This window comes from Bacillus sp. 205(2023) (genome assembly GCF_037027485.1).
Classification (GTDB): domain Bacteria; phylum Bacillota; class Bacilli; order Bacillales; family Bacillaceae; genus Bacillus; species Bacillus halotolerans.
On sequence record NZ_JAXCHF010000009.1, the window covers coordinates 1 to 57,350 of the forward strand.

56 protein-coding genes, 7 tRNA genes, 7 pseudogenes and 1 riboswitch (1 of these 71 running past the window's edge) are annotated in these 57,350 nt (G+C 42.6%); of the genes and pseudogenes, 16 read left to right on the plus strand and 54 right to left on the minus strand.

The features are described from left to right. Positions 1 to 137: 137 nt before the first annotated feature. From WA325_RS17835 to WA325_RS17855, 5 genes and pseudogenes are all read right to left on the minus strand, one after another. Positions 138 to 284 (minus strand): annotated as a pseudogene (locus WA325_RS17835) (lipoprotein); the annotation flags it as partial. Between the two features lie 49 nt (positions 285 to 333). Then, positions 334 to 748, minus strand: a pseudogene (locus WA325_RS17840) (lysozyme family protein); the annotation flags it as partial. Beyond that, a pseudogene (locus WA325_RS17845) lies at positions 745 to 1,080 on the minus strand (hypothetical protein); the annotation flags it as partial. The pseudogenes WA325_RS17845 and WA325_RS17840, both read right to left, overlap by 4 nt. 488 nt (positions 1,081 to 1,568) lie before the next feature. Continuing rightward, complete coding sequence (locus WA325_RS17850; RefSeq protein ID WP_024572641.1) at positions 1,569 to 2,141, minus strand: class D sortase; 573 nt, start codon at positions 2,139 to 2,141, stop codon at positions 1,569 to 1,571. A 6-nt stretch (positions 2,142 to 2,147) separates the two neighbouring features. Next, a complete protein-coding gene (locus WA325_RS17855) occupies positions 2,148 to 6,914 on the minus strand; it encodes an isopeptide-forming domain-containing fimbrial protein (RefSeq protein ID WP_336184031.1) in 4,767 nt (1,588 codons plus the stop codon). A 731-nt stretch (positions 6,915 to 7,645) separates the two neighbouring features. On the opposite strand from WA325_RS17855, the gene WA325_RS17860 reads away from it, so the two are divergent. Together WA325_RS17860 and WA325_RS17865 are read left to right on the plus strand one after the other, a co-directional pair. Next, positions 7,646 to 8,656, plus strand: coding sequence for a ketoacyl-ACP synthase III (locus tag WA325_RS17860; RefSeq protein WP_336184032.1), 1,011 nt, complete (start codon positions 7,646 to 7,648; stop codon positions 8,654 to 8,656). 317 nt (positions 8,657 to 8,973) lie between these two features. Beyond that, positions 8,974 to 9,348 (plus strand): annotated as a pseudogene (locus WA325_RS17865) (tyrosine-type recombinase/integrase); the annotation flags it as partial. Between the two features lie 507 nt (positions 9,349 to 9,855). On the opposite strand, the gene WA325_RS17870 reads toward WA325_RS17865, so the two are convergent. Further along, positions 9,856 to 10,227, minus strand: coding sequence for a DUF1304 domain-containing protein (locus WA325_RS17870; protein WP_336184033.1), 372 nt, complete (start codon positions 10,225 to 10,227; stop codon positions 9,856 to 9,858). 666 nt (positions 10,228 to 10,893) lie between these two features. Here WA325_RS17870 and WA325_RS17875 point away from each other — a divergent pair. Then, a complete protein-coding gene (locus tag WA325_RS17875; RefSeq protein WP_336184034.1) occupies positions 10,894 to 11,208 on the plus strand; it encodes a YfzA family protein in 315 nt (104 codons plus the stop codon). Between the two features lie 231 nt (positions 11,209 to 11,439). On the opposite strand, the gene phrI is transcribed toward WA325_RS17875, so the two are convergent. From phrI to lrpA, 5 genes and pseudogenes are all read right to left on the minus strand, one after another. Beyond that, a complete protein-coding gene (gene phrI / locus WA325_RS17880; RefSeq protein WP_010886415.1) occupies positions 11,440 to 11,559 on the minus strand; it encodes a phosphatase RapI inhibitor PhrI in 120 nt (39 codons plus the stop codon). Continuing rightward, positions 11,516 to 11,653: pseudogene (locus WA325_RS17885) on the minus strand (tetratricopeptide repeat protein); the annotation flags it as partial. The pseudogene WA325_RS17885 and the gene phrI, both read right to left, overlap by 44 nt. Before the next feature lie 81 nt (positions 11,654 to 11,734). Further along, entirely contained in the window at positions 11,735 to 13,045 is a 1,311-nt protein-coding gene (locus tag WA325_RS17890; RefSeq protein ID WP_336184035.1) for an MFS transporter, read from the minus strand. Positions 13,046 to 13,246: 201 nt separating this feature from the next. After that, positions 13,247 to 14,011 (minus strand): MBL fold metallo-hydrolase, encoded by a 765-nt coding sequence (locus WA325_RS17895; protein ID WP_336184036.1) that lies wholly within the window; start codon positions 14,009 to 14,011, stop codon positions 13,247 to 13,249. A gap of 346 nt (positions 14,012 to 14,357) precedes the next feature. Continuing rightward, positions 14,358 to 14,768 carry a transcriptional regulator LrpA gene (gene lrpA / locus WA325_RS17900; RefSeq protein ID WP_041521128.1) on the minus strand — a complete coding sequence of 137 codons (411 nt, stop codon included), beginning with the start codon at positions 14,766 to 14,768 and terminating at the stop codon, positions 14,358 to 14,360. Between the two features lie 262 nt (positions 14,769 to 15,030). Here lrpA and WA325_RS17905 point away from each other — a divergent pair, with 262 nt between their 5' ends. Further along, positions 15,031 to 16,032, plus strand: a complete 1,002-nt coding sequence (locus WA325_RS17905; RefSeq protein ID WP_336184037.1) for an LLM class flavin-dependent oxidoreductase — start codon at positions 15,031 to 15,033, stop codon at positions 16,030 to 16,032. 135 nt (positions 16,033 to 16,167) lie between these two features. Continuing rightward, positions 16,168 to 16,275: pseudogene (locus tag WA325_RS17910) on the plus strand (hypothetical protein); the annotation flags it as partial. Positions 16,276 to 16,370: 95 nt separating this feature from the next. On the opposite strand, the gene WA325_RS17915 reads toward WA325_RS17910, so the two are convergent. The 8 genes from WA325_RS17915 to WA325_RS17950 form a co-directional block, all read right to left on the minus strand. Beyond that, positions 16,371 to 16,454 (minus strand) — tRNA-Leu (locus tag WA325_RS17915). A 79-nt stretch (positions 16,455 to 16,533) separates the two neighbouring features. Then, positions 16,534 to 16,615: transfer RNA gene (locus WA325_RS17920), tRNA-Leu, on the minus strand. A gap of 11 nt (positions 16,616 to 16,626) precedes the next feature. Continuing rightward, a tRNA-Lys gene (locus WA325_RS17925) sits at positions 16,627 to 16,702 on the minus strand. A gap of 27 nt (positions 16,703 to 16,729) precedes the next feature. Further along, a tRNA-Gln gene (locus WA325_RS17930) sits at positions 16,730 to 16,804 on the minus strand. A 12-nt stretch (positions 16,805 to 16,816) separates the two neighbouring features. Continuing rightward, positions 16,817 to 16,888, minus strand: a tRNA-Glu gene (locus tag WA325_RS17935). Positions 16,889 to 16,917: 29 nt separating this feature from the next. Continuing rightward, positions 16,918 to 17,008: transfer RNA gene (locus WA325_RS17940), tRNA-Ser, on the minus strand. Between the two features lie 5 nt (positions 17,009 to 17,013). Beyond that, positions 17,014 to 17,088, minus strand: a tRNA-Asn gene (locus WA325_RS17945). A 123-nt stretch (positions 17,089 to 17,211) separates the two neighbouring features. Then, positions 17,212 to 17,664 (minus strand): SprT family protein, encoded by a 453-nt coding sequence (locus tag WA325_RS17950; RefSeq protein WP_059291906.1) that lies wholly within the window; start codon positions 17,662 to 17,664, stop codon positions 17,212 to 17,214. Between the two features lie 102 nt (positions 17,665 to 17,766). Here WA325_RS17950 and cmpA point away from each other — a divergent pair, with 102 nt between their 5' ends. After that, positions 17,767 to 17,880: a cortex morphogenetic protein CmpA gene (cmpA, locus tag WA325_RS17955; protein ID WP_003225207.1), complete on the plus strand. Its 114-nt coding sequence runs from the start codon at positions 17,767 to 17,769 to the stop codon at positions 17,878 to 17,880. A gap of 9 nt (positions 17,881 to 17,889) precedes the next feature. On the opposite strand, the gene WA325_RS17960 is transcribed toward cmpA, so the two are convergent. The 14 genes from WA325_RS17960 to acpS form a co-directional block, all read right to left on the minus strand. Further along, entirely contained in the window at positions 17,890 to 20,049 is a 2,160-nt protein-coding gene (locus WA325_RS17960) for a Tex family protein (RefSeq protein ID WP_336184038.1), read from the minus strand. Between the two features lie 105 nt (positions 20,050 to 20,154). Further along, a complete protein-coding gene (gene rsbX, locus WA325_RS17965) occupies positions 20,155 to 20,754 on the minus strand; it encodes a phosphoserine phosphatase RsbX (RefSeq protein WP_044161719.1) in 600 nt (199 codons plus the stop codon). Beyond that, positions 20,754 to 21,542 carry an RNA polymerase sigma factor SigB gene (sigB, locus tag WA325_RS17970; RefSeq protein WP_024120303.1) on the minus strand — a complete coding sequence of 263 codons (789 nt, stop codon included), beginning with the start codon at positions 21,540 to 21,542 and terminating at the stop codon, positions 20,754 to 20,756. The genes rsbX and sigB overlap by 1 nt, the downstream gene beginning before the upstream one ends. Further along, on the minus strand, positions 21,508 to 21,990 hold the full coding sequence (gene rsbW, locus WA325_RS17975) for an anti-sigma B factor RsbW (RefSeq protein ID WP_024120302.1): 483 nt from the start codon (positions 21,988 to 21,990) through the stop codon (positions 21,508 to 21,510). The genes sigB and rsbW overlap by 35 nt, the downstream gene beginning before the upstream one ends. Continuing rightward, positions 21,987 to 22,316: an anti-sigma factor antagonist RsbV gene (rsbV, locus tag WA325_RS17980; RefSeq protein ID WP_103671961.1), complete on the minus strand. Its 330-nt coding sequence runs from the start codon at positions 22,314 to 22,316 to the stop codon at positions 21,987 to 21,989. The genes rsbW and rsbV overlap by 4 nt, the downstream gene beginning before the upstream one ends. A gap of 61 nt (positions 22,317 to 22,377) precedes the next feature. Continuing rightward, on the minus strand, positions 22,378 to 23,385 hold the full coding sequence (rsbU, locus tag WA325_RS17985; RefSeq protein WP_105955158.1) for a phosphoserine phosphatase RsbU: 1,008 nt from the start codon (positions 23,383 to 23,385) through the stop codon (positions 22,378 to 22,380). Between the two features lie 11 nt (positions 23,386 to 23,396). Beyond that, positions 23,397 to 23,798, minus strand: a complete 402-nt coding sequence (rsbT, locus tag WA325_RS17990) for a serine/threonine-protein kinase RsbT (protein ID WP_105955159.1) — start codon at positions 23,796 to 23,798, stop codon at positions 23,397 to 23,399. A gap of 3 nt (positions 23,799 to 23,801) precedes the next feature. Continuing rightward, positions 23,802 to 24,167, minus strand: a complete 366-nt coding sequence (rsbS, locus tag WA325_RS17995) for an RsbT antagonist protein RsbS (protein ID WP_003225190.1) — start codon at positions 24,165 to 24,167, stop codon at positions 23,802 to 23,804. A gap of 4 nt (positions 24,168 to 24,171) precedes the next feature. Further along, positions 24,172 to 24,996 (minus strand): RsbT co-antagonist protein RsbRA, encoded by an 825-nt coding sequence (gene rsbRA, locus WA325_RS18000; RefSeq protein ID WP_336184039.1) that lies wholly within the window; start codon positions 24,994 to 24,996, stop codon positions 24,172 to 24,174. 115 nt (positions 24,997 to 25,111) lie between these two features. Then, on the minus strand, positions 25,112 to 25,462 hold the full coding sequence (gene ndoA / locus WA325_RS18005; RefSeq protein WP_003156187.1) for a type II toxin-antitoxin system endoribonuclease NdoA: 351 nt from the start codon (positions 25,460 to 25,462) through the stop codon (positions 25,112 to 25,114). A 4-nt stretch (positions 25,463 to 25,466) separates the two neighbouring features. Further along, a complete protein-coding gene (gene endB / locus WA325_RS18010) occupies positions 25,467 to 25,748 on the minus strand; it encodes a type II toxin-antitoxin system antitoxin EndoAI (protein ID WP_003225183.1) in 282 nt (93 codons plus the stop codon). A gap of 117 nt (positions 25,749 to 25,865) precedes the next feature. Then, positions 25,866 to 27,035 carry an alanine racemase gene (gene alr, locus WA325_RS18015; protein ID WP_024120297.1) on the minus strand — a complete coding sequence of 390 codons (1,170 nt, stop codon included), beginning with the start codon at positions 27,033 to 27,035 and terminating at the stop codon, positions 25,866 to 25,868. A 116-nt stretch (positions 27,036 to 27,151) separates the two neighbouring features. Then, positions 27,152 to 28,168: a LolA family protein gene (locus tag WA325_RS18020; protein WP_082687822.1), complete on the minus strand. Its 1,017-nt coding sequence runs from the start codon at positions 28,166 to 28,168 to the stop codon at positions 27,152 to 27,154. Positions 28,169 to 28,333: 165 nt separating this feature from the next. Continuing rightward, positions 28,334 to 28,699 (minus strand): holo-ACP synthase, encoded by a 366-nt coding sequence (gene acpS, locus WA325_RS18025; RefSeq protein WP_336184040.1) that lies wholly within the window; start codon positions 28,697 to 28,699, stop codon positions 28,334 to 28,336. 94 nt (positions 28,700 to 28,793) lie between these two features. Here acpS and WA325_RS18030 point away from each other — a divergent pair, with 94 nt between their 5' ends. After that, positions 28,794 to 29,393, plus strand: coding sequence for a rhomboid family intramembrane serine protease (locus WA325_RS18030; protein ID WP_105955162.1), 600 nt, complete (start codon positions 28,794 to 28,796; stop codon positions 29,391 to 29,393). On the opposite strand, the gene WA325_RS18035 is transcribed toward WA325_RS18030, so the two are convergent. The 5 genes from WA325_RS18035 to WA325_RS18055 form a co-directional block, all read right to left on the minus strand. Beyond that, positions 29,390 to 30,871: a PH domain-containing protein gene (locus tag WA325_RS18035; RefSeq protein WP_105955163.1), complete on the minus strand. Its 1,482-nt coding sequence runs from the start codon at positions 30,869 to 30,871 to the stop codon at positions 29,390 to 29,392. The genes WA325_RS18030 and WA325_RS18035 overlap by 4 nt on opposite strands. Further along, entirely contained in the window at positions 30,861 to 31,340 is a 480-nt protein-coding gene (locus tag WA325_RS18040; RefSeq protein ID WP_305934887.1) for a PH domain-containing protein, read from the minus strand. Before WA325_RS18040 ends, WA325_RS18035 begins: the two co-directional genes overlap by 11 nt. A 183-nt stretch (positions 31,341 to 31,523) precedes the next feature. After that, the gene (cshA, locus tag WA325_RS18045; protein WP_142389218.1) at positions 31,524 to 33,008 is read right to left on the minus strand and encodes a degradosome RNA helicase CshA; all 1,485 of its coding nucleotides are present in this window, start codon (positions 33,006 to 33,008) and stop codon (positions 31,524 to 31,526) included. Between the two features lie 423 nt (positions 33,009 to 33,431). Next, positions 33,432 to 34,805, minus strand: a complete 1,374-nt coding sequence (locus tag WA325_RS18050) for a UDP-N-acetylmuramoyl-tripeptide--D-alanyl-D-alanine ligase (protein ID WP_336184041.1) — start codon at positions 34,803 to 34,805, stop codon at positions 33,432 to 33,434. A 74-nt stretch (positions 34,806 to 34,879) separates the two neighbouring features. After that, a complete protein-coding gene (locus WA325_RS18055) occupies positions 34,880 to 35,965 on the minus strand; it encodes a D-alanine--D-alanine ligase (protein ID WP_024120289.1) in 1,086 nt (361 codons plus the stop codon). 153 nt (positions 35,966 to 36,118) lie between these two features. Between WA325_RS18055 and WA325_RS18060 the strand changes: the two genes are divergently transcribed. Then, entirely contained in the window at positions 36,119 to 36,439 is a 321-nt protein-coding gene (locus WA325_RS18060) for a thioredoxin family protein (RefSeq protein ID WP_202853092.1), read from the plus strand. Between the two features lie 14 nt (positions 36,440 to 36,453). On the opposite strand, the gene WA325_RS18065 is transcribed toward WA325_RS18060, so the two are convergent. After that, the gene (locus WA325_RS18065) at positions 36,454 to 37,326 is read right to left on the minus strand and encodes a cation diffusion facilitator family transporter (RefSeq protein WP_024120288.1); all 873 of its coding nucleotides are present in this window, start codon (positions 37,324 to 37,326) and stop codon (positions 36,454 to 36,456) included. A gap of 249 nt (positions 37,327 to 37,575) precedes the next feature. Between WA325_RS18065 and WA325_RS18070 the strand changes: the two are divergent. Both WA325_RS18070 and fbpB read left to right on the plus strand, forming a co-directional pair. Next, positions 37,576 to 37,741: pseudogene (locus WA325_RS18070) on the plus strand (Fur-regulated basic protein FbpA). Beyond that, the gene (gene fbpB, locus WA325_RS18075) at positions 37,728 to 37,874 is read left to right on the plus strand and encodes a Fur-regulated basic protein FbpB (RefSeq protein ID WP_010333101.1); all 147 of its coding nucleotides are present in this window, start codon (positions 37,728 to 37,730) and stop codon (positions 37,872 to 37,874) included. The pseudogene WA325_RS18070 and the gene fbpB overlap by 14 nt, the downstream one beginning before the upstream one ends. 28 nt (positions 37,875 to 37,902) lie before the next feature. On the opposite strand, the gene WA325_RS18080 is transcribed toward fbpB, so the two are convergent. From WA325_RS18080 to dctS, 9 genes are all read right to left on the minus strand, one after another. Then, a complete protein-coding gene (locus tag WA325_RS18080; RefSeq protein WP_336184042.1) occupies positions 37,903 to 39,045 on the minus strand; it encodes an acyl-CoA dehydrogenase family protein in 1,143 nt (380 codons plus the stop codon). 128 nt (positions 39,046 to 39,173) lie between these two features. Next, positions 39,174 to 39,509: a hypothetical protein gene (locus WA325_RS18085; protein ID WP_003225151.1), complete on the minus strand. Its 336-nt coding sequence runs from the start codon at positions 39,507 to 39,509 to the stop codon at positions 39,174 to 39,176. 95 nt (positions 39,510 to 39,604) lie between these two features. Beyond that, a complete protein-coding gene (locus WA325_RS18090) occupies positions 39,605 to 40,372 on the minus strand; it encodes an ABC transporter permease (protein ID WP_024120284.1) in 768 nt (255 codons plus the stop codon). Next, complete coding sequence (locus WA325_RS18095; RefSeq protein WP_336184043.1) at positions 40,365 to 41,291, minus strand: ABC transporter ATP-binding protein; 927 nt, start codon at positions 41,289 to 41,291, stop codon at positions 40,365 to 40,367. The genes WA325_RS18090 and WA325_RS18095 overlap by 8 nt, the downstream gene beginning before the upstream one ends. 90 nt (positions 41,292 to 41,381) lie before the next feature. Next, on the minus strand, positions 41,382 to 42,620 hold the full coding sequence (locus WA325_RS18100) for a dicarboxylate/amino acid:cation symporter (RefSeq protein ID WP_336184044.1): 1,239 nt from the start codon (positions 42,618 to 42,620) through the stop codon (positions 41,382 to 41,384). Between the two features lie 71 nt (positions 42,621 to 42,691). Continuing rightward, a riboswitch (cyclic di-AMP (ydaO/yuaA leader) is annotated at positions 42,692 to 42,823 on the minus strand. Positions 42,824 to 42,872: 49 nt separating this feature from the next. Then, positions 42,873 to 43,925 carry an AI-2E family transporter gene (locus WA325_RS18105; protein ID WP_044161754.1) on the minus strand — a complete coding sequence of 351 codons (1,053 nt, stop codon included), beginning with the start codon at positions 43,923 to 43,925 and terminating at the stop codon, positions 42,873 to 42,875. Positions 43,926 to 44,074: 149 nt separating this feature from the next. After that, positions 44,075 to 45,340, minus strand: a complete 1,266-nt coding sequence (dctP, locus tag WA325_RS18110; protein ID WP_059353128.1) for a C4-dicarboxylate transporter DctP — start codon at positions 45,338 to 45,340, stop codon at positions 44,075 to 44,077. 119 nt (positions 45,341 to 45,459) lie between these two features. Then, entirely contained in the window at positions 45,460 to 46,140 is a 681-nt protein-coding gene (locus WA325_RS18115; RefSeq protein ID WP_336184045.1) for a response regulator, read from the minus strand. Continuing rightward, positions 46,130 to 47,737: a two-component system sensor histidine kinase DctS gene (gene dctS / locus WA325_RS18120; protein WP_336184046.1), complete on the minus strand. Its 1,608-nt coding sequence runs from the start codon at positions 47,735 to 47,737 to the stop codon at positions 46,130 to 46,132. The genes WA325_RS18115 and dctS overlap by 11 nt, the downstream gene beginning before the upstream one ends. Positions 47,738 to 47,808: 71 nt before the next feature. Here dctS and WA325_RS18125 point away from each other — a divergent pair, with 71 nt between their 5' ends. Next, on the plus strand, positions 47,809 to 48,861 hold the full coding sequence (locus WA325_RS18125) for a TRAP transporter substrate-binding protein (protein WP_336184047.1): 1,053 nt from the start codon (positions 47,809 to 47,811) through the stop codon (positions 48,859 to 48,861). 85 nt (positions 48,862 to 48,946) lie between these two features. Then, a complete protein-coding gene (locus WA325_RS18130; protein ID WP_101864020.1) occupies positions 48,947 to 49,768 on the plus strand; it encodes a manganese catalase family protein in 822 nt (273 codons plus the stop codon). 450 nt (positions 49,769 to 50,218) lie between these two features. Here WA325_RS18130 and WA325_RS18135 read toward each other — a convergent pair whose 3' ends face one another. The 4 genes from WA325_RS18135 to WA325_RS18150 all read right to left on the minus strand — a co-directional run bounded on the left by WA325_RS18135 (position 50,219) and on the right by WA325_RS18150 (position 52,379). Next, on the minus strand, positions 50,219 to 50,578 hold the full coding sequence (locus WA325_RS18135; protein WP_105955173.1) for a YdbC family protein: 360 nt from the start codon (positions 50,576 to 50,578) through the stop codon (positions 50,219 to 50,221). Then, positions 50,572 to 50,913, minus strand: coding sequence for a cupin domain-containing protein (locus WA325_RS18140; RefSeq protein WP_095714113.1), 342 nt, complete (start codon positions 50,911 to 50,913; stop codon positions 50,572 to 50,574). Before WA325_RS18140 ends, WA325_RS18135 begins: the two co-directional genes overlap by 7 nt. A 146-nt stretch (positions 50,914 to 51,059) precedes the next feature. Next, positions 51,060 to 51,431, minus strand: a complete 372-nt coding sequence (gene gsiB, locus WA325_RS18145) for a glucose starvation-inducible protein GsiB (protein WP_010333086.1) — start codon at positions 51,429 to 51,431, stop codon at positions 51,060 to 51,062. A gap of 129 nt (positions 51,432 to 51,560) precedes the next feature. Beyond that, on the minus strand, positions 51,561 to 52,379 hold the full coding sequence (locus WA325_RS18150) for an EcsC family protein (RefSeq protein WP_105955174.1): 819 nt from the start codon (positions 52,377 to 52,379) through the stop codon (positions 51,561 to 51,563). 117 nt (positions 52,380 to 52,496) lie between these two features. Here WA325_RS18150 and WA325_RS18155 point away from each other — a divergent pair, with 117 nt between their 5' ends. The 4 genes from WA325_RS18155 to WA325_RS18170 all read left to right on the plus strand — a co-directional run bounded on the left by WA325_RS18155 (position 52,497) and on the right by WA325_RS18170 (position 55,170). Continuing rightward, complete coding sequence (locus WA325_RS18155; protein ID WP_024120271.1) at positions 52,497 to 52,949, plus strand: DUF2188 domain-containing protein; 453 nt, start codon at positions 52,497 to 52,499, stop codon at positions 52,947 to 52,949. Between the two features lie 77 nt (positions 52,950 to 53,026). Next, positions 53,027 to 53,284, plus strand: coding sequence for a GlsB/YeaQ/YmgE family stress response membrane protein (locus WA325_RS18160; protein WP_105955231.1), 258 nt, complete (start codon positions 53,027 to 53,029; stop codon positions 53,282 to 53,284). Between the two features lie 231 nt (positions 53,285 to 53,515). After that, a complete protein-coding gene (locus WA325_RS18165; RefSeq protein WP_049809886.1) occupies positions 53,516 to 54,793 on the plus strand; it encodes an Nramp family divalent metal transporter in 1,278 nt (425 codons plus the stop codon). Positions 54,794 to 54,900: 107 nt separating this feature from the next. Then, on the plus strand, positions 54,901 to 55,170 hold the full coding sequence (locus tag WA325_RS18170) for a hypothetical protein (protein ID WP_010333081.1): 270 nt from the start codon (positions 54,901 to 54,903) through the stop codon (positions 55,168 to 55,170). A 264-nt stretch (positions 55,171 to 55,434) separates the two neighbouring features. Here the strand turns inward: WA325_RS18170 and WA325_RS18175 are convergent, their stop codons facing one another. Together WA325_RS18175 and WA325_RS18180 are read right to left on the minus strand one after the other, a co-directional pair. Further along, positions 55,435 to 57,159, minus strand: a complete 1,725-nt coding sequence (locus WA325_RS18175; RefSeq protein WP_336184048.1) for a pyruvate oxidase — start codon at positions 57,157 to 57,159, stop codon at positions 55,435 to 55,437. Between the two features lie 63 nt (positions 57,160 to 57,222). Continuing rightward, positions 57,223 to 57,350: the final stretch of an NUDIX hydrolase gene (locus WA325_RS18180; RefSeq protein WP_305934894.1), read on the minus strand. Its footprint extends 325 nt past the window's final position; 128 of the gene's 453 nt are visible here — the last part of the coding sequence; its start codon lies beyond the right edge, outside the window; it ends in the stop codon at positions 57,223 to 57,225.

Consider the following 57,350-nt stretch of genomic DNA (forward strand, 5'->3'; position numbering starts at 1 on the left):
AAGATTGCCACATACCTATCCAAGCAGGGATAGATATGTGGGAGCCTTTTTCTGTATCTAAAATACAATAAGCATCTAAAGAAACAAAAAAGCTTGTAGAAAAAACATCGTTTTCTCTACAAGCTGAGCAAACTATTTCATATAGTTTGCTTTTCTTTTAACTTTAGTTTCTTTACTGTTTCTTCATAGTCTATTGTTTTCTTTGATAAACCTAGTCTATCATTCTCTCCGTTTCCAGGCATGCTACCCATTTCTTCATATTTATCACCTAGTTTTTCAAAGTAATCACTTTTTGACATAGTCTATAAATCCAGAACCAAAGTTGTATGCCTATAAGGTTAAACGAACATCACCGCCAGCCTGTTTAAAAACCTTCTCAAAATGTTTAATGTCGACTTCAATCGAATATTCTGGGTCAGTTATGGAGTTGGGAGGTAAGCCGATACTTTCGGAACTTTGCATAATATCTAAAGAACGCCCACCACTTTCCTGCATGGTGAGCGCCATCATAATATTCACTTGGTCAAAAACGCCTTCCTGACGGGCGTACTTTTCAAATACAGCCCTAAATCGCTCGACTTCCGGTGCAATGCCAACCGTTTCATATTCGCCATCCCCACCGCCTATAAAATCGTCACCCACTTGATTTTCTCTTGAAATTGTCATAACCACTACGATACATAAAACAAAAAAGAAGATAAAAGGAGCCGGAGAACACCAAAGGAAGAACTACCTTTTTACTTATCATCTTTTTCTTTCATCCCTTCTCAGTCGATCTTCAACTTTTGACGAGGTATGCCTTCCAATATCATTTAAAGACACTTGCTCAAATGTATTAACGTTTTGTTCAGTCCGTTTAATGGTTTGTGATGAAGGCTGTTTTTCTCTTGATACAGCCTTACTTTTTACCAGCAGGAGCAACAGCCTGTTTTTCCTCAACACGAATACCATCTGAATGAACTTTTGCGGGTTCAGATGGTCTGATTTTACGTTCGTATTGGCAATAGGCTGATTCTCTACTTTTGCAGGGTGAGGGCTTTCAAATCCATACTGCGGTTCAGATTGATTTATCATGACTTTTAATAAAAACACAATACATGACAGCGGAAATAGAACTCCTGCAACCCAGTTGTCTCATGTGTTGGCGGAATAGATTAAATTTGAAATGCAGTTAGAACCCAATTAAATTCAAGACTATAACTTACTTTAGGGAAGTGGGCAGTTTGTGGGCAGTAGACAATTTAAAAACAAGCACAAAAAAATACCAAGGGCGTCAAAACCCTTGGTATTATTGGTATGCGGCCGAGAGGACTTGAACCTCCACGGGTTATTCACCCACTAGGCCCTCAACATAGTAAATCCATATCACTGGTTATGAAAGCTTATTTTCATTACACTCCTTATTTTGATTTACCATCATTTCTATACGTTTATATGAATTATGGTTAAAAAATGGTGAGCCAAAACAATGAATGTCCTTGCTTTTTCATTTATATTGATTAAGAATTTTAATCTCTTCCTTATTATAAAAAGGCTGACGAAAATGATCGTCAGCCTAATCTTTGTTCTCATATCCGCTTTCCATAAATGATATATCGCTTTGGAGCATTTCCAATGTATGAAAATGGATAACACGTAGTTAGAATGAGCTCCTCTTCACTATGCTGCAACGTAATAATGGAAGTATCATTTTTATCGACAATTTTCATGTTCTCAATTTTATACTGAAAACTCCCATACGGAAGCAGAATCTTTAGTTGATCACCTTTTTTCAGTTCTCCTGTTCGGCGGAAGACGGTATCCCGATGGCCTGATAGAACAATTTGTCCGTTTTCATCTGGATAATAGCTTCCTTTGTAATGGCCGACTCCTTTTTCCAGATCATCCGCATCGGTTCCCTCTACTATCGGAAGCTCTGCGTTAATTTTAGGAATCTCCAGAATGCCAACTGCCTCTCCGAACTTAGGCTTAAATCCTTCTTTATCTGAGCCTTCATTTTTTCCAGAAGGGCTCTTTAATGCAAGTTTTGCCTCATCTAAAGTTTGTTCTGTCTTATGACTGATGTCCACCACTTCCCAGACTCCGTAACCTACAAAAACGAGTCCGGCAATAATGATGAATATAGGAAGATATTTCTTCATGCAACATCAGGCATTTCTTTTTCTTCTAAAGTACCAAAGTGCAGTTCCTGCTACTAACAATACCAAACCAACAAGGATCAGATTATACGTATTTGTTGCTGTATTTGGAAGTTCATTTCCTGCATTTGTCTTTTCACTTGTTTTTTCTGGTGTTGTTTTGCTTGGCTCTGGCGTTGTTTTGCTTGGCTTAGCAGGTTCATTTGGTTTCTCGGAACCTTTCGATACCACATTCATCTCTGCTTTCGGTTTATCAGGCTTATCAATACTGCTGCCATTTACAGTTGCCACGTTTGTAATGGTTTTGCCTTCATATCCAGACTCAATTTTCGCTTGGAATGTCACAGTATGCCATTCCGTGTCTGTAACATCACCAAAGTTTGCTGTGATTTTGCCATCCTTGATTGTTGCTTCTCCACCATTGCTCGCTTTCAAGCTGCCTTCGACATACTTCAATCCGGCTGGAAGATCATCTGAAATCACCAGATTTTCTACTTTACCGTCGGATACTGTATTTCGGGTTTTAATGGTGTAGACTACGGTATCCCCTGCTTCATACTTTTCCTTATCTGAATCCAAGTTCTTCACTGTCTTTTCAGATTCTAAAACAGGATTTCGCGGATATACCTTCACTTCATGGCTCGGTTGATCAGGGGTCTTGATATTGTCACTGCTGATGTTTGCAGTGTTGACGATATCTTTACCTGCTTGACCAGACTTCACTTTTGCTTCAAATGTCACAGAGTGCCATTTCGTATCGGTCACATTGCCAAACTCTCCTGACGTCTTACCGTCGGCATAATATCCATGATCATCGTCTTGATCATCACTTACTGCTGTACCATCCACTTTCAATGTTCCTGCAACATATTCTAATCCTTCCGGAAGAGAATCCGAGATGACAAGATCTTTGACAAGGCTGTCATCAACCGTGTTCCGGGTTTGGATTGTGTAAAGAAGCGTGTCGCCAGATTCCGGATGGTCCTCATCTTTATTTCGATCAGCTTTTTCCTTAATGGAGGCTGTTTTCTTTGATTCTAGTTTTGGTTCCTTAGGATCAACTTTCATGTCTGTTCCCGGTGTATCTGGTGTGTCGATATTGCCGCCGTCAACGGTTGCCACGTTTTTAATCGTTTTTTCCGCATATCCGGACTCAATTTTCGCTTGGAATGTCACACTACGCCACTCGGTATCAGTCACGTCACCAAAGTTAGCTGTGATTTTGCCGTCCTTGATGGTTGCTTCTCCACCGTTGCTCGCTTTCAAGCTGCCTTCGACATACTTCAATCCGGCTGGAAGTTTATCTGAGATGACAAGATCAGTTACTTTACTATCAGCTACTGTATTTCTTGTTTTAATCGTGTAAACAACTGTATCTCCTGCTTCATATTTCTCTTTATCTGAATCGAGATTTTTTACTGACTTTTCCGACTTCAGAGCTGGATCTTTCGGAGAAATCTTGACCTCTTGGCTTGGTGTATCCGGTTTATCAGTATTGTCACCGCTAATGCTAGCCGTATTGACAATATTTTTTCCTGCTTGACCAGCTTTTACTTTTGCTTCAAATGTAACAGTATGCCATTCCTTATCAGTCACATCACCAAACTTGCCTGATACTTTGCCTTCTGTCACATCTCCTTTATCATCATCTCGGGCATCACTCACTTCTTTATTGTCTACTTTGAGTGTGCCAGGAACATATTCTAAGCCTGCCGGCAGTTTATCTGAGATGACAAGATCAGTTACTTTACTGTCCTCAACTGTGTTTCTTGTTTTGATCGTGTAAACAACCGTATCTCCTGCTTCATACTTCTCTTTATCGGAATCCAGATTCTTTGCTGTCTTTTCTGACTCTAAGATTGGATTTCTTGGAGAAACCTTGACTTCATGGCTTGGTGTATCTGTTTTATCAACATTGTCACCTGTGACGCTGGCAGTATTCTCAATTTTCTGATCTCTTTGTCCAGCTTTCACTTTCGCTTCAAAGGTAACAGTATGCCATTCCGTATCAGTCACATCACCAATTTGACCTGACACTTTGCCGTCTGTCATATCGCCTTTATCATCATCTTGGTCATCACTAACTGCTTTATTGTCTACTTTTAGTGTCCCTGAAACGTATTCAAGTCCTTCTGGAAGTTCATCTGAGATGACAAGATTTTTCACCAGACTATCCTCAATTGTGTTTCTTGTCTGGATCGTATAAAGAAGGGTATCTCCCACTTGTGTCTGATTCTCTTCTTTATTGCCCTCTGCTTTTGCTTGAATACTTGCAGTTTTCTTTGACTCTAAGGCAGGATTCCTCGGATAAACTTCAACTTCATTTTTTGGCGTATCCGGGGTGTCGATGTTGCTGCCAGTAACGCTAGCCGTATTTTGAATCGTTTCACCAGCTTGGCCAGCTTTCACTTTCGCTTCAAAGGTAACAGTATGCCATTCTGTGTCAGTCACATCACCAATTTGACCTGACACTTTGCCATCTGTCACATCACCTTTATCGTCGTCTTTGGCGTCACTGACTCCTTTATTGTCTACTTTGAGTGAGCCCGAAACGTATTCTAATCCGTCCGGAAGTTCATCTGAAATGACGAGATCTTTCAGCAGACTGTCTTCAATTGTGTTTCTCGTTTCGATTGTATAAAGAAGTGTATCTCCTACTTCTGGATGTTTCTCATCTTTATTGCCCTCTGCTTTTTCCTGAAGGCTTGCAGTTTTCTTCGATTCTACATTCGGTTTTCTTGGATAAATCTCGGTATCATTGCTCGGCTTACCTGGTGTGTCGACGTTGCTGCCAGTAACGCTAGCCGTATTTTGAATTGTTTCACCAGCTTGTCCGGCCTTTACTTTCGCTTCAAAGGTCACATTATGCCATTCCATGTCAGTCACATCACCAATTTGGCCTGACACTTTACCGTCTGTCACATCACCTTTGTCATCGTCTTTGGCGTCGCTGACTGATGTACCGTCTACTTTCAGAGTGCCTGGAATATATTCAAGACCATCTGGTAGTGTATCCGAGATTGTAAGGTTTTTCGCCTCACTGTCTTCTTCAGTATTTCGTGTTTGGATTGTGTAAAGAAGCGTGTCTCCTACTTCTGGGTGATCCGGATATTTGTTTCCTTCGACTTTTTCCTTAATTGTCGAGGTTTTCTTTGACTCTAAGGAAGGATTCCTCGGATAAACTTTGACTTCATTACTCGGTGTATCCGGAGTTTCAATATTATCTCCTGAAATGCTTGCCTTATTGATAATATCCTTTCCTGCTTGACCGGACTTCACTTTCGCTTCAAAAGTCACATTATGCCATTCGGTATCGCTTATATTACCAATCTGTCCCGATACTTTCCCATCAGCATACTGTCCCTTATCATCATCCTGAGCATCACTGACTGATGTGCCGTCTACTTGTAAAGTGCCCGGAACATATTCTAAGCCTTCTGGCACCGCATCTGAAATGAAAACGTTTTTCACCTGACTGTCTTCAATAGTATTTCGGGTTTGAATCGTGTAAGAAAGCGTATCTCCAACTTCTGGGTGATCGGCGTCTTGGTTTCCATCCGCTTTTGCCTTAATAGCAGACGTTTTCTTTGATTCAAGTACAGGATCTTTAAAAACAACCGGAGTTGTTACTTCGTTGGATTCAGTTTTTTTACTTGTATTCGTTAATAAACTGTCATAATTTATTTGCGCTTTGTTAGAAATTTCTTTGCCGACATAACCTGTCTTAGCTTTCACTTTAAACTGTACAGTCATCCCATTAGGCAAGTTGTTCGTGTTAGGTAGATCTCCTAATGCAATATTTACTTTATTGCCATCAAAATTGCCTTCATCATCATCGGATGCATCAGTTAAATTCTTTGTTGTCGAACCGTTAATTAATTTTAATGATCCAGGAACATATTCAGTTCCCTCTGGAATTGCATCGGAAAAGCTTGCATTAGAAGCAACGTCTCCGCCTTGGTTTTTGACTTGGACTGCATATGTTAATTCATCTCCAGGATGTACCTCGCCTTGTGGAGAGACTGACTTATTTGCCGTCACACATGGTTCTGTTCCAAGGAATATATCATCCAATAAATTTCCAGCCATTACACTACCACTCGAAGCTGTAACTGCCTCAAAACCAAACCTTGTTTTAGTTTGTCCTGCAGGCACCGTGTAAGTTCCCGTATAATAGTACCATTTATCATATGTACTACTCATTTTTTGAATAACCGGAAGTGTATCAACTGGAGTATTCACTGACCCTATTCGAATCTGCATAGTATCATAGCTAAGTTCCCCGCGATGAGCCAGTCGCCAATAGATGGTTTGTCCTGGAGTTGTATTTACATCTTGGTATAACATCGCTGCTTCATTGGCGTTTAATTCTGCGTATTGTGTCCCTTCTGCAGCAACAACAGACATTCTGCCAGTTTGAGGCCCCACCTTAAATTCGTTAGAATTTTGCATAATTTGTATCCGGTTGTCGGATGCATCTGTTTCCCAACCTGGAACTTCATTTTCGAAAAAGTACATCCAGTATGGGTCAGTTCCCGTGGAACCTTTATCCCCAACATTTCTTGCTTTAGGTTGTTCAAAGCCCCCATTGATCAATGCAACTGGGGCTGGGCAAGTATTTTCTGCAGCTTGAGTTACCTCTGTATTATCTTCAGCATGAATATGATTCGGCAAAACTGTCAACACATTGCCAGCAATCAATAACAAGACTGCAAAAATCATTAGGGTTTTCCTAAGATTCAGTATGTAAGCTTTAGGCACAAAGCCCTTTCTCATAGACTCCCACTCCCATTATTTAATTGTTTTATGAACCTACATCCCGATAAATTCACACGAATCGGAATATTCGTTCTTTATTTGACCTCCTCTCGAATTAAATATATATAACAAATGAATCTTTTACAATGTGACAAAATATTCATATATTTGTCATAAAATAAGGTTGGATTTCAAAAAACATCAAGTATTTGTCGTAATTTGTAAAGAGTAATTTGTCCTTTTTTGTGTGAAATCTGTTTAATTTTCTAGATATAAGCGATTTGTGTATATGACTCTCATATAAGTAAAAAGCAGGGGAAGAACAAGCTACTGATTCAACATTATCAATATAGAAAGATTTGATTACTCTGATGTAAAAACAAAAGAAGATACCATAGTTTGGTATCTTCTTTGTTAGTTCGAGCCCCTCAATCTAGTAAAAACATATCACCATTTACAAAAGCGTTTATTTAAAGCATCTGTTTATTTTATTTACACTGATTTGGATCAATTATTTTGAAGTAAATCCTTCAAACAATAAACCTTATAGCCTGAGCAAGCGTTCAAGTTATGGCTTTATATTATGAGATGTTTAACAAACAATTAGGATTTTCAAAAGTTGGAGATTCATCTCTAAAATACAAGTATTTAGTCAAAATTTTCACAAAGTTTATTTACTTTCTCGAGAAGCATACATTATAATACTTTAAATAGTTAGACAAATCACATAACTAAGGAGATTATTCTAAATGACCGTTCAAAGTGTAGTCATCAAAGAATTAGCAATGTACCATCCCAAAAGAAAAGTAACCAATAAAGAAACGCTAAAGCATTTTACATCTATTGGGCAAGATGAACAAGAAGTAGAAAACTTCTTAAAAAAAATTGGCAAAAGAGATCGATATATCACTGAGGATGGAGAGACTACATTATCTATGGCCATAGAAGCCTCAAAAGCAGCTTTGGCAAAGGCAAACTTATCTGGAGAAGATATTGATCTTCTTGTATTTTCCTCCGGAACTCCTGAATATTTATTTCCACCTAATTCACTCATTGTTCATAATGAGATCCATGGTAAACGAGAAGCAGTGGTTTATGATGCAAACTCAGCTTGTGTAGGGATGGTTGTATCATTAGATCAAGTATCTAAAGCCTTGCTTGGCAATCCAGATTCAAAATATGCCTTAATTGTTGGGTCAGAGAGAATGTTCCACTATGCTGAAAAACACGACCCATTTTCTTATGGCAATTTTGGAGATGCTTCTTGTGCGATCATTCTTGAAAAAGTAAATGCAGAAGGGCTGGGCGTTTTGGACTCCTCTTATAATACAGATTCGCATTACTATAAAGAATTGGTCTTCCCTGCATGTGGTATGTCAAACATTTTAAACGAAGATATCCCTAAAGAGGAAAAGCTGTTTGTATGGGCAAGCAATTTAAGCTGTGGAAGAGTATTTGATTACGGAACGACTCAAATTAAAAGTTTGCTGGACAAACATGGTTTAACTACTAAAGATATAAAACAATATTTCTGCACTCAAGTTTCTTTTGATGCTGTCAATAATATGTTGCAGCCAATAGAAGAAGATCCTGATAAGTTGTTTGTGATTGGTGATGAATACGGATACACTGGAACCAGCAGCCCTTTTATCGCTTTACAAAAAGCAGTAGAAACCGGAAAAGTTCAACGAGGAGATTATATTATATTTTGGTCGATTGGTGCTGGGTATACTGCTTGTGCTATATTGATGAAATATTAATTCAACGCATACATTGATTAAGAAATATAATTGCATCTTTTAAAAAGTGATAACTTGTTTCTTTATGATACTTTTCGAATTTTTCTATGTTAGTTTTTTTCATGAATCTATGCATTCTCTAATAGTGAGTATTTCATTTCGCTTCCCTTCTTTTCGTATCGTTTTTTTATCAAAAAGCTTAATCCCAAAAAAGATTAAGCTTTTGATTTTTTATTTGTCTATGCCCCCACTCTATCCGCAGCTATTTTAATTTCATCATTACCATTCTGACCACTTTGTATTTAAGCCGTCGTTACCACTACCTAATATCACTTAATAGACGAATCAGTATTAATATAAAATTATTTGAAATGTTACTGGAGTGGAAAGAAAAACAAAAAGACATATTAGAAAAACTTCAAGTATCATTATCAGACAACACTTTTATTTTTCAGTACAAAGAGAGCCCAGCCAATAAAGACATTTTTAGCCGAAAAATCAAAACAATTTGTGCGCGAGAAGAGGTAGAACCGATCCGCCTTCATGATCTGAGACATTCACATGTCGCATTGTTAATTCATCAAAGGGAAGATTACATCACAATAAAAGAACGACTAGGACATGCTTCAATCAAAACAACAATCGATGTTTATGGTCATCTCTTTCCTAATAAACAAAAAGAAACTGCTGATAAGCTGGATGAATTATTCTAACAAGTGGAGTAAAAAGGAGTAAACCTTAAAAATAAAAGAGAGCATAAAAAAATACCAGGGGTCTACAACCCTTGGTATCATTGATACAGCCGAGAGGACTTGAACCTCCACGGGTTATTCACCCACTAGGCCCTCAACATAGTAAATCCATATCATTGGTTATGAAAGCTTGTTTTCATTACACTCTTTATATTCACTTGCTATCATTTCTATACGTTTATATCAATTATGGTTAAAAAATGGTGAGCGAAAACAATAAACGTCCGTCCTAACTTTTTCATATTATTGATAAGAATTTAATCTCTTCCTTGTAAAATAAAGCAGTGCTTTTCATTGCCAGACAGTTAATGCCCTGTCATTGGTATCATGTCTGTTAAAATAACCAACACATACTAATTTGATTTCAATAAAAAAAGTTGCCAATTAAGGAATATCTCAATTGACAACTCAATGCTAACGCCATCTGCATTTTCCCAAAAATAGGTTGTTGTTATTTAAGCTTGGGATCTATATCACAGATAAAAGGGCAACCAATGCTAAAATAGCTGGAAGTCCTTGTTTCACAATAATTGATTTATTGGATGTGAAACCTCCGAAAATGGCTGCTACTACCACACAAATCACGAAAAATAATTGAACCATATAGCCAATTGGGTTGAGCCCAAGTATAAGTCCCCAAATGAGACCAGCGGCTAGAAATCCATTATATAAACCTTGGTTTGCAAACATAACTGCTACGTTTCGATCTCCTTCTAAATGCTTCGGTAATTTGAACGCACGTTTTGCCACCTTTGAATCAATAAAAAACATTTCAAGGATCATAATGAATAAATGTTCTAATGCTACGATCCCCACTAAAATAGTTGCGATTATTTCCACATCACTTGCCCCTCTCTACTCCCTAAAATCAGTTTTATATTTTTTCATTATACATTTTTTAATAGGGAGAGTATAAAGCATATCCTTTACCGATAGATAGAAGCATAACTGTACATAGCGCTCTTTTTCTTTTGATAAAGCCATAACAAATAGCTAAATCATATTTCCTAATATAATCATTGTTCCATTCCTGATAAGATTACTGACATGTGCTTGGTGCCAAGCCATGAACTCCTAAAGGAGATTTAATACAACTCCAAAACAAAAAGGATACCAATATGTTTTGGTATCTTCATCTAAGTCCTAGTAAAAACATATCATTGGTTGCTTTTATTCAAAGCATCTGTTTATTTTATTTACACCCTATTTTCATCATTTTTCATGAATTATGGGCACAGATTGGCACCTATTAGAGACCAACGGAACTCTACATTTCATCAAGTGATATGCCCTGTCGTAATAAAATAATTCTAAATCTCTTTGATATTGCTTCCATTCTTGCTGTGTATACAGGTATCACTCCGCATCAACTTCCTTCAATATCTGAACAATTATCTAGCCTTGGTTTCAAGTGTTAGAATCCATTCAACATTAGATTTTGAAACTTATTCTTTAATTTTCCGTATATCAATATAAAATGGTATCGAATGCAGGGAGGGATATTAGTTGGCTGAAAAGCAAAAAAGTGTTCCATTTTTGAAAAAATATTGGGTTTCTCAAATTGGTGTATTTTTATTGTCACAGATAATTTTTATTACATTTGAAACAACAGGATGGATACCTAATTATAGAGAGATTGATGGAACACTATTTGGGAGAATTACGGAATCGTCAATTTTTAAAAATTGGTTTACTTTTTATGAAACACCACAATTAAATTTACTAACTGTCTTTTTTGGCGTCTTCTTTCTTGTGCCTGGAATAATAAGTGCATTAAAAAACGTATTTTCGCCTAGACACTATAGTAATAGCTCTAAATAACCGTGATAAAAAATAAATATGGTTTATTAAAATGAATAAGGTTTGAGAAGAGTTTTACTTAGAGTATTGGGTGCGATACTTCAATAAAGGGGTATCGAAAGGGACAAGTTAGTGAAAAGGGATTACAAATCTGGTGACGAATTTAATGCTAATACACACTAAACTTTAACGAAACCTTTTTAAAAAAAGCTTAATCAAAAGGATTAAGCTTTTTCTAATTATTTTAGTAACCTATGCCCCTACCCTATCTGCAGCTACTTTGATCTCAGTATTATGATCACTTTGCAGATAAGTTATTGAAAATACACTACTTAAAATCACTGCTGCCAATAGAATCCGGCTGATTTTCATTAATAATCTCCCCTTTTTTAATTTTTCGTCTTGCTTCAATACTCATACGATAATATTCATTAGAGAGCATTAAATTTCCTTGTTCATGAAAATAAAGAATCAATCAGGTTTCCTGCTACAATAAATTGACAAGTGTCTACTTAGGTTCTTTAAATGTATAGCAAGTTATATAAGCTTATGCTTTTTCCTGATTCCCTTTAAAATACCAAATAACTACTGGAATAAGTAACAATGATAAAACGGCTCCAGAAATTGAGAGTATTGTATAACTAGAATGTGCAACAACCATTCCTGACAAGGCTCCACCCGCTGCTCCTGATAGTGCTACTAAGACATCGAATGTTCCTTGTGTTTTTGCACGTAGAGATGGATGCGTTGAATCTATAATGAGGGCAGTTCCCGTTAGTAAACCAAAATTCCAACCTACCCCTAGTAATACTAGTGCTAGGTTTAGCAATGATAATGAGTCTGCCGGTGCAATAGCTGCCACCAATCCAGCGGCAAGAAGTGTAGCACCTGAAGCAATAGCCATAGTAGTCCGACCAAACTTATCTACTAATAAACCAGTCAATGGTGAAGGAAGATACATCGCTGCAATATGGAGCCCTATAACTAACCCCACTTCGCTCAAACCATGACCGTGATGTCCCATGTGAACTGGTGTCATTGTCATAATAGCTGTCATGATTAGTTGAGCTAAAATCATAATTACAGCTCCTACCATTATTCCTTTTTTGTTTATAGCAGGATTTTTCAGACTTCCTCCTATCTGTACTTTATCGTCTTTTTTCTCAGCATTCGCAATAGCTGTTGATACAAACAGCGGATCTGGACGAAGAAAAATGAAGAGAATAAATCCAGCAATTATAAAAGCTGCTCCTGACATGATAAACGGACCAGCTAAATTGGGAACACCAATTGAATCTGCAAATTCCCCCATTGTATTAACTAAGTTAGGACCTACTACAGCTCCTAAAGTAGTAGAAACTAACGCCATACTTGCAGCAGTTGCCCGTTGTTTCTCATTTGCAAGGTCTGTCCCAGCATACCGAACTTGAAGATTAGAAGCCATCCCTGCTCCATAAATAAGAAGGGAAACAAATAATAGGGCAACGCTGTTGATTAAAGCCGCAATTATCACACCTATAGCACCTAATCCACCTATAAGGAAACCACCTGCAAGTCCGGCTCTTCGGCCAAAACGCTGTGAGGATGCTCCTATAAGTAAGGCAGCTACGGCAGATCCAAAAGTAAAGAGGGCAGTTGGAATTCCTGCTACATTTTCCGATCCTATCATATCTTGTGCAAGAAGCGCCCCAACTGTTATCCCAGCACCAAGTCCTGCTCCCCCAAAGATTTGTGAAAAAATCAAGATTTTTAAAGTTTTTTTATAAAGTTGGTTTTGTTTTTCTGGTGAATCAATATAACTTTGTAACCAAACAGGCTGCTGTGTTGATATATTTGTATCTTTTTTTGTCATTATCATGATAAATACCTCCTCACGACATATCTCTGTTGCTGCTCAAGTTTTTTTGTCATCATTGGAAATTCCATTTTTATCCCAAAACGGAATTTTCGATATATTTAAAATTTATTTATATTCGTCAATAGAAGAATCTCATGATGAGATTCTTCTATTTCTTATTTTTAAATATGAACAAGACCATATTGTTTGTCGGTGTTCATATTAAAATGTGTAAGACTCGCCATCTTCTGGCACTAAAATATTACTTGAGAATCCTTTTTCTTTACTAAAGTTTTTTAATTCTTCTCTAGATAGTGTCCAATGGTTAACAGCTTCCATATGAACAGATATAATCTTAGCATGAGGAGCAGCCTTGTGAACTTCATAGATGTCTTCTTTTCCCATGATGAGTGAACCTAATTCTAATCTTTGATTGTCTCCACCATTAACCACAATGATTTCTGGTTGATGTGTATGAATCTCGTCTTCGATAGCATCATACCAAACTGTATCCCCAGCTACATATAAAACTTTTTCACTTGGGTGCTTGAATACTAATCCACAAACATCACCCATTAAGTTTAATAACTCTTCTCCTCTACCATGTTCACCATTTGTTTTTACTAATTGGATCCCTTCAAAAACAGTGTCTTGACGTAGCACTTCTACATTTTTGAAACCACTTGATTTTACTTCTTTTGCATCTGCTTCATTTTGAACAAACATTTTGATGTTTTTTGGCAATACATTTTTTGCCACATCATCAAAGTGATCTAGGTGTAGATGAGTAACAATGACTGCATCTACACCATCCAGAATGTTATCAATTGATGTTGGCAAACTCACCAAAGGATTATATAGATCTTGTCTGATCGTTTCAGGGAAAGTAGCGTACGTACCTTTCTCTGCTAACATAGGATCTATTAAAAATTTTTTATTTGCGTAATTTACAACAATTGTTGCATTTCGAATTTGTGTAATATTCATATTTACAACTCACTTTCTTTTTTATTTGTCTTACTTCGACAGAGTTAAGTGTATAATATCAGCAGTGTTCAAATACATAGATAAAAAAAAGTGTTTTAACTCTTTGACTTTATTTTCGAAAGGAATTAACGTTCAAATACAGATAAAAAATGATAGAGAAAGTATGTCATAATAGCCAAATTACAATGAAGATCTGGGAGAGAGTACATTTAACATAGCCAGCAGCTGCAGTTCCATATGTATAAAAAAAGCCCTAGCTTGGTAAATTTCATATCCAAACTAGGGCTTTTTTAGAGCAGATATATATCGTGTTATATGACCACACATCTCCGTTTTATAAAGTTAACTATTTACCAATAACAATCGACACTTTATAGTTTGCATGTTTGTTTAAGTCATTTAAAAATTGATCTAATACCTCGTTTGAGGGAAATTTACATTCAAGCAAATAGCAACCGTCTCCACTAACTTTATAATTGTTTATGACATAGTTACCTTGTGTTTCTATAAAAGCTAAATAAGGTTGATGATGGATTTTTTCGATATAAATATTAAGAAAAGCATGTATAGAGAAGCCTAATTTCACTTGATTCACTTCAATACTGCATCCTTTTATTATGCCATTGTCTAATAACTTTACTACTCTTGATGCGGTTGCTGGTGCAGTGAGATGTACTTTTTCCCCTAATTTTTTCATTGTAAGGCGACTATTTTTAGACAGCTCATCGAGTATTTTTTTATCTGTTTCATCAATCATTTTCTTGTATCCTTTCTGAAAAAATAAGATGTATTTTACATAGTTTGTTCGCTGTACAATTTTTTTATGTTTGCTTAAAACTTTAAAAATAAAGTGAAATGGTGAAATCACTTTACTTTCCCTATGTATTGATCGATTGAGAAAGTATATATTTATTTGCATACAAATCAAAAGAGGAATGTACACCATTTAATATGAGACATTTATTTAAAATGTTTTTCCATTGATTTTGTATAAGTTCATTATTTTTAGAGGTGAAATTATGAAAAAATTTGATATATCTGTTTTATCAGTTGCTCCATTAAGACAAGGAGAAACCATGAAACAAGGGATTGATTCTGCAGTGTCATTAGCTAAAGCTGTAGATCATATGGGCTATAAACGGATTTGGTTTGCAGAGCATCATAATCACGACGCTTATGCAAGTGCAGCAACCGGATCAATTGTACAACATATATTAGCAAATACAAAGGACATTCGCGTAGGTTCAGGGGGTATTATGTTGCCAAATCATTCCCCATTAGTTGTAGCGGAGCAATTTGGAACACTTGAAACATTATATCCAAATCGTGTAGATTTGGCATTAGGACGCGCACCGGGAACGGATCAAAAAACGGCCGATGTGATTCGTCGTTCCAACCATAATGGTGTGTTTTTCTTTGAAAGAGAAGTAAATGATATTTTGCGTTTTGTTGGGGATAAGAGTGTGCAGGGGGAGGTTCGCGCTTATCCGGGTATTGGAACGCATGTGCCTGTTTTTGTATTAGGATCCTCAACGGATTCAGCGGAAATTGCCGCAAAGCTTGGTTTGCCCTATGCATTTGGCGCTCAATTTTCACCTCATGCGATGGAAGAAGCTCTCGCTATTTATCGAGAAAATTTCCAACCGTCTTCTTATTTACAAGAGCCTTATGTGATCGCTTGTATTAATGTGATTGCAGCAGAATCTATGGAAGAGGCATCTTTTATTTCTGCAAGTCATTTGCAGGTGTATATTGATATTTACACAAATAATTTAAGTAAGCTTATTCCACCCACTGAAAACTTCCTAGAATCGTTATCACAGTTTGAATTAGAAATTCTCCATAGTCGACTGGGGTATACAATCATGGGTGATTCAGAAACAATTCGTCGCGAACTAATTGAATTCCAACAAATGTATCAAGCAGATGAATTAATTGTGTTGTCTAATATTTACGAATTGAGCAAGGAAATTCAGTCTTACGAGATTTTAAAACATGTTGTGGATGAGTTGTTTGAATAAAGAGTGGAGCAACTTTAGAAGTCGAGTCAGTTGTATTAGCTTATGTTCTTCAACAATCGGGTGCGATTGTTGAACAAGAGAGAAATGGGTAATGTATATTAGTCATATATAATATGTGTCACCCTTTATTTTTTTGAACGATTAGGACATATTTCCGTTTCTTTTACAATGAATACTTACGGACATCTTTTTCCTAATAAACAGGAGGAAACTGCCGACCGTTTGGATGATTCCTTTAAGTAACTGGTGAGTTTTGGTGAGCAAGTCTTCTCCCATAGCCGTATTTTCCTCACAAAAAAATAATACCAAAGGTGGTTAAACCCTTGGTATTATTGGGATGCGGCCGAGAGGACTTGAACCTCCACGGGTTATTCACCCACTAGGCCCTCAACCTAGCGCGTCTGCCATTCCGCCACGACCGCGTGATCATTAAATTGTTTGTGCTGGTTTAGTAGGCTCTTAACCTAGTAAAACCAATTCGCGTGCACTTTGTAAATAAAGTGCGGGTGAAGGGACTCGAACCCCCACGTCGTAAGACACTAGATCCTAAGTCTAGCGCGTCTGCCAATTCCGCCACACCCGCAAAAAGACAAATGGTGAGCCATGAAGGACTCGAACCTTCGACCCTCTGATTAAAAGTCAGATGCTCTACCAACTGAGCTAATGGCTCTTACTATTTAATTTCATAAAATAAAAATGGCTGGGCTAGCTGGATTCGAACCAACGCATGACGGAGTCAAAGTCCGTTGCCTTACCGCTTGGCTATAGCCCAACGAAAATGGAATGACCCGTACGGGATTCGAACCCGTGTTACCGCCGTGAAAGGGCGGTGTCTTAACCGCTTGACCAACGGGCCGATGGTTGAGAACTTATATCGTAATCTTATGGCGGAGAAGGAGGGATTTGAACCCTCGCGCCGCTTACGCGACCTACACCCTTAGCAGGGGCGCCTCTTCAGCCACTTGAGTACTTCTCCAAATATGGCTCCACAGGCAGGATTCGAACCTGCGACCGATCGGTTAACAGCCGATAGCTCTACCACTGAGCTACTGTGGAATAATGAGACAAGATTCATTATATCAGGCTTGTCATTAAGAGTCAAGAGGTAAATGTTTTTTATTTATCTCTCGTGACGACTTTTATAATGTAACATAGGATTGCCAGTTTCGTCAACCTTTTTTACGAAAAAATTCTTTTTATTTTCCCGCGGCATTTTCCGCATCTGTATCTGTCAGGATTCATGGCGCGTCTCTTTATATACTGTTGGCCGCAAGCCGTACATATATACCTATATGTTTTTTTGCTTTCTGTTTTTTTCTTTAGTGGCGTACAGAAGCGGGGCGCATTGACTTGCTGGAGAAGCGCTCTGAAATCTTTGTCCCTGTGCTTGTATCCTTTTCCTTCAAGGTGAAGGTGATAATGGCAGAGCTCGTGCTTAATGATGCCGATCAGTTCCTCCCTGCCGTGTTCAATCAAATATTTTCTGTTCAATTCGATGTTATGGGAGGTTAACAGGTATCTTCCGCCGGTCGTTTTGAGCCTGTCGTTGAAAACAGCCTGATGGCGAAACGGCTTTTTGAAGTATGTGTTCGAAATATCCTCTGTAAGCTTTTGCAGCTCTTTGTTATCCATGGTGCACCTCACTAAAAAAACATTGAACGGGACAATTCACTGTTCGCATACAATAGGGTAATCACCGCCCTCTTATGATAAAAGCTGAGGAGGAATGAGCCTATGCCAAATTGGCTGAAAAAGCAGATGCAAAAAGCATTCCTTGAAAAAGATAATTACCAAATTAAACTGCTGAATCAATGCTGGTATTTCTATAGGAAAAAACACTGCTCGTAAGCAGTGCTTTTATTTTACCATAGACAGTGACACTCTGCCTTTTTGTACATCGACACCGTCAACCCAAACCGTCACGATGTCACCGACTGATACAACATCAAGCGGATGCTTGACGAATTGATTGCTGAGTTTTGAAATGTGCACAAGCCCGTCCTGTTTGACTCCGATATCAACAAACGCTCCGAAGTCCACTACATTGCGCACGGTGCCCTGCAGCTCCATTCCTTCTTTCAGATCCTCCAGCTGAAGGACGTCTGTTTTCAGCAGAGGCTTAGGCACCTCATCACGCGGATCACGTTCAGGTCTTGTCAGCTGTTCACAAATGTCTTTCAGCGTAATTTCACCGATTCCCAGTTCCTTTGCTGTTTCAGAAAGCTCAAGTTTGTTGATTTTATCCTTCAATTCCGCCGTACCGACCTGCTCTGTTGAAAGACCGAACTTTTTCAAAAGCGTTTTTGTTTCTTTATAGCTTTCCGGGTGGATTCCTGTTCTGTCCAGAGGCTCTGTCCCTTCCTGCACTCTTAAAAAGCCGATACATTGTTCATAGGTTTTCGCGCCGAGCCTTGGAATATCCTTCAGTTCTTTTCGATTCAAAAACTTTCCGAGCTCTTCCCGCTTTTTGACGATGTTGCCCGCTACGGATTTCGATAATCCCGCTACATACTGAAGCAGCGCAGCGGAAGCTGTGTTGACATTTACTCCTACCTGGTTTACGACTGTCTCGACGACAAAGCGCAGGGATTCATTTAAGCGTTTTTGGCTGACGTCATGCTGATACTGCCCTACTCCTACAGATTTCGGGTCAATTTTGACGAGTTCCGCAAGCGGATCTTGAAGTCTCCGTGCGATGGATACTGCACTGCGTTCCTCGACCTGAAGCTCAGGAAATTCTTCTCTGGCAAGCTCAGAAGCCGAATAGACGCTTGCCCCCGCTTCATTGACAATCACATAATAAATATCACGCGGCGTGTCCTTCAGCACATCCACAATGAATTGCTCTGTCTCCCTGGAGGCCGTGCCGTTTCCAATCGCCACCATTTCCACTTGATACTCTTCAAGAATCGCTTTCACTTTCTCATGAGCTTCTTTCGTTTTTTTGACAGGCGCATGCGGGTAAATCACATCAATTTTTAAGACTTTCCCGGTTTCATCTGACACTGCCAGCTTACAGCCTGTTCGGAAAGCCGGATCTACACCGAGAACCGTCTTGCCTTTCATCGGAGGCTGAAGGAGAAGCTTTCTAAGGTTCTCAGAGAAAATATGAATCGCCTGTTCATCCGCTTTTTCCGACAGCTCTTTTCTGATTTCACGTTCAATGGCAGGCTGAATCAGTCTTTTGTAGCTGTCTTCAATCGTTTCCTGCAAAATTCCTTTTACAGACGTTGAACGGTTTTTGATGATTTGCTTTTCTAAGTAAGCCTCAATGTAATCTGCTGGCGGTTCGATAGACACCTTTAAAATGTCTTCTTTTTCGCCGCGGTTCATGGCAAGCACTCTGTGCGGAACGACCTTTGCGATTGGCTCTTCATACTCGTAGTACATTTCGTACACGTTTTTTTCATCTGTGTCTGCTGATTTTCCGGCAGCTGACTTGATCGTTCCTTTTTTAAAGGTTTCCTGGCGAATCCATTTTCTGAAATTCGGTTCGTCTGAGATTTGTTCCGCAATAATGTGCTTGGCGCCTTCAATGGCTTCTTCTCTGGTGAACACTTCTTTTTCTTCACTGATATATTGGTCTGCTGTTTCTGCAAGGCGGTCATCTTGCGGAAGAGTCATGATATAGTCAGCAAGCGGCTCAAGGCCTTTGCTTTTGGCGACTGTCGCTTTCGTTTTGCGCTTTTGTTTATACGGACGGTAGAGGTCTTCTACTTCCTGAAGTTTTACGGATTGGTCAATTTTGCGTTTTAATTCATCTGTTAGTTTATCCTGCTCAGCAATTAGCCTGATCACTTCTTCTTTTCGCTGATTCAGGTTTTGTATGTATTGCCATCGTTCAGAAATGGTCTGAATCTGAACCTCGTCCATTGAACCCGTCTGCTCTTTTCGATATCTGGCGATGAACGGAACTGTGTTGCCGTCCTCAAGCAGGCGGATGACGCTTTCAACATGTTTTTGTGATAAACCTATTTCTTTCGCAATTTGCTGTTTTAAAAGGGCTGACGTTTCCATGTAACCATAGCCTCCAATTTTGTCGTTCTTACTCTAGTGTAACAAAAACAGAAAAAAACACATAAAAAAAGAAGCCGGCTTTCCCAGCTTCTTTTTTCTGCTCTTCTAGGACAGTTGCCCAAGAATATATGTCAGATCGTCTTTTCTTGATGTCGTGTACATTTTCAGTGAATTAGATATCTCTTCTACCGATTGGCCTTTTTTTAAGTGGGAGCGGATATCGGGTACGTTGAGTCCATCTGTATGTATAATGAACTTAGAACCCTTTTCATAGGTAGCGGTGTGCGTTTTGTATTTTTGCGGCTTGCCTGATAAATAGCCTGAAATCGGCAGAGGATAAAAGCTTTCACCAGACGGGGAATGCAGGATAAAACGTACATTTCCGACGGAGCAGTACGTAAACTGCCTTTGTTCAAAGTTGATTTTTAAGATAGAAGCTGTCGCCCCTCTTTTGTTTCTCATCGCCTGATTACAGCGTTCGATAATGCTTTGTACGTCTTCGTTCGCATAGTTTTCCACTAAGTCTTTGATTGCTGAAGAAGATTCGTTGGCAAGCGATCCGCTTCCAAGCCCGTCAGCTACCGCACAAATTAATTCTTTATCATCAGCTTTCATAAAAAAGCTGTCGCCGCAAATGGATTTTCCTTCTTTATTCAGTTGGTATACAAGGGTTTGAATATGCTGGTTTTCTTCAACCTGGATCATTACATTAACTCCATGGAGGGATCTTCAATCAAGGCCTCTCTGAGCTTCTTCACAGCTTTGCGCTGCAGACGCGAGACGTGCATTTGAGATATACCGAGAATGTCCCCAGTTTCTTTTTGGCTTTTGTTTTGAATGTACGTTAGGTCTATGATTTGTTTTTCACGGTCTGAAAGGACATGAAGCACGCTTTGCAGCATCATTTGCTGGTTCACCCGTTCATATCCATCCTCCTGTGATCCGACGATATCGAGAATGGTAACAGTGCTTCCGTCCGCATCTGCTTCAATGCTGTGATCGACAGATAAGGCTTGATAGCTTTTGCCCATCTCCATGGTTTCAAGAACCTCTTCCTCTGATACATCGAGGAATTCAGCAATCTCTTCCACTTTCGGCGACCTTTGTGTTTCTGTCGTCAGCTGATCGACCGCCATTTTGATTCTCGGCCCCAGTTCTTTGATTCGTCTCGGAACATGAACGCTCCACGTCTTATCTCTAAGGAAACGTTTAATCTCCCCAATAATTGTCGGGATCGCAAAAGCTTCAAACGATTTGCCCACCACGGGATCGTAGCGTTTTATTGCGCCGAGAAGCCCGATCATGCCGACCTGGCGGAGATCTTCGTGGAAGCTTTTGCCCTTTGAGTATTTCTTCGCAAGCATATCAACCAGATTTGTATACACCTGCACAAGCGTTTCTTGCGCCTGTTCATCTTGTTTTGTTTGGTAATCGCTTATGAGCCGATCGACTTCATCCTTAGTTAGTTTCGTAGTTTTTGATGGTTGTGTCATGATCAACTCGCTCCCCATTTAAATACTTTGTCATCGCTACGGTGACGCCGGAGTTGTTTTGCACTCTGACTTCATCCATGAGCGTTTCCATTAAATATAGACCGAGCCCTCCTTCTGATAATTGATCGACTGTGTGTGAAGGTGTGTACGGCCCAAGATCCTGCTGCTTTTCATCAAAATCAAAGCTGTCGCCTTCATCCGCCACAATGACCTCTAAACGATCCTCGAACACACCGAATCGGATTGACACTTCCCCATTTTTGTCTTCTTTATATGCGTGCTGAACCGCATTTGTACACGCTTCACTCACTGCGATTTTCAAATCTTCAATTTCATCGTACGTATAGCCCATTCTGCTTGCGACGCCTGACAGAGTCAGCCGTATAATCCCTACGTATTCAGGCTGGGCCGGCACTTTCATTTCGATGTAATCAGCTTTGTTCTTCATTGCACTCCACCTTCTGACTTTGCAGAAATATCAATGATGTCCTTTAGACCTGTAATTTCGAACAGACGGATCAGGCGGTCAGACAGATTTTCAAGCTTGAGCGATCCGCCTTGTTTTTTCACTGTTTTAAATACACCTACAAAAACGCCAAGTCCAGTACTGTCCATGTAGCTGACATCCTTCAGGCAAATCCTTAAGTCAGCGCCTTGTTCTGCCAGAGGAACGAGTTTTTCTCTGAGAACCGGAGCTGAATACACATCAATTTCTCCTGCAATGTTTACTTGTATATCATTCACACTCTGTTTCACATCAACATTAATATTCATTCGTATCACCTCAAAGTATCCTTCAAATCACTAATTGTTGTATACCCTCGGCTGGCAAACGCTAAACCTTTCTTCTTAAAACAATTAACGTAAAATCATCGTGAAGCTGAAAATCCTGCAATTTGAGGAGGCTGTCATAAATGTTTTTGACCATTTCCTGCGCAGAGCAACACATATGTTCCTCAATGAGCTTCTGTATATCGAGACGCTCCAAGAAACCGTTTTCCGTCCTGCATTCTGTAACGCCGTCAGAAAATAAAACAATCATATCTCCCTTTTCGAGATACTGGTCAAATTGCCTGTAGTCATAATCCTGCGAGATCCCGAGAACCAGCCCTTTAGCTTCTAAATCGTAAAATGCATTGTCTTTTTGAGAATAGTAGAATCCCGGTTCATGTCCCGCTGAAGCATATGTAAATCGATGACTGTCCGTATTGTAATTGGCATAAAACATCGTAATAAACATACTGGCATCAACGTTTTGTTCAACAACACGATTCAAGTTTTTCAGCACCTGTGAAGGGTGAATGCCCGTTTCCGGCAAAGAATCCATCGCGTATTTAATCATAGACATACATAAAGCTGCCGGAATTCCTTTGCCGATGACGTCAGCAATGGCAATATTAATGGACTCTTTGTCTTTAACAAAATGGTAATAATCACCGCTCATCTGTTTGGCGGGCACACTGATCGCGCCGATGTCCAGCGCTTCTTCCTCCGGAATTTTTGTTCCCAGAAGCGTCTGCTGTACATTAGCTGCGATTTCAATTTCTGATTTAATTTCCTGCTGTATCCCTCTGAGGGTTTGATGCTCCTGATAAGCCATTCCATATCCAATCATGACTTCTATTAAAAAATCCAGCGAATGAAAAACATCTTCCGGGAGACTCGGATACAGCTCCTTCAGCACTTTTCGGTGAATGCTGATGATTTCTTCCGGAGGAATTTGATGCTCGATTGTTTTTCGGCTGAATTTTTGGGCTTGATATAAAGATGTTTCTGTTAATTCGGCTATATATCGGCTAAGCAGCTGATGGTACCGCTGCTCAATAACCTCCCTAAAATCCACTTTCTTACCTCCTACCGAAGCCATTTAATGGCTTGTATCTCTGTTCCTTCCCCCGCTACGGAATTTAAGCTAAATTCATCCATCAGCCTTTTCACGCCGGGAAGTCCTGCTCCGAGTCCGCCTGATGTAGAAAATCCATCTTCCATGACTTTACGGATATCAGGAATTCCCGGTCCCTTGTCTTCCGCTATAATTTTCAGGCCCGTTTTTCCTCTGTCTGCGACCTGTTCAATTCCAATCTGGCCCTTGCCGGCATATAAATAAATATTTCTGGCTAATTCTGATATAGCCGTTGTGATCCTTGCCTGGTCTACTGTGCCGAAACCCAGCTCTTTTGCAACGTTTCGCCCAAGCTGTCTGGCGGCCACGATATCCCATTCTGTCATGATCTTTACACAGGATTGGTCGTTCATTCGCTATTCCCCCAATTCCCGCTTCAATGTCTCAAGCCCTTGCTCTAAGTCGAGCGCCGTTTCGATTTCCTCAAGCGCAATTCCAAGTTCAATCAGCGTCACCGCAACGGCGGGCTGAATGCCGGTTAAGACAACTTTTGCGCCCATTAACTTAGACATTGTGATGACATCACCCAGCACTTTGGCGATAAATGAATCAATCATATCCACAGATGTCAGGTCAATGACGACCCCGTTTGCACCTGTTTCGTATATTTTATTTAATAAGTCTTCTTGAAAGGTTAATGCGGTTTGATCATCTAGTTCCCATTGAATAGATACTAATAAGCAATTATACAGTTTCAAGATCGGGATTTTCGGATGTCTCACAATATTATTCCCCCAATGAAACGATTTTTCGATCGGTGATTTCCAATGCTGTTTGAATTCCTTTTTGCAGGGTATTCTTAGTAATAACTTGGGATAAATCAATCCCAAGGTTAACGATCGTCTGGGCGATTTCCGGACGGATTCCAGCAAGCAGGCATTTCGCTCCGACAAGCCTTACCGCTTCAGACGCCTGAATAATATGATGGGCAACCATCGTATCGACGACAGGCACACCGGTAATATCGATCAGCACGACTTGGGAACGATGTTTGACAACGCCGTTAAGCAAATTCTCCATAATTCGTTTTGCGCGTTCCGTATCAATCGTTCCGACCAGCGGCATTACCGTTATATTTTCAAAAACCGGGATCAGCGGCGCAGAAAGCTCCTGCAGTGCGATTTTTTGCAGGGATACTGTTTTTTCCCATGAGATGGAGTACTGATTAAAAATTTCTGTATTAATCGGACTGAAGAAGCGGTCAATCTGCCAGATTAATTCCGTACTCTCTTGATCTGGCAATCTCTTATCGTTCATCTTCGTGTAGAGACGCTTCCAGAATTCAGCAAGCGCCGTAGCCAGAAACTTCAAAGAAAGTCCGATTTGGACGGCTCTCAGCGCCAGTTCGCTGATTTGGCTTTCAGCAGCGCTCTCATCATTAACAGAAGAAAGCAGAATGTCGATATATTCTTTAGATATATTTTCATAAACTTGGTCAGTCAGCTGATATAATTCTTGTTCACTTAATTCTTTTAGTGTGTCAGTCCACAATTGAAGCAGTTCATTTTGATTCTCGGCTATGAACTGATAGACAGTCTGATTCGACATCAAATTCGCTTACCTCCCGATAAAAAACAACATATTTTTTCGTTATTCCATTATTATATCGTTAATGTTTTTTGAAAACAAAAAAAGTTGCTCTATTTGAGCAACCAGGTAAATATTACTAAAAATCAATGAGTGCCAAACTGATCTGTAAGGCTTCATCAACCTTATCCATCATTTCATCATCCAGATGAGTAATCTTATCCGTTAACCTTTGCTTGTCAATCGTCCGAATTTGCTCCAGCAAAATAACGGAATCTCTTTCAAAACCGTAGCGTTTTGCATCAATTTCGACGTGGGTTGGTAATTTCGCTTTCTGTATTTGGGCTGTTATGGCTGCAACAATAGCAGTTGGGCTGAAGCGATTTCCGATGTCATTTTGGATCACTAAAACCGGGCGCACCCCGCCTTGCTCTGAGCCAACAACAGGAGATAAATCAGCAAAATAAACATCGCCGCGTTTCACAATCAAATGATTATCCTCCGCTGACTAAGCGCTCAACTGTCGTTTCAGCCTCGCACTCCGCAAAGTGAGCCTCGGAAGAAATGTTCAGGTTGATTTTCGCCATTTCCATATAGCCGCGTCTCATCAAATCACGGTTGTGACGAGTTGTTCGTTCGCTGACATAGGCTCTCACTGCTTGTGATATCAGTTCGTTTCTGCTTCGTTTCTCCCGCATCGCTACACCATCCAATTCAGCTACTAGGTTTTCGGGCAAGCTGATTTTCATTTCGGTTCTTGCGCTGGATTCAGACAAAAAACATACACCTCCACCAAACTTACGGATACGACTCTTTTATCCATCCAGTGATAATGATACCATTATTCACTCTTCAAGCAAAGCTGTTTTAAAAATTCTCTATCGTGATATGAGCTATTCGCTTGCATTCCCCTGCAATAAAGGGTTTCTTACTTCCATTATACTCCCATTTTCCAAAAACATACGGGGAACGCGGGAACTTATTGTACAAGCCACCTCGTAGTTAATGGTTTCGAGCCTGCCTGCGACCTCATCCATGGAAATATATTCATCTCCCTGGCAGCCGATCAATGTGACTTTTGAGCCTGGCGGATATTCCTGATCCAGCTCCACCATAAATTGGTCCATGCAGATTCGGCCGGCGATTTTCAGCCGTTTTCCTTTCACGAGTATCTCTGTTCCCTTTAATTGGCGGAGCCAGCCGTCCGCATAGCCAACGGGTACCGTTCCGATCCATGTGTCTTTTTCCGCTGTGTATTCGGCCCCGTAGCTGACACTTTCCCCTTTATGTACCTTTTTGACATGCGACAGGGTCGAATGCAGGGTGAATGCGGGACGCAGTTTAAACGGGATTTCATCGGTAATTTCCGCTGACGGACGCAGGCCGTACATGCCGATGCCAAATCTGACCGCGTTAAAAAAGCCTTTTTTCAGACGCAGGCCGGCGGCGCTGTTGGCGCAGTGAACCATCATTTTCTTTAAAGGCAGAGGAGCAATCAATTCTTTAAAGCGTTCAAACTGCATCAGAAAGTAGTCTCTTTGTTTTTCATCAGCAGTCGCAAAATGAGTGAAGACCCCTTTGCATTTTAAGCCCGGGTTGCGCTCCAGAATTTTCATCACGTGATGAATCTCTTCTTCTGTTTTTACGCCGAGCCTGTTCATTCCCGTATCGACTTTCAGATGAAAATGAAGGGAAGCTTTCTTGAGGTGGCGCGCAGCTTCCTGAAGCCATTCAACAGAATAACCCGTTAACGTCACGTCGTATTCCGCCGCGATTTTCACATACTCCGGAGGAACCGCGCCGAGCACCAATATAGGCGCTTTCAGGCCCCGCTGGCGAAGAGAAATCGCTTCATCCAAGATCGCCACGGCTAAGCATGAGGCACCTGACTCAAGAGCCGCCTTCGCTACTTCAGCATCCCCATGTCCGTAGGCATTTGCTTTCACAACCGCCATCAGGTGGACATGTTCACCGATGTGTTTTTTCATATTACTGACATTTTCTTTAATCGCGGACAGATCAATTTCCGCCCACGTGTCTCTGTAAAAAGGTTTTGTGCTCATTTATGACACTTCCTAGCGTTTATTCAATATCATTTACATATCATACTAAAATTATAGGGCAAAGTGAAATTCTGCCTGACGAAAAAAAGGCCAAATTTGATTCGGCCTTTAGGAGATTATTTGGATGATTGTCCCTTCATGCTTTTGGCGACTGTCACCATCTCCTCTTGTGAAAGATCTTTTGATGACAGAAGATAATCCACGCCTTCGTAAGTCCATGTTAGCGAAGCATCTGACAAAGCGCCGATTGTGTAGCCGAGATTAACCGGTTCCGCGTTCAGCGTGACTGAGGAGGACGCTTTCGCAACCTGGGCTTTTTCCTGAATTAAGGTAAACGATTTTTCTCCGCCGTAAGTCATGATGACGCGCTTGCCATCTTCCGTTGAAATATCTTTTTCCTCAAGCAGTTTTACGCCTAGCGGCAGTTCAAGCGGCGTTTTGACGGCAAAAGAGTCGGAAGGCTTCGCGCTAGTGGCGACATCCATTTGAGAAAGGGTCATATTTTTCTTTTCATCAAAGGACTCTTTGTCGAATTGCTTATTGAATTGGAAGCTGCTGAACTCTACTTTCACCATCACTTTTCGGTCGGTATCCATGACTTTGACAGATAGCGGGCTCATGTCCTTCTTGTTAAATGTGATTTCTTGTGTCGGAAGCATTTTGTTATGCTGATAGTTCGTTTTTGTTTCAAATACGTATTCTGATTCTTTTGAAGTGAAGACTGCATCCGAATCGTTTTGAATATCCTTTACAAGCGATTCAAACAAATAGACTTGGCTGCTGTTGTTTGGCCAGTCGCTTTGAAACCTGAAGCTCTTATTTAAAGACGGTGTGAGAACAAATACTCCGTTTTCATTTCGTAAAATGACTTGGTTTTGGTCCTTTTTCGGATTTTCCAGATAGACCCGGTACAGAGACGGTTTTTTGTGCCAGATTTCCACATTGTATACTTGCGGGTCACTCCCTGTCTCAATGGTCATTTTTGCTTTTGCTTTGTACGAGGTATATTCTTTCGCCTTCTCGTCCAGCCCGGTAACGACATCTTCCTGTGATTTTTGTCCGCAGGCAGAAAGAATAAGGACAGCCAGCAGTCCCGTTAAAAGCAAAACAAAGCTTTTTCTCACCTTTTTCAACCCCTTTTTCTCAATTGATGTAAAAGGAAGAAATCGCTTGTTTGACTTTAACGGTACGCTCGGTACACGGTTAAACAGAACAGAGGCGTACCATAAAAGCCTCAAACAACTCGTCTCCCTTAATGCATTATCAAATATATGAGAGGGGTGTCCCTAATATGCAGACTAGCTTGACAACCTTTCAATGACAACCTGCGCAGCCGCATATTCCTTCGTATGAGTGATTGATACATGAACGGCGGCTTGGCTCAGCTTTGCGCAAACAATAAAAGGCTTACCATTCAAATCTTTTGTCACTTCAATGTCTTGAAAACTTAAATTCTTGCCTATTCCTGTGCCAAATGCTTTCGAAAAAGCTTCTTTTGCCGCAAATCTTCCTGCGAGAAATTCAATTTTTCTTTTCTCAGAAAGCTCATGATACTGAGTAAGTTCGCCGCCTGTTAAAATACGCTCGGCAAATCGTTTCTGGCGATCGGCCATTGAAGCGATCCGCTTAAGCTCAACGATGTCTAATCCTATACCGTAAATCATGTTTTACACCCTCCTTTGCGCTTGTACTATTTGAATGGTTTGTCTCATAAACGTGTTACTATAGAAATACCAAAATGATGAAATGGGGCTCGGCATGTTTATACGGACTGAAAACTTTCAAACCTTTATCAGGCTTTATCCCGTTGTCACCTTTATATTGGCTGCTCAGGCCGTTCTCTGGCTGTTCTTTTCACTTCCTGTTCCTTCAGTCATGTTGTGGAGAGACGCTGTCACAGGCTATAACCTTGGCGTCGCTAACGGTGAATGGTGGCGGCTGGTCACGCCGATTTTTCTTCACGCAGGGTTTACCCATCTGCTGTTTAATTCAATGTCCATCTTTTTATTTGCGCCGGCTCTGGAACGAATGCTCGGAAAAGCGCGTTTCCTTCTTGTGTATGCAGGCTCCGGAATGATCGGAAACATCGGCACGTATTTTACAGAACCGCTTGATTATGTGCATGTCGGAGCTTCCGGCGCGATCTTCGGGCTGTTCGGCGTTTATCTGTTTATGGTTCTTTATCGTAAAGAGCTGATCGGGCAGGACAACTCCAAAATGATTATCACATTGCTTGCCTTTGCCGTTCTCATGTCGTTTATCAACTCCAATATTAACATGATGGCCCACCTGTTTGGACTTTGCGGCGGGTTTCTCCTGTCTTTTTTATGTGTCCAAAAAAAAGAGCGGCGGTATTAACCGTCCGCTTTTTCATATGAGTACCAGTTTAAAATGAAATCTGCATCCTCTTCTCCCACATCTCTCACCGTTAATTCTTCCATATGGCTTGACGATTTTACCGAGGTGGAAATGGTATACAGCTTCCCCTTCTTTTGAAAATAAGATTGGCTCGCTTTGCATACCTGCATTCGCTTTCTCAACACAATTGCAGTCGTTCTGCCGATAAATCTCGATGTCAGCTGGAGGCGGTCTCCGCTGATCACCCAGGCCGCATCTTTATAAGCAAGATACCCGAAAAACAATTCAATCGGCAGCAGGACAATCGAGAGATAACCCCATGGCTGAAAGAAAATACACAGCGGAATGATGAAAAAGATGGAGAAAATGGTTGAGCGGAATAAGTACCGCTTCAATGCGCGCCGCGGCAGATGGCGGCGATTTTCTTCCAGCGTGTATTCCGGCGTAAAAGTACGCAGCATGCCGGGAAGCTTTTTTTTGTGGATCATCGGAAACAGAATGGTCGAAGCGCCCTCTGCTTTTTCCGGGTCTCCTCCGCCGCCCGCGCTGACGATTGACACCGTCGCAAAACCGAAAAGCTGGCGGATGATGTTTTCTTTTATTTTGATGGCTTGTATTTTGCGAAGCGGTATGGTGACTTGGTGTTTTTCAATAATACCCCTTGAAATCACCAATTCCTGCTCTTTTTTCATGATTTGAAAGTTAGCATATTTGAACATCATGCCGGCTATGCTGAGAATCCAGGTGATAAACAAACCAATAAATATAAGGACGGCGTATATGCCTATGTTGGCGTGCTGCAGAAAGGAGAATTTTTTGAAGAGCCAATCCATCGGCAGCACCTCATCCAGCTGAGAAATAAGCGCAAATACAGCAGAGATAATCACGCCGATTCCTCCGGATGTTGAAGCGGCCATAAGTAATTCTTTTGCATTCATGCTGTAGTTCACCTGCGGCTCTGCATCCGGGAGCGCCTCTTTATCTCCTGACAGACCTTCATCGGTATCGGTTGAATTTCTTTCTGCTTTTTTCTTAAATACGGCTTCTTTGATTCTTTCAGCTTCTTCAACTGAAATAGCCGACAATACCGCTTCCGCCTCTTTGCCGCCGCCAGCCGTTTCAATTTGCAGTTTGACGAGCTTGAAAATTTGCTGGACCACACCCGCACTCGTATTCATCGTTTGAATCCGGTCAATCGATATATACCTCTTTTTCGTCACAAACAAGCCTTCCTCGATTCTGAATTCATCATCTTCGATTCGATAGGAAAACTTTCTCCATTTGATGATGCTTGCTGCCACGAGCCAGATGAACAAAACGCCGAGCGCGATGGCTCCGTAAAAACGGACAGTGTGATTAGAGTTGACGATATACACAAAAAAGAATGGCAGAATAATATTTTTTATCGTTTGAATAATGGTATGGGATAAATTCAAAATGACTGCCGCCGGGTGAAGGCGTTTCGGTTCAGACATCATCGTCAGTCACCCTTGCCAGGCGCGAAATGGAGTCTCTCAGCTGATCCGCTTCCTCCATCTCTAAAGCAGGAATCGAATGCACAGTTGCCGCCGTGGAGATTTTCACTGTCGCCAGATTGTATTTTCTTAATAACGGCCCTTGTGAGGTGTCTACGTGCTGAACCCTGACCATCGGCACGATCACGCGTGTCACAACAAAGATACCTGATTGAATATCTATTTCGTTTTCATGAACTTCATAACGCCACACTTTGTGCCGGATCTTTGGAATCAGATAAATCGTCACAACCGAACCCAGCAGCCAAACTGCGCCGAGCACGCCGCTGATCCAGTACGGCCAATGAAAAAAATAACTTAACACTGCAACTGCTATGACAATAAGCAAGCAGACAGCGGAAATGATTATCTCTTGAAGTCGCCAAACCTTTAATCCGTCTGGACTGATTTGGTTTTTTGGCTGCTCTCTCAAAATACCTACCTCCCGTTTTTATCATCGTTACTTATACGCGCTTATGCAGAAAAAGTTTCATCTTTAAGCATACATAGAAAAAACGGTTCCGTCAGCTGAAAGTTTGCTTAATGGCCATGAATTTTTGAACATAAAAAAAGCCCAAAACAACTCATGTTTTAGGCTCTTATATTCTTTACAGAATTAGTATGATTTTTTCTGGCGTCTGTCACCTGAAGAACGGCGATCGTTTGAACGCTTTTTATCATAGGAAGAACGGTTGTTGCTTTTCCCTTTACCGCCGCGGTAGCCGCCGCCTTGTCCGTCTCTTCGTTTGGAAGTGCGTTGGTTTTTGTAGCGTTTGCTGATCATCGGCGCTTCGTCCGTCAAGCGAACAGGCGTGCTGTCCGGCTCTTTTGTAGCCATTTTGATAGCCGCTGCAACCACTGTCACTGCATCATGATCTTCAAGCAGCTCAGCTGCCGCTGTCATGTAGAAGTTCAAGTTGTTTTCGCTGATTGTCGTACGAAGACGGTCAACTGTAACCTGCTGCTGGCCTTCTAACGCTTCATCAAGTGTCGGCTCTTTCATGCGGTCCATTTTGCGTTTCGTTGTTTGTTCAATTGCGCGAAGCATGCTTTTCTCACGCGGTGTGATAAACGTCATCGCCATACCTGTTTTACCTGCGCGGCCTGTTCTTCCGATACGGTGAACATAGCTTTCAGGATCTTGAGGCACGTCGAAGTTGTACACGTGTGTAACACCTGAGATATCGAGTCCGCGAGCTGCAACATCAGTTGCAACAAGTACTTCGATTGCACCTTCTTTAAATTTGCGAAGCGCAACCATACGTTTCGCCTGCGTTAAATCACCGTGAATTCCTTCAGCTGCATATCCGCGAAGGTTCAGGGCTTCTGCCAGTTCATCAACACGGCGTTTTGTACGGCCGAATACAATCGCAAGCTCAGGAGACTGAATGTCAAGAAGACGAGTCAGTGTGTCGAACTTTTTACGTTCCTGTACTTCCAAATAGAACTGCTGAATGTTAGAAACAGTCATTTCTTTTGCTTTTACTTTTACGTGTTCAGGCTCAGTCATGAAACGTTCTGCAATGCGTTTGATCGGCGCTGGCATTGTAGCTGAGAACAGAAGCGTCTGATGCTCGCTCGGCACATTTGAAAGAATAGATTCGATGTCGTCGATGAATCCCATATTCAGCATTTCATCCGCTTCATCCATTACAACAGTATTTACATTGTTTAAACGAATAGTGCGGCGGTTAATGTGGTCAAGAAGACGTCCCGGTGTTCCGACAATGATATGCGGATTTTTCTTTAACGCCCGGATTTGTCGTCCAATATCCTGCCCACCGTAAATAGGAAGAACTTTCGCACGTTTATCTTGTCCGATTTTATATAATTCTTCAGATACTTGAATGGCTAATTCACGGGTTGGTGCGATTACGATTGCTTGAATATTAGGAGACTCGGGGTTAATTTTCTCAACAAGGGGTATACCAAACGCAGCTGTTTTACCTGTACCTGTTTGCGCTTGTCCAATGACATCTTTATTTGAAAGTCCGAGCGGAATCGTTTGTGCCTGAATCGGCGTTGCTTCTTCAAATCCCATACGGTTAATTGCCTTCATGAGATCAGAACTTAATTGAAAATCTTGAAACGTTATAGTCAAATTATTCAAACTCCTTCTAATTGCTGTTTCAGTAATGTCGTGATTTACCACTTAAAAACTGCCCTCCATGGAAAAAGGACAGGATCCTTACGTATACAAAGCCCGAATTACTTTAAGTTTTATCTTACCATTACACTACTTGTTTTTCAATAACGCGGTAAGCAGATCAGCATTTTGAATGCGCTCGCTGACCTGCTAACCAAATATGCCGGACGATGCCCAATCCCGCTCCTTGTGTCCGCGGAAAACCTAAGGTCAGCGGATGGCGGTCCGTACACATATTTTCGTATCGCGAAATAAACCTGTCATTATTGTACCATAGCCTCAGCCGGTCATACATAAATTATTTCGGAGCGGCATACATTAGTGTCTGCACATCATTTTTATTTTATGATTGCAATCTGCTTTTTTTCGCAGGATTTTTTAAGAAAACGGGCTCTCCATTAAATCTTTAACGATTTCTTCAAGCTTCATACCTCTTGACGCCTTGAATAAAATCAAATCTCCTTTTGATGCTTTATTCTTCAGGGCCTGAGTGAGATCTTTTTTGTCGCTGAAGTGGCTGATGCGTTCTTTGCCAAAATGTTCCATCGCACCTTCCGCGATAAATGCCCCCAGTTTTCCATACGTAAAGACGTGGTCAATTTTGTCCGGGCTGATCACAGCGCCGCATTCTTTATGGAACGTTTCTTCAAGATCGCCGAGTTCAAGCATGTCTCCGAGCACGACCATTTTCTTCCCGTATCCTTCAAGGCTTTCTGTCAGTTGGATTGCAGCCTTCATCGACGTCGGGCTCGCATTATAAGCGTCATTAATAATAGAAATGCCGCTGTCTGTTTTCATCAATTCAAGTCTCATGCCGGTGACCTTCAGGCCGCTTAATCCTTTTGCCGCATCCTCAGGCGTGATGCCGAAATAAGCCCCTGCGGCGATTGCCGCCATGGCGTTCATCACATTATGTTTGCCTAGTATAGGGATGAAAAACGTTTTTTCTATGCCTTTGATCGTAAAATGGGTTCCCGCTTCACTCTGGCTGACATCCCGCAGCTGATAATCGTTTTCCGCCCCAGTACCATACGTTTTCGTTTGGCAGCTGTAGTCCTTTTGCAAGAGCGGTTCGTCTCCGATATAAATCAGCACACCGTCTTCTTTCAGGCCGTTGATAATTTCCAGTTTCGCTTCCGCAATGCCTTCTCTTGAACCAAGATCCTGCATGTGGGATTCGCCGATATTCGTTATCACTGCCGCATCCGGATTTGCCAGGCGGCTCAGGAGGTCAATTTCTCCTTTTGCGCTCATTCCCATTTCCAGTACGGCAATTTCTGTATCTTCTGGCATCGCTAACACTGTAAGCGGCAGCCCGATATGGTTGTTGAAGTTTCCTCCTGTTTTATGGACGCGGTACCGCGTTTGCAGGATAGTGTGAATCATGTCTTTGGTCGTCGTTTTGCCGTTGCTTCCTGTTACCCCGATGACCCGTGTGCCCAGCTCCTGTAAATAAGCTTTTGCAAGCTGCTGGAGCGCAGACAATGTATCTTCCACCAGAATCACAGCTTGATTCTCGGGCGGATTTGGTTCCGAGCGGTTCCACAGAACGGCAGACACACCAGCTTCAAAAGCCTGCGGCACAAAAGTGTGGCCGTTAAAATGCTCCCCTTTCAGCGGGATGAAAAGCTGATTGCTTTCCAGCTTTCTTGTATCTGTAGCAACTCCATGAATGACTGTATTTTCATATTGCGGGTTTGTCAGTGTGCCTTTGACCATTTCGGCAATTTTTTTTACGGTTCGCTTAATCAAGTAAGGTCCCTCTCTTTCTTTTGGTGATATACGGGAAAAGACACTGCCCTTTTACCGGCAGTGTCCGTCTTCATTTAGAATGTATGTTTAATCAATTGTTTTTCAGCGTGGCGTTCTTTAGCCAGCTCTACAAGCTGTTCAATGAGGTCAGCGTATTCAACTCCGGCTTCTTTCCAGAGAAGCGGGAACATGCTGAACGGTGTAAAACCAGGCATCGTGTTTACTTCATTGATCAGCACTTCGCCGTCAGCTGTCAGGAAAAAGTCCGCTCTGACAAGTCCTGAACCGTCAATTGATTTAAACGCTCTGATCGCCATGTCACTGATTTTCGCGTATTCCTCATCTGTTACAGTCGCAGGAATAATCAGGTCAGTGTCTCCATCCTCGTATTTCGCTTTGTAATCGTAGAAATCTGTCTTAGGTGCGATTTCTCCAACTGCAGAGCACTTAGGATCATCATTTCCGAGAACGCCGATTTCAATTTCGCGGCCGTTGATGCCTTCTTCGACTACGACTTTCCGGTCATATTGGAACGCCAGCTCAAACGCTTTTTGCAGTTCTTCACGGTTTCGGCATTTGCTGATTCCGACGCTTGAGCCAAGGTTGGCCGGCTTTACGAAGCAAGGGTAGCCCAATTCTTGTTCTACTTGCTCGCAGCTTTCTTCCGGAGAACGAGTCCAGTCTTTTTTAAGGAAGGCTGTGTATTTCGCCTGTGCAAGGCCGGCTTGCGCAAACAAATGCTTCATGACAACTTTATCCATACCAGCTGAGGAAGCGAGCACGCCGTTGCCGACATAAGGAATATTTAAAAGTTCAAGCATTCCCTGAATCGTTCCGTCCTCTCCGTTCGGGCCGTGCAGGAGTGGGAACACGACATCAATTGCTTCATTTTGCTGTGACACTTCCTGCGGAAACATTTCTTGGTTGAGAGCAGATGGAGAAAAAGCAGTTCCGCCCTGCTCAAGCTGAAGCATTTTTACGTTGGAAACAGGCTCTGTTAAACGTGCGCCTCTTATCCATTCGCCTTTTTCAGTTATATAAATTGGATGTATATCAAACTTCTCAGTATTTAGCGCTTTTGTTACAGCCAGAGCTGTCTGAAGCGAAACATTATGTTCGGCTGACTTACCGCCGTACACTAATCCTAGACTTGTTTTCAATGGATACTCCCCCCACTACAATTCATCTTTACTATCTTATCACTTTCACAAGAAAATGATCTAATTATTTTTGGGCATGCTGAAGCTGAATGCATTTGTATGTAATTCCTTTTTATTTTATATTAAAATGGCATTGAAAAGGAGATGTGACAGATGAAAAAAATCACAACAAAAGAACAATTTAATGAATTGATTCAATCTGATAAAGAAATCATTGTAAAGTTTTATGCTGATTGGTGCCCTGACTGCACACGCATGAATATGTTCATCGGCGATATTTTGGAAACGTACAATCAAAACGATTGGTACGAGCTGAATAAGGACGAGCTTCCTGAACTGGCTGAAACATATCAGGTAATGGGTATTCCAAGCCTGCTCATTTTCAAAAATGGAGAAAAAACAGGCCATCTTCACAGCGCCAATGCCAAATCGCCTGAAGAAGTGACTGAATTCTTATCAGAACATATAAGCTAATTCGATAAGCAGCCCTATTTTATGTCGTCGGGCTCTACGTGAACATGAACATGAGTGACATCGTGTTCATGTTTTATTTTGTTTTCCACCTCATCTGCGACTCCATGGCCTTCCTCTACTGTCAGCTTCGGATCCACTGTAATGACCATCTCTATATGTACTGTGCTGCCCAAGTATCGCGCTTTCACGTCCTTAAGACGATGCACATTTTCTATCCGGCCGACAGTCTGTTTATAAGGCTCAAGATCTTTCAAATGAAACCCGTCCGTTAATGAATGCGAAGCGTCTTTGAAGATATCCCAGGCTGTCTTGCAAATGATAATTCCGATAATAAAAGCCGTAACCGGATCTATCCAGGCCAGCTGCAGCTGGGACGAAAAAACACCGATAAACGCTCCGGCACTGACAAATGCGTCTGACCTGCTGTCCTTCGCCGCCGCCATAAGTGCAGAGCTTTTAATGGATGCTGCGAGTCTTTTGTTATATAAATAGATGCCGTACATAAACACTGCACTGCCTAAAGCCGTCCACGCCGCGATAAGGCTTGGCGTTTCTGATGTGCCGCCCGCAATCGCTTTTCCTCCGCCGATTAACACTTCAATTCCAACAGCCATCATAATAAAAGACGCAATAAGGGACGAAATTGTTTCAGCCCGATAATGGCCATATGGGTGGTCACTGTCAGCCGGCCTTTGGGAAATACGCAGTCCGATCAGCACCGCTATTGACGCCACAATATCTGTCCCATTGTTTAACCCGTCTGCTCTCAGCGCTTCAGAATGATACAGGATTCCGATTGTCAGCTTTACAGCAGCAAGAATGATATATGCCAAAATATTGAGGAGTGCTCCTTTTTCTCCCTTTTTAAGATTATCTGTCCTCCCCATTGAATACCAGCCTCCATTCTATTACATAGTATGGTTAAAAACATGAAAAATAGCAGCAGCGATTCTCAACGGGGAGGGAAATTTCGACAGCAAATTATTGCCCGGGAAACTTTTTGTCGATATGTTGAAGGTTTGCTTACTTACGAAAGAATAGGACTGTTTTCACCTTTACAGGCCGTGGCGGACATTGTATACTGAGGTTAATTGATAATGATTATCAATATCGTTTGATTGGAGGTTGGTGACACAATGACACCTCAGTCTGCAGAAATCAGAAAAAAGCATCTCATTCATCTGTTAATACAGAATGGTATATACAAAAAGTCAAAGCGTCATTTGTATGAATTGTCGCTGATGGAGCTGGAAAGTGAATACAAAACATTGTCAGGAGGCGCCAGGGCATGCCAAAGCGTAAAATAAAAACCTACCAACAGCTGATCCAGGAAAACAAAGAGGCGATCATGGGCAATCCAAAGCTGATGAACGTCATTTACGACAGAATTGACCGCAAGCATCAGAAGAATCTTCAGGAACAAAACAATACATAAAAAAGAGCCGGCAAAGGCTCTTTTTTATTTAATGAAAGGCTTCTGCGGCCAGCTTTTGAATGACCGCGTCGTCCATCGGCGGGTTATGGAGACCAGCGCGCACATCCCGGTAATAGCGCTGAAGCGGATTGGTGCGTTCGAGGCTTTTGGCCCCTGCAATTCTCATCGCTTTGTCTACAACAGAAAGCGCGGCGTTTGTGACGATATGTTTTGCCGCACCGAGCTCACTCTTCAAGTAAGAGCGGCGCTCCGGATCGTCATATAATTCAGCCGCATGAAAAAGAAAGTGTCTGGCATTCAGCAATTCAAGTTCCATTTCGCCTGTTCTTTGCTGAACGGCCGGAACATCCTTGATCGGCCCCTTCAAACTATTTGGAGAATACTCGGAGGCAAAGCGTACTGCATAGTCTCTAGCAGCTTGAGCCACGCCAAGATAAATCGCCGGAATATGGAGCAGCCAGCCATTTGGCTTTGCTCCCCGCGGTCCTTGAAGCAGCTCCACCAGTTTATTGTCCTCCAGCGTTACCTCTTTTAATACAAGATCATGGCTGCCCGTAGCCCGCATCGCCATCATATCCCATGTTTCTTCAATTGATACACCAGGATCATTTTTATGAACCAACACGACGCCTGTTGTTTGTTTTTCTTCAATCCATGCCGTCACTAAAAAATAATCAAGCGCTTGCGACATTGTCGTAAACGTTTTTCTTCCATTCACCACCCATTTGCCGTCCTTTTTGACGGCGGCAGTCCCGGGGCGTCCTCCCCTGGTCGGGCTCCCGGTTTTCGCTTCTGTCGCTGCTCTATTGATCACGGCGCCGTTTTGAACTTCCTTTGCGATAAACGCAAACACATCTTCATCCCAGCTGTTTCCTTCTCCGAGCTCTCCCATCACGCTTAAATGCCAGCCGATGCTCAGAGCTGCAGGAGCATCTCCCCGTGCAAGCCGCTCTTGAAAAAGCAGCATGTCGTAAACAGACATTCCTGCTCCTCCATGGGATTTTGGCACGGTTATCGCCGTATATCCCGAATCACGCAGTTTTTGTATTTTTTCGGCAGGAAATCGTCCCTGTTCATCATCCTCAGCGACTGTTTGCTGAAATTCATCCGCTAGCTGTCCTATTTTCTCTATCCATTGCCGCTGTTTTTCGTTCCGTACAAATAATGACATCCGGCAGCCCCCCATTTTTTCAATTCCGATAAATTTAATATGTATTATAGATTTCCAGCCATGATTCCGCAACTGTTAACAATTTGTCCACGATAGAAAAACACGCCGTTCCCGAGGGAACAGCGTGTTTAAACCGGATTTGCATCCCGGTCTTGTTTCATACCGAGATAAATAAGCATATAAGTCAGGTAACCCATTGTCATGACCAATCCGCCGAAGAAAAAGCTTGAGAAAATCGGCTCTTCAAAGGCAGTAACTGCCGCAAGCACAATCCAGCTTGCATACAGATAAATGATAAAATAACGGATACCCGTCTTCATTTTATATATCATGTACAGCCCCACGAGAGAAAACAACCCCAGCGCGAGCCTGAAATATACAAGATGTTCAAACTGAAACATGAATGACACAAATGAGAATCCAAGCAGCAATACAATCGGTAAAGCGGTAATAAAGTTCCTCAATTCGAGACACCTCCGTCAGTACCTTTATTATAAACCAAAACATCGAATGATATTGATTTACGTGAGCTTTTTCACAAAAATGTCATTCCTTGCCTTTAGATTCGAACATCCCGTTTGCAGAAACTCCACCAGGCAACGGCAATGAAGAAAACAGCATGAATCACAATAATCCCTACAGAGAACAATGGCGTCATGCCTGAAAACAGAGCCGTTTGTCCGCTTTTGTACTGAGTGAAGTCCGTGTTTGCAAAAAGCAAAAAGCTTCCCCATTTGTTTTCAAACAGCTTCATGATTTGCACAAGTGAACTTGCTCCATATAAAACGACAAAAGAAACAACAACTGAAATGGCACTGTTGCGGAACAGTGATGAACAAAGCAAACCGAATAATCCCATCAGCACCGCTTCAAGCCAGTTTGTGCCGATTAGCTCCAATGTGTTGATGAACAATGTTTTTGATTCAGATGTCACGGACGTGCCAAAAAAGACAAGACCGAATAATAAAGCCAGAATGTAGTATGCCAGATAAAGATAGAAGCTGACCATGACAACTGTCATTAGTTTCGACCAAAAGACCTTTTGCCGCTTGACCGGGCGAATAAGCAGAAATTTGATTGTCTTTTTATCAAATTCATTAGAAATAATCGTTGCTGCAATGACAATGGTTAACGCCTGCAGCAAGATATTCAGGCTCGGTGTATAGGAAAAGTAGCCGATGAAATTTTCGTCAGTTCCGGCACTGATAACGATCCGTTTAATGATCAGCGCCATGAAAAATTGAAAAACGGCCATCAATATAAGCGAAACAAATGTGACTTTCCGATTAAAGAGTTTCATATGTTCATTCCATATTAATTTAGACAAGCTCTTCTCCCTCCTCTTGATGAGCGGTTGTCGCTTTTATAAATTCGTCTTCCAGTGACTGCGTATAAGGCATAATTGAAAATACATTCAGTCCTTGTCCGACTAGCGAGCGGTTCAGCTCTGGTATATTTTCTTTCGCTATTTCCACCACGATGGAGCCATCTTTACGTTCAGCTGAGTACCCATTGCCCATCAGCCAATCGAGCGCTTTTTCCGCCGGCTGCACTTCTATAACGGCTTTCTCCGTTTTCTGACCGGCTCCATTCAGGCTTACTTCTGCTTTGATCTCGCCTTTTTGTATGATGATCACACGGTCACACAGGTCTTCAACTTCACGCAATAAATGAGTAGCGAATAAAACCGCTGTTCCTTCCTCTTCAGCGAGCTCCTTAATATGATCGCGAAAATCCTTCATACCGGCAGGATCAAGACCGTTTGTCGGCTCATCTAAAATGAGAAGCTTCGGCCGGTGAAGAATCGCCTGAGCAATGCCGAGACGCTGGCGCATGCCGAGGGAGTAGGTTTTCACTTTATCATCAATCGCTGATGTCAGCCCGACTCGTTCCACCACTTCGTCCAGTCTTTCATCAGTTATCTTTTTGTGCATATTTGCAAAGTGTTTGAGGTTTTCCCAGCCTGACAGGTACGGGTAAAACTCAGGGTTTTCAACGATCGCGCCGACAGCTTCCATCGCTTGTTCGAACTCAGTATCATGCTTGAATCCGTTGATGGCCACGCTTCCGCTGTTTTGTTTTAACAGTCCGACGATGATGCGGATGAGTGTCGTTTTTCCGGAACCGTTCGGACCGAGAAGACCGATAATCTCTCCCTGCCTGACGTCCATGCTGATCTGTTTTAAAATCTGTTTAGACCCTATTTTTTTATCAAGGCCTTCAATATGTAAAATCGGCTCAGCCATAAAGCCTTCCTCCTTTTTTCGACAAAAATAAACAGTGCCTAAAAATAGGCACTGTTTGTATTATAGCATTTGTTGCTTCCAAATGTTTGGTTAAACCGATAGAGTCGGTGCTTGCTCCGGCTGTTTGTTCTTTTCTGTTTCTGTAATGATGACGGCACAGGCCGCGTCTCCTGTTGTGTTGACCACTGTGCGAAGCATATCTAGCAAGCGGTCTATTCCGAGGATCAATCCGATCCCCTCAACAGGCAAGCTGACTGATTGAAGCACCATAGCGAGCATAATCAAACCGACTCCCGGAACACCCGCAGTTCCCACACTTGCTAATACAGCCGTCAATATCACCATCAGCAATTGCGTAAATGTAAGATCATGTCCGAATACCTGTGCAATGAAGATGGTGGCCACCCCTTGCATAATGGCTGTCCCGTCCATGTTAATCGTCGCCCCGAGCGGCTGAACGAAGCTGCTGATCGGCTCAGGCACTTTTAGTTTTTTCTGGGCTACATCCATTGATACCGGAAGCGTTGCATTGCTGCTTGAGGTACTGAACGCAACGACCATAACTTCTGAGAAATCTTTAAAGAATGTAATCGGATTTCTTTTTGCTAAAAGAGCCACTGTTGAACCGTAAGTGACGATTGCATGTATGACAAGAGCCAGCGTAACAACAATCATGTACAGCCCCATCGCTTTTATTGCACTGAATCCCTGGCTGCCGATAGCTGTCGCAATGAGACCAAACGTGCCGTATGGCGCAAACTTCATGACTAGGTTGACCAGATACATCATCAGTTCATTGCCCTGCTCCACAACTTTCAAAAGCATATCCGCTTTTTTGCCTAGCATCGTAATCCCGAGTCCGACAAAAATGGAAAACACGATAATCTGGAGCATATTTCCTTCGGTCATCGCTTGAACAGGATTGGCCGGAATCATGTTCAGAAGTGTGTCAGCAACACTCGGCGCTTCTTCTGCCTCGAATTTAGCGGATGAGACATCATAAGTGCCGAACTCACCCGGCTTAATGACAAGCGCCAGTATAAGCCCGATCGTAATCGCCACCGCTGTCGTGATGAGAAAATAAGAAATGGCCTTCACACCGATTCTGCCAAACTTTTTAGGATCGCCAAGCCCGGCAACTCCTAATGTAAGAGAGAAAAAAACAATCGGCACGACAAGCATTTTAATGAGGTTTAAAAAGATGGTGCCAAGAGGCACGAATACAAACTTATTCAAATTTTCAAATAATTCAGGTGATGTTACGTTAAGAATAATCCCCGTGACGGCACCCAGAACCAATGCAATGATGATCTTTGTTGCCAGTTTCATCCGCATTCCTCCTTTTTTTGAAAAAAGCCCGCGAGAGATCCCGCGGGCTTTGGCTGTATCATAAAACCACAGGATTCTCTCTTCACGCTGATGAGGTTAGCTGCCGGGTTCGGACGAAGAGATGTCCGTTTTTCAGATGAAAAATGAACCCCAAACGATTGGGTCCCCCACTCCTTTTAAAAAGGATTAAGCGTGTGGCTTACTATTGTATGTTGTAGTTTTATTTATACAGAAAATATCCAATTTTGTAAACTATTTTTTGTTACTTTTCTCTCGGGGTCTTTTAGGCCCATTTTCCTTGTTGGTCACATCAAGAATATCAAGGAGAAATACAAAGATCGGAATCCCGATAATTAAGCCCCAAATGCCGAGAAAGTGCTCAGAAAAAATCAGGACTGTAAATGTGAAAAAGATCGGCAGCTCTGTTTTCGCTGACATCAGCTTCGGATTGAGGAAATATGTCTCAATCGCATGAATGGCGAAAATGACGAGCACAATGTAGAGCACATACATTCCGCCGCCTGTGCTGTATGCAATAATACTGAGCGGGATCAAGGAGATGACAACGCCTGCTACCGGGATCAATCCGAGAAAGAAAACCATGATGGACAGCCCCAACAGCTGAGGGAAGTGCATAATCCAGAGCGCAATAAAAGTCAGTATGCAGTTCACGAGCGCGATGATAAATTGTGCCTCAAGCACCTTGCCGAACGTTCTCGCGAATTTACCTCCGAAAAAAGCAATCTCATTATAAAAAACAGCAAGCTTGCTCGTTTTAAACTGCTCCATAAATTCAGACAGCCGTTTTTTCTCGAATAAGAAGAACATGCTGAGAATGAGCGCCATCACGATCTGCAAGCCGAATGTGCTGATATCGGCCAGATACGTATAAAGTACATTGAAACCCTCTTTGACATACGAACTGATATTAATATCTCCGAAAACACTTGTGATCTCATCAAAGAAAGGAATGCTGCTTGGATGATACGCAATATGTTTAATCTGCTTGATCAGCTGCTGAATCTGTGCGGCAACGACCGGATAAAACACAAACCCTCCGACTGTAAGCAGCACGGCCAGCAAAATGTAGAGAAACGTAATGACAACCCGCTGGCTCACGCGGAAGAACCGGCTTAAAAACTGCCGGACGACAAGCTCCAAACGATCCATAAGAAATGTGAAAATGAAGGTCAGCAATATTAAGTTGATCATGCTCTTAAATAGATATAACACACCAGTTAACACGACAAAGATGGAAAAACGCCTTACTCCCGGGTGCTGAAAAAATTTTACTAAAGCGGCCATTTATACACTCCTGTTAGGACAAACGTCCTTCATTCAATATAGTATCCATTTGTAAATTATATAACAAAAAAATGCTGAGGTCTCTGTCCTCACCTTAATTATTCTTAAACAATTAAAAAAACGGCCCTATGAATGGGCCGTTCTTTTTTTCAGACTGCTGTTTTCATTTTTTTCATGCCTTCCACAGCCTCCACGCTTTTTGCTTCATCGAATTCTTTTTCGCTTTTTGCAACGATAATTGTGGCGATTCCGTTTCCGATCAGGTTCACAATCGCTCTTCCTTCACTCATGAAACGGTCGACACCAAGCAGAAGCGCAAGACCCTCAAGCGGAATGACCTGAAGTGCTGACAGCGTTGACGCAAGAACGATAAATCCGCTTCCTGTCACACCGGCTGCTCCCTTCGAAGTCAGCATCAGAACGAGGATAATCGTAATTTGCTGGCCGATGCTGAGATCCACTCCAAACACTTGAGCCAGAAAGACAGTCGCCATTGATAAATAAATGGATGTTCCGTCAAGGTTAAACGAATAGCCGGTCGGAATAACGAGCCCGACGACTGATTTTGAACAGCCGTAGCGTTCCATTTTATCCATCATTCTCGGAAGAACCGATTCTGAAGAGCTTGTGCCGAGCACGATGAGAAGCTCATCTTTGATGAAGCGCAGGTAGTTCCACAGGCTGAATCCGTATAGCTTGCAGATGATATTTAAAACAACAAACACGAACAGGAACATTGTGATATACACGGACAGCATTAAGCTGGCAAGCGGCTTGATGGAATCGAGTCCGAAGTGCCCGATCGTATACGCCATCGCTCCGAATGCACCGATTGGAGCGGCACGCATAACGTAGCCGATAATTTTGAAAAAAACATGTGAAACTTTATCAAAGAAATCAATGACGCTTTTCCCTTTTTCACCTAACGCCGCTAGACCGACTCCGAAAAGAATGGAAAAGAATAAGACCTGCAAAATATCCCCTTTTGCGAAGGCATCAACCATGTTGGACGGTACGATGTGTGTGACAAATTCAACCCAGTCGATCCCCTGACCGCCATTTTGGGTGTATTGTGAGACATCTCCCTTTTCAAGCTTGCTGTAATCGAGGCCCGCACCCGGCTTCATAATATTGACGACAAATAAACCGATAATGAGTGCAAGGGTCGTAACAACCTCGAAATAAATAAATGCTTTTCCCCCTACTTTTCCAACCTTCTTCATATCGCCCATTTTTGCAATCCCGAGAACGATTGTGAAGAAAATGATTGGAGCGATCACCATTTTCACAGCGTTGATAAAGGTATCGCCAAGCGGTTTCATTTCTTTGCCGACATCCGGCCAAACCAATCCGACAATGACCCCGATGATGACCGCGGTTATGACTTGAACTGTTAAATTTTTAAACAGTTTCATATTCTTCCTCCCCCTGTCCTAGTCGCCTTTGTGTCTTTCTTACTAGAATGATAGCGTTTTCATTAAGGACGGGGAAGTTTATGTTCATAACGGACATTTTGGTCTTTTTGGTCTCGGGTTTACACTTTAAATATGTAGCGGTTGACGGGGCGTCCGACTCCTCCGTACTGAACATCAAGCTGAATTGTTCCGTTCTTTTCGAGATAATCAAGATAGCGTCTCGCTGTCACTCTGGCGATGCCGAGAGCCTTGGCAACCTCTTCAGCAGAAAGAGGAGAAGTTTGCTGCTTCAAAAAAGCAATGAGTTCATTCATCGTAAAATGATTCAACCCCTTTGGCAGATCCTGTACGGCCTGCTGCGGGATATTGAGGATGGCATCAAGCTGATCCTGTGACAGCGTGTCGTTTTCCTCTATTTTTTGTTTATACCGCTTATATTTTTCAAGCGCCTGTCTCATGCGTTCGAGCTTAAACGGTTTTAAGATATAGTCAACTGCCCCATTTTGCAGCATAAGAGCAATTGTTTCCTTGTCTTTTGCAGCAGATACGACGATGACATCTACCTCAAGCTTTTGCTTTCTGATCTCCTGCAACGTTTTAATCCCGTCTTTTTTCGGCATGTACACATCCAGAACCACGAGTTCGGGCTGTTTTTCTTTGATCAGCTTGATGCCTTCATCCCCGTTCCCCGCTTGCGCGCAGACGGTAAAGCCATTAACGGTTGTTATGAAATCCTTATTGACTTCCTGAACCATCGGATCGTCTTCAATGAGCAAAACCTTGATTTCTTTACGAGCCATGCTGCGCTTCCTCCCCCTTCATCGGAAAAACGATTGAAAAAGACGTTCCCTGTCCCGGGTGTGAATCGACCTCTATCGCACCCGACCCTTTGTCTGTTATTTGCTTGACTAAATAGAGGCCATAGCCTGTGCCGCCTGTTTTATTCACTGTAAATCCTTTTTCGTAAAGGTACGGCATATGTGTGTGCTTAATCCCGCATCCGTTGTCTTCTATTAAAATCGCAAGGATATCCTCCGTTTGTTCAATGCTGATGTCAATTCGTTTGTCATCAGACTGAACGGTTTCAAACGAGCCGAAGGCATTTTCAATCAGGTTGCCGAGAAGCACGACGATATCATGCTGGTCGACATGCTCGGGAAATTGCTGCAGGCTGCTGTTTTCATCAATATGCACAGCAATGCCGAGCTCTTTTCCCCTTCTGATTTTACTTAACAACAGCCCCGCCGCGGCGTCATTTTGAATGGAGCGATGCAGAAATTCAGTGACGTTTTCCTGCTCGGTTGAAATCTCAAACGCCAGCTGCAGCGCTTTTTCAGATTTCCCGAGCTGGATCAGGCCTGCGATGGTATGGAGCTTGTTCATATGCTCATGATTTTGGACGCGAAGCGCTTCGACAAAGTTTTTGACACCCGTCAATTCCTCTGCCATCTTGGCCGCTTCCGTTCTGTCCTGAAAAATCGCGACGGCGCCGATGACTTTTTTCTTCATGACGATCGGAATCCTGCTGCTCATGATGACCTTTCCGCTCACACGAATTTCTTCATTATAAACCGCCTTGTTCCGTTCCACGATTTCAGGCAGGCGCGAATCCTTGAGTACATCCCAAATCACCTTTCCGACCAGATCGCCCTGCACCTCAAAAATCTGTTTGGCTTTCTCATTAAATATTGTGATGATATGCCGGTTGTCAATGGCGATCACGCCTTCGTTCATAGAGTGAAAGGTAGCGGTTCGCTCTTCATACATTCTGACAATCTCATGGGGCTCGAGCTGAAACATTTGCTTCTTGATATGGCGGGCCAGCAGGAACGAACCCGCCAGGCCGAACCCGAGTGTCAGCACTACGATGAAGGCGATATCCCTTCTTAAATGAAACAATATATCAGCCATCCCCGGAAGTGTTTTTCCGACGAGTACTACGCCGACCTGGTTCAAATCCTGATCCTTTACCGGATAAAAGGCCCGGACAGCCGTCCCGATCTCGCCTGTTGCTTCTGAGAAATAAATGTGCTCCGCAAACGCCGCTTTTTCATCTGCACCCTTTGACTTTTTTCCGATGTTTGTAGTGACAGGATGAGTATAGCGAATGTGATCCATGTCCATGACGACAATGTAGTCTGCTTCATTGATCATCCGGATCTCTTCAACCGCATGCCGGACGGCTTCTGTTTGTTCTTTTCGCGATAACGCCTCTTTCACTTCGGTCATCTCCGACACCGTCCGAGCCGTATTCATCAGCCGTTTTTTCAGCTCCCTTTCCTCTGTATGCTGAATATTGCCTATGAGCACAATGCCGCCAATCAAAAAGGAGAAAATGACGAGTATGTAAGAAAGGATCGTGATTTTCCAGCGGATTGAGAGCTTTTTTTTGTTCATCAGCTTCTCCTTTCAGGTCTTTACGAATCATATCTGCCCCATTATTCTTAACATAAGGGAGGGGGCTTTTCATGAAGAGTTTGCTTGCATGTCTCGGTCTGATGATCGCCGGAATTGCAACCGCTTTATTTATCGGATTCCATGACCGTTCAAACGGCGAAGAGATTGTGTATGATGACGATCAGGAAGGCTTACAGGATCAAATCGTATTCAAATTCAGCCACGTTGTTGCTGAAAACACGCCAAAAGGGCTGGCCGCCAACAAATTCGCCGAGCTCGTAAACGAGAAATCAGGCGGGAAAATGAAAATTGAAGTGTTCCCGAATGGAAGCCTGTATTCGGACATTGAAGAAATCGAAGCATTGCAAAATGGCGACGTGCAATTTATCGCCCCCTCCACATCGAAGCTCGGTATGCTCTCTCCTGAATGGGGAGTGCTTGATCTTCCGTATGCATTTACAGACTATGATGCGGTTAAAAAAGGGCTGCACGGAACAATTGGAACACAGCTGTTTGATTCTTTAAAGAAAAATCAATTAAAGGGCCTGGCGTACTGGACAAACGGGTTTAAGCAAATCACCACGAATCAAGGCCCGGTCAAAACCCCGGATGATTTAAAGGGACAAGACCTGCGCATTATGCAAAGTAATGTAATAGAGGACCAGTTCAAACTGCTTGGTGCAGCACCCCACCAGGAATCTTTCAATTCTACTTTTCAGCTGTTAGAAAACAATATAGTAGACGGCGAGGAAAACACAATCTCAAACATCTATTCTAAAAAATTTTATAATGTTCAAGACTATTTGACAATAAGCAGCCACGGTTACCTCGGCTACGCTGTGATGACTGATGAGCATTTCTGGAACGCGCAAACACCGGAAACAAGACGCATTCTGACGGAAGCGATGCAGGAAACGACAGAGTGGAATGAAACGTATGCCGAAGAAATGAACAAGGAGCAGCTGGAAGAAATCAAAAAACATTCTTCTATTACAATCTACGAGCTGTCAGATAAAGAGAAAAAAGATTGGATGAAGCGCCTTGATCCTGTTTACCGGAAGTACGAGCCCATCTTCGGCCGGAAGCTGATTCAGGAGCTTCTGGAGCTGCGCAAGGATTCGTAGAACCCATCTCAATACGCTGCTTTTCGTTTATCTTTGTTCCCATCGGAAATATAGAAAGAGAGACACGAAAAAAGGAGATGGGTACATGTTTAAACATACGAAAATGCTGCAGCATCCTGCTAAGCCAGATCGTCCAGATCCATTATTCGCTAAAAAAATGCAAGAAATTTTAGGCGGGCAATTCGGAGAAATTTCTGTTGCCATGCAGTACTTATTTCAAGGCTGGAATACAAGAGGAAATGAAAAATACAAGGATTTGCTGATGGATACGGCAACTGAAGAAATCGGGCACGTTGAAATGATCGCTACCATGATCGCCAGACTTCTTGAGGATGCCCCGCTTGATGAACAGGAAAAAGCGGCTGATGATCCGGTCATCGGTTCCATCATGGGAGGCATGAATCCTCACCATGCAATTGTATCAGGACTAGGCGCCATGCCGGAAAGCAGTACAGGCGTACCATGGAGCGGAGGCTACATCGTAGCGAGCGGAAACCTGCTGGCAGACTTCCGCGCCAATCTGAATGCGGAATCACAAGGCCGTTTACAGGTTGCACGCCTGTTTGAAATGACGGATGACAAAGGCGTCAAAGACATGCTCAGCTTCCTGCTAGCGCGTGACACAATGCACCAAAACCAATGGCTGGCCGCCATTAAAGAATTAGAAGCACAGGAAGGTCCGGTTGTGCCGGGTACATTCCCGAAAGCGCTCGAGAAACAGGAATTCTCTCATCAGCTTATCAATTTCTCTGAAGGTGAAGAAAGCGCCGAGCAAAACTGGCTGAAGGAGAAAGCCCCGGACGGAGAAGCGTTTGAATATGTGAACGAAGCAAAAGCTTTTGGAGAAAAGCCGGAATTGAAGCCAGCTCCTCCTTTTGTTCATAATACGCTTCCTGGGCGTGAGTAAGAGGCTATCATAAAAAGGATAGATCACTCCAGCGGTGATCTATCTTTTTTTGTGCGTTTTCTGCCGCTCAAGCATCTCCAGACGATTGCCAAATGGATCTGAAAAATAGAATCTGTCCGTTCCCGGAAGTCAATGATTTCAATTCCATTTAACTGCAAATGTTCTTTTAACCCTTCAATCTTCACAATCTCACATGCAGGGTGTGCTTTTTTGCGGGTACAAAAGGTTCATCTATCTTGCCCCTTCCCAAATGTAAACCAGACTCCGCCTCTGGTTTTAACGCATCATGTTTTTGAAGATCGCCGTAAAATCGTCTTACAGCATTTTCACAAACTTTAGGAATCATTCTCCCTGATTCTCAATTGAATGCCAATTCCTTGATTGTCATTCAGGCAAAAGAACAGGAAAAACCATTGTTATGATGATCGATAAAATCAGTACCTGCCTATACTAAGCTTTTGCCACAGTCCATCCAGGCTCGTATTCGATGTCCCTGCTGTCAAATAAACAAGCGGCCTCCTCTGCATCCATCTGAGACAGCGTCACTTCAATAGAGAGAATCGTGCCCTTTTGCTCGATTTCTTTATAGATGATGTCGTGTTCGTTCTCCATAAAATGATCATAAGCTTCTCTGCTCTCCCAAACGCCGATGATCTCTGCGGTGAGCAGACCGTCTGCTGTTTTCCGCCATCCGCCGGCCTGTTTGATGAAGCCTTTTACATGTGATAATGCTCCCCACTGTGACTGCGCCTTCGAAAATGCTTCAGCGTTTGCCGCGTCCACCCCACATACAATCTTTTTGATCAGCATTTTGATTCCTCTGTTATGACCGTTTCCGCATGAATGTGCTCGACGCAGAGATTCACGGTCCTGACGTAAGAGCGTGTGCGGTGTATGGTGCCTTTTGGGACAAGCAGACTGTCATTCGCTTTTAACACCGCGGTTTCTTGATCCTTAAAATCAATAAGCAGCTCTCCCTCAAGAACGATAAATAATTCATCTGAGTCAGGGTGATGGTGCCAGTCGTATTCTCCTGTAAACACAGCGAGCCGTACACAATGGTCATTAACCTCTGAAATGGAGAAATTAGCGTGTTTTTCTTTGACTTCATTTGCAATGGCCAGCAGGTTTTGCATCTCAGGCATAAGTGAAAACTCCTTTTTCACCTATTTTACCGCAGAAGCGTCATTGGGAAGGTATATTTTTTTCCATTTCATCATAAAAAGCGATCCAGCTGCTGCGCCGGATCGCTTTTTATCTACAGGTTGTCTGCCTTTTATGCTTTGCTTAGTTAGTCGTTGTCGCGGGCATTTCCGCCTTTTGAGCCGATTTCTTGATAGAATTCCTTATCATGATTTTTGCTTGTCGCTTCTCCGCCTTTACGGCCGATTTCTTGATAGAATTCTTTATCATGATTTTCGCTAGTGGCTTCTCCGCCTTTTTCACCGATTTCCTGATAGAACTCTTTGTCATGGTTCTTGCTAGTGGCTTCTCCGCCTTTTTCGCCGATTTCCTGATAGAATTCTTTGTCATGGTTTTTGCTAGTGGCTTCTCCGCCTTTTTGACCAATCTCTTGATAGAATTCTTTATCATGGTTTTTGCTAGTCGTTTCTCCGCCTTTTCTACCTGCTTCTTCTCTGCTCATTTTGTTATCTTGTGCCATTTTGAATTCCTCCTTTAATTGGTGTTGGTTGTTGTATTCCCGCTGTCATTTCTTTTAAACAAACAAAACACATTGAGTGTGTTTTAAATGAAAAAAGCAGACGGAATGCGGTGCCCGTCTGCTTTTCTTCTATTCATGATTCTGTTCTGTTTCTATGAGCCGCTCAAGGATGCGCCGCTTTTTATAAAGCATCATGCCTGTTTCGGTAATGTCATTTAAGGTCGAGCGATTAGCCGCCGCGCCAAAGACCATTCCCGCGACCGGCACCATTTGAAAAAGCTTTTTCCAGCCAAAGGTGTCACGGTAGCCTAAAACCACTTCCCTCCAGCCTTGGATTTGGGAAGCGACATTCTTATATGTACGGTCCTGATCATAATCTTTTATTTCTTTCAGAATGGATTTTTTACCGACAACATCTGCTGAAGTAAGCTGCAGACATTTTACGATAAAGACCCGCTCTTTTTTCTCCTTTGGATCATAGCCATAGGCCACTGCGATATCCTGCAGTGTTTTTAATGATAAACCGAGCACAGCCGGAATGTCTGCCGCCAGTGTAAATACGCCGCCCACACCCGTAGTCGCTCCCTGAACGGTTGCAGCGTTGATTCGGTTTTTGCCCATCGCTTCAGCAACATCATCCATAACAGCCAGAGGCGCTTTTTGTACGTCCTCCAGTGATTCAAAGGTTTGCTCGGGCAGTTTCTTTTGAAACGTTTTGATAATCTGTTTTTCCGATGTCAGGTACTGTCCTCCAGTTTGAACAAAGCTGCCCACCTCATCCAAAAGCTTGCCGATCTTTTTCTGGATGAATTCCGGCGTCAGCTTGTCCAGCAGCTGAAACGGGAGACGGCTGAGTTTTTCCCAAAACCAGACTTTTTGCTGCTCCTTTTCCCATTTCTCTATTTCTTTTAATTGCTGATGTAAGTCTTCTTTTTGTTCTGTTGTCACCCAACTCGCACTTCCCTTCCGTTTTTCTACTATATAGTATACCTTCATTTTTCTCTAAAACGTTTTTATTTTTCACCTGCGGGTACCATTTTTATAAAAGCAGAAGGAGTGATGGATATGCCTTGGTCTATGAAGGATTACCCCGCTTCACTGAAAAATCTCGAGAAGCCTGTGAAGAAAAAGGCGATTGAAATTGCGAATGCCATGATTGATGAAGGCTATGAGGACGGACGCGCCATTCCGATTGCGACGAGCAAAGCAAAGGAATGGGCGGAAAACGCCTCAAAAAAGGAAATTGACGACTTTCTCAAACATGATGATGAAACAGAACGCGATGAGGAGGCAAATGATGACGCCAGACCTGAGCTAATGAATAAAGCGGAGCATGTCATCAAACATAAAAGTGGCTGGGCCGTCAAAGCTGAGGATGCCAAACGTGTATCTGAAATCAAGGATACGAAAAAGGAAGCGATTGAACGGGCGAAGGAAATTGCGGAACATAAAGGCACAGAAGTCATTGTTCATTTGGCTGACGGCAGTGTGCAGAGAAAGATAAAAACAGGATCATAAGCGGATATGCTTTTGTACGTTTCGGGACTGGCTGGAGCGGTTATTGATTTATAAATCATTCAGGAGAGGTGAATATGATGCTTAGCTTTTTGGTTTCATTAGTTGTTGCTATCGTAATTGGACTAATCGGAAGCGCCATTGTCGGAAACCGCATGCCGGGAGGAATTTTCGGTTCGATGATTGCAGGGCTGATCGGCGCATGGATCGGGCACGGCCTATTCGGAACTTGGGGACCGAGCCTCGCAGGCTTTGCCATTATTCCGGCAATTATCGGGGCAGTGATCTTCGTATTCTTATTGAGCCTCGTATTCCGCGGACTGCGCAAGGAAGCCTAGATTTTAGATGATTCAGGAGGCATCGTTTCATACAGAAACGATGCCTTTTTATGTATGGACCTTATCAAATGCCCTACATATCATGTTACATAACAGGGAAAAATTTGAGAGTGATTTTTGACCATCTTTGGTTGACAAGAAATCAGGATGGTCATATGATGTAGATAAAATAATTTGGTTTAAGGAAACTCTTTGTTGTATGGCAAAAACAATTAGAATTCAGGTGAATACATGATGAATAAGGACATCACAGCACAATCTCCCCGTTCCAAAGCAGTCCAAGATGCGCTTGACGGGAAAAGCAGAGGATTCAGAGGACTGCTGCCTTTTTTAGGCCCGGCGTTTATTGCAGCCATTGCCTATATCGATCCCGGTAACTTCGCAACAAATATATCAGCTGGTTCTAAATATGGATATATGCTGCTATGGGTGATTTTATTTTCTAATATCATGGCGCTCTTGATCCAATCACTCTCCGCCAAACTCGGTATCGCGACCGGCAAAAACCTGCCTGAGGTCGCTCGTGAGGAATTTCCTAAGCCCGTCTCTATCGGCTTATGGATTCAAGGCGAGCTCGTCATTATCGCGACTGATCTGGCGGAATTTATCGGAGCGGCACTGGGACTGTATTTGCTGTTCGGCATCCCGATGCTCGAAGCGTCTATTATTGCGGCGATCGGCTCTTTCGCGATTTTGGAGCTTCAGCGCCGCGGTTATCGCTCACTTGAAGCCGGTATTGCCGGCATGCTGTTTGTAGTGGTCATCGCCTTTGCGCTGCAGACCTTTTTTGCAAAGCCGGATGCCGTCTCAGTGATGAAAGGACTTTTCGTTCCGACATTTCATGGTACCGACAGCGTTCTTCTTGCAGCAGGTATTCTCGGTGCAACCGTTATGCCGCATGCCATTTATTTACACTCTGCCCTCACACAGCGGCGGGTGGTCGGCAAAACAGATGCTGAACGGAAGAAAATCTTCAGATTCGAATTTATTGATATTTTAATAGCGATGCTGATTGCAGGGGCTATTAATGCGAGTATGCTGATTGTGGCTGCCGCATTATTCTTCAAAAACGGGCTGTTTGTCGAGGACCTTGATGTCGCGTTTCAGCAGTTCGGTCATCTTGTCAGTCCTGTTTCAGCCGCGTTATTCGGAATCGGCCTGCTGGTTGCGGGCCTGTCCAGCTCGTCTGTCGGAACACTTTCAGGCGATGTGATTATGCAGGGATTTATCAACTACCGCATCCCGCTGTATGTACGGCGGTTCATCACCATCATTCCGCCGATCTTGATCATCGCATCAGGAGTCAATCCGACGTCGGCTCTTGTGCTGAGCCAGGTGGTTCTTTCCTTCGGCATTGCCTTTGCCTTAATCCCGCTTATTATGTTCACAAGCAATAAGCGGATTATGGGTTCGCTGATCAATGCCAAATGGGTAACAGTGGTTTCCTGGCTGATCGCTGTGCTGATTGTTGCTTTGAATGTGTTTTTGATCGTCGATACGTTCCGTTAGAAAAAAACCGGCTGAAAGAGCCGGTTTTTTATTTTGGCTTAAAAGCTCATTGATATCATTTTTTACAGAAATTTGTTATGATAGAAGAAAAAATCGGAGTTTTGATAATGTCAGTATTTATTCTGTTTTATTTATGGATTGTCCCTATTGTTATCGGAATTTTATGTTCTGTTATCGCTTATAAATCAACAGGTAAAAAAATGCGAATCGCGCCCGGCATCGCTATGGTGGTGCTCAGTATCATTTCCTTGATTACGGCTTTTACGGCCGGAGGCGCTAATTTTCACGTGTTTATCGGCGGAATGTTTTTATTCGGCACTTTATTAGTTGGGTCTGCTTTTCCTTTCTTTTTCGGACTTTCGAAAAAAGGGAAATAAGCTTATAAAGACATTCACTTTGTAAGATTTGATACGAATAAACAGATGAAATAGACAAGGACAAATGCGCTGATCTTTCTGCTTTGAAAGAAGATGCATTTGTCCTTGTGTCTGTTTTGGGCACGGCGAAATCATGACAGGCTGCATAGATCATTCCTGCTGATCCCTATAAATATACGAGTCATTTTAAAGGTTCAAACAACCGATTTTATGACTCACCCTCCGTAAAATCAAAAAACAGGAGCCTTCACGGGCCCCTGTTTTTTAGAATAGACGTTTTAAGCTTTGTTTCAATGACGGCATTTCAATTTTTTGGTTTTCGAAGAAGTTTTTCAGCATATATTTGCTGAAGCCTTTTGCCTGTCCGTAGGTGATTTTGCCGGGCAGCGGCGGTTCGTTTCCGATCATGACGTCGACAACGACCGGCTGATCGGAGTGAAGCGCCTCATGGAAAGCCGGGGCAAGTTCTTCCGCTCTCGTCACCTTGATGCCTTTTGCTCCGCAGCTTTCTGCAAATGCGGCATAGTCGACATTCTGAAGTTTTGTGACATAGTCGATGTTCCCTTTGACCTGCTGTTCATATTCAATCATGCCGAGATTTTCATTGTTTAAAATGACAACAGTAATCGGGAGCTTATATTTGACTGCGGTCGGGAGATCCTGCATGACCATGGAAAAGCCCCCGTCACCGCAGACTGCGATGGCTTGGCGCTCCGGTTCAGACAAGCTCGCCGCTATAGCTCCCGGCAGGCCGCAGCCCATTGTCGCAAGCCAGCTGGAAACGATGAAATCCTGGTTGACGTTCATTTTGAAATGCCGCGCCATCCAGACGGTGACAGTGCCGACATCTACAGACAGCACCGCGTCTTCCGCTGCTGCCTCCTGAAGACGTGCGATGACCTGCTGAGGTTTAAGCGGTGTTGCCGCCTCAGTTTCATCTTTTTCGATTTCGTTCCACCAATGCTGCATATGTTCAGTGCAGGCATTCAGGAATCTTCTGTCTTCCTTCCGTTCAATATACTCCGTCAATTCGCGCAGACCGAGAGCCGAGTCACAGACAAGCCCCGCTGTTACCGGATAGCGTTTGCCGATTTTCGCCGGGTCTGAATCAAGCTGGATTGCCGGTGTGTCTTCCGGCAAGTAATCACGATACGGGAACGAGGTGCCAAGCATAATTAACAAATCGCATTCTTCCATTGCCTCATAGGCCGGCTTTGTCCCAATCTGTCCAAGGTTGCCGAGAAAGTGCGGGTGTGTATCGGGAACGACGCCTTTTGCCGGAAGCGTGACGACGATCGGCGCCGCTGCTTTATCCGCAAATTCCAGCAGCTCCCGCTCCGCCTTTTTCATTCCCTGTCCCGCCAAAATGATCGGCTTTTTCGCATTGTTAATGTATTGCGCGCATGTCACGAGCTGTTCTTTTTTCGGTTCAAGATTTCCTTCAATATATACCGGTGATGTGTAAACGGGTTCCCGTTTGATTTTCTCCGCAAACAAATCATCTGACACGCTTAATACCGCAACGCCTTTTTTGCTGTAGGCGGTGCGGATCGCCTGATTCAACAGATCCGGCAGTGATTCCGCACTATGTACCTCCCTGTTGAACACTGCCACGTCTTCAAACATTTGCTCAAGCTTAATTTCCTGAAAGTAGTCCCGTCCGACTTCGCCTGAAGAAACCTGGCCTGCAATCGCAAGCACAGGAGCGCCGTCCGCTTTTGCATCGTATAAACCGTTCAATAAGTGCACCGCACCCGGACCTGCAATTGACAGGCAGACACCGATCTTGCCGGTGAGTTTTGCCTCAGCCGCGGCTGCCAGCGCTGCCACCTCTTCATGGCGGGTTTGGATGAATTCCAATTGATTTCTGTCGTGTCTCAGTTCCTCAATAAATTCGTTAATGCTGTCTCCGGGGATGCCGTAAACATGATCAACTCCCCATTGTTCAAGCAGTTCTGTCATTGCTTGTCCTGCTGTTTTGTGTGCCATGCCGTATCCTCCTTTTTCCTTTTTTCAATACCACAGGGGGAGCCGTTTAAAACCCGGAGGCAACTATCGCTTGCTGTATTTCCTTCTGAACAGGTCTAGGGCCGCCAAAAAGCTCTTGTCCTTGACGGTAATCCGGATGCCCGCAGCGCCGTTTAGAAAATCTCTGATTTGCATTTTCCGATTTGGCACCA

Excerpts from the sequence above, each read along its gene's own strand:
- WA325_RS17850 (WP_024572641.1), bottom strand. The coding sequence starts at position 2,141 with ATGAAGAAATATCTTCCTATATTCATCATTATTGCCGGACTCGTTTTT.
- WA325_RS17855 (WP_336184031.1), bottom strand. The coding sequence starts at position 6,914 with ATGAGAAAGGGCTTTGTGCCTAAAGCTTACATACTGAATCTTAGGAAA.
- WA325_RS17860 (WP_336184032.1), top strand. The coding sequence starts at position 7,646 with ATGACCGTTCAAAGTGTAGTCATCAAAGAATTAGCAATGTACCATCCC.
- phrI (WP_010886415.1), bottom strand. The coding sequence starts at position 11,559 with ATGAAAATCAGCCGGATTCTATTGGCAGCAGTGATTTTAAGTAGTGTA.
- WA325_RS17890 (WP_336184035.1), bottom strand. The coding sequence starts at position 13,045 with ATGATAATGACAAAAAAAGATACAAATATATCAACACAGCAGCCTGTT.
- WA325_RS17895 (WP_336184036.1), bottom strand. The coding sequence starts at position 14,011 with ATGAATATTACACAAATTCGAAATGCAACAATTGTTGTAAATTACGCA.
- lrpA (WP_041521128.1), bottom strand. The coding sequence starts at position 14,768 with ATGATTGATGAAACAGATAAAAAAATACTCGATGAGCTGTCTAAAAAT.
- WA325_RS17905 (WP_336184037.1), top strand. The coding sequence starts at position 15,031 with ATGAAAAAATTTGATATATCTGTTTTATCAGTTGCTCCATTAAGACAA.
- WA325_RS17950 (WP_059291906.1), bottom strand. The coding sequence starts at position 17,664 with ATGGATAACAAAGAGCTGCAAAAGCTTACAGAGGATATTTCGAACACA.
- cmpA (WP_003225207.1), top strand. The coding sequence starts at position 17,767 with ATGCCAAATTGGCTGAAAAAGCAGATGCAAAAAGCATTCCTTGAAAAA.
- WA325_RS17960 (WP_336184038.1), bottom strand. The coding sequence starts at position 20,049 with ATGGAAACGTCAGCCCTTTTAAAACAGCAAATTGCGAAAGAAATAGGT.
- rsbX (WP_044161719.1), bottom strand. The coding sequence starts at position 20,754 with ATGATCCAGGTTGAAGAAAACCAGCATATTCAAACCCTTGTATACCAA.
- sigB (WP_024120303.1), bottom strand. The coding sequence starts at position 21,542 with ATGACACAACCATCAAAAACTACGAAACTAACTAAGGATGAAGTCGAT.
- rsbW (WP_024120302.1), bottom strand. The coding sequence starts at position 21,990 with ATGAAGAACAAAGCTGATTACATCGAAATGAAAGTGCCGGCCCAGCCT.
- rsbV (WP_103671961.1), bottom strand. The coding sequence starts at position 22,316 with ATGAATATTAATGTTGATGTGAAACAGAGTGTGAATGATATACAAGTA.
- rsbT (WP_105955159.1), bottom strand. The coding sequence starts at position 23,798 with ATGAACGACCAATCCTGTGTAAAGATCATGACAGAATGGGATATCGTG.
- alr (WP_024120297.1), bottom strand. The coding sequence starts at position 27,035 with ATGAGCACAAAACCTTTTTACAGAGACACGTGGGCGGAAATTGATCTG.
- acpS (WP_336184040.1), bottom strand. The coding sequence starts at position 28,699 with ATGATTTACGGTATAGGATTAGACATCGTTGAGCTTAAGCGGATCGCT.
- WA325_RS18030 (WP_105955162.1), top strand. The coding sequence starts at position 28,794 with ATGTTTATACGGACTGAAAACTTTCAAACCTTTATCAGGCTTTATCCC.
- WA325_RS18035 (WP_105955163.1), bottom strand. The coding sequence starts at position 30,871 with ATGATGTCTGAACCGAAACGCCTTCACCCGGCGGCAGTCATTTTGAAT.
- WA325_RS18060 (WP_202853092.1), top strand. The coding sequence starts at position 36,119 with ATGAAAAAAATCACAACAAAAGAACAATTTAATGAATTGATTCAATCT.
- WA325_RS18065 (WP_024120288.1), bottom strand. The coding sequence starts at position 37,326 with ATGGGGAGGACAGATAATCTTAAAAAGGGAGAAAAAGGAGCACTCCTC.
- fbpB (WP_010333101.1), top strand. The coding sequence starts at position 37,728 with ATGCCAAAGCGTAAAATAAAAACCTACCAACAGCTGATCCAGGAAAAC.
- WA325_RS18080 (WP_336184042.1), bottom strand. The coding sequence starts at position 39,045 with ATGTCATTATTTGTACGGAACGAAAAACAGCGGCAATGGATAGAGAAA.
- WA325_RS18095 (WP_336184043.1), bottom strand. The coding sequence starts at position 41,291 with ATGGCTGAGCCGATTTTACATATTGAAGGCCTTGATAAAAAAATAGGG.
- WA325_RS18100 (WP_336184044.1), bottom strand. The coding sequence starts at position 42,620 with ATGAAACTGGCAACAAAGATCATCATTGCATTGGTTCTGGGTGCCGTC.
- WA325_RS18105 (WP_044161754.1), bottom strand. The coding sequence starts at position 43,925 with ATGGCCGCTTTAGTAAAATTTTTTCAGCACCCGGGAGTAAGGCGTTTT.
- dctP (WP_059353128.1), bottom strand. The coding sequence starts at position 45,340 with ATGAAACTGTTTAAAAATTTAACAGTTCAAGTCATAACCGCGGTCATC.
- WA325_RS18115 (WP_336184045.1), bottom strand. The coding sequence starts at position 46,140 with ATGGCTCGTAAAGAAATCAAGGTTTTGCTCATTGAAGACGATCCGATG.
- dctS (WP_336184046.1), bottom strand. The coding sequence starts at position 47,737 with ATGAACAAAAAAAAGCTCTCAATCCGCTGGAAAATCACGATCCTTTCT.
- WA325_RS18125 (WP_336184047.1), top strand. The coding sequence starts at position 47,809 with ATGAAGAGTTTGCTTGCATGTCTCGGTCTGATGATCGCCGGAATTGCA.
- WA325_RS18130 (WP_101864020.1), top strand. The coding sequence starts at position 48,947 with ATGTTTAAACATACGAAAATGCTGCAGCATCCTGCTAAGCCAGATCGT.
- WA325_RS18135 (WP_105955173.1), bottom strand. The coding sequence starts at position 50,578 with ATGCTGATCAAAAAGATTGTATGTGGGGTGGACGCGGCAAACGCTGAA.
- WA325_RS18140 (WP_095714113.1), bottom strand. The coding sequence starts at position 50,913 with ATGCCTGAGATGCAAAACCTGCTGGCCATTGCAAATGAAGTCAAAGAA.
- gsiB (WP_010333086.1), bottom strand. The coding sequence starts at position 51,431 with ATGGCACAAGATAACAAAATGAGCAGAGAAGAAGCAGGTAGAAAAGGC.
- WA325_RS18155 (WP_024120271.1), top strand. The coding sequence starts at position 52,497 with ATGCCTTGGTCTATGAAGGATTACCCCGCTTCACTGAAAAATCTCGAG.
- WA325_RS18160 (WP_105955231.1), top strand. The coding sequence starts at position 53,027 with ATGCTTAGCTTTTTGGTTTCATTAGTTGTTGCTATCGTAATTGGACTA.
- WA325_RS18165 (WP_049809886.1), top strand. The coding sequence starts at position 53,516 with ATGATGAATAAGGACATCACAGCACAATCTCCCCGTTCCAAAGCAGTC.
- WA325_RS18170 (WP_010333081.1), top strand. The coding sequence starts at position 54,901 with ATGTCAGTATTTATTCTGTTTTATTTATGGATTGTCCCTATTGTTATC.
- WA325_RS18175 (WP_336184048.1), bottom strand. The coding sequence starts at position 57,159 with ATGGCACACAAAACAGCAGGACAAGCAATGACAGAACTGCTTGAACAA.